36 protein-coding genes and 4 pseudogenes (1 of these 40 running past the window's edge) are annotated in these 46,873 nt (G+C 62.0%); 19 read left to right on the forward strand and 21 right to left on the reverse strand.

Annotated features, from left to right (window positions below):
• Window positions 1–899, forward strand: partial view of an MFS transporter gene (locus M1247_RS26195; protein WP_317159325.1) — the 3' portion only. 433 nt of this gene lie to the left of the window's left edge; only the last 899 of its 1,332 coding nucleotides appear in the window; the start codon falls outside the window, past its left edge; its stop codon occupies window positions 897–899.
• A gap of 4 nt (window positions 900–903) precedes the next feature.
• Here M1247_RS26195 and M1247_RS26200 read toward each other — a convergent pair whose 3' ends face one another.
• Window positions 904–1,929: an NADPH:quinone reductase gene (locus M1247_RS26200; RefSeq protein ID WP_317159326.1), complete on the reverse strand. Its 1,026-nt coding sequence runs from the start codon at window positions 1,927–1,929 to the stop codon at window positions 904–906.
• 500 nt (window positions 1,930–2,429) lie between these two features.
• Here M1247_RS26200 and M1247_RS36470 point away from each other — a divergent pair, with 500 nt between their 5' ends.
• The gene (locus M1247_RS36470; RefSeq protein WP_410506946.1) at window positions 2,430–2,621 is read left to right on the forward strand and encodes a transposase; all 192 of its coding nucleotides are present in this window, start codon (window positions 2,430–2,432) and stop codon (window positions 2,619–2,621) included.
• Between the two features lie 155 nt (window positions 2,622–2,776).
• Here M1247_RS36470 and M1247_RS26205 read toward each other — a convergent pair whose 3' ends face one another.
• From M1247_RS26205 to M1247_RS26235, 6 genes and pseudogenes are all read right to left on the reverse strand, one after another.
• Complete coding sequence (locus M1247_RS26205; RefSeq protein WP_317159327.1) at window positions 2,777–3,283, reverse strand: Lrp/AsnC family transcriptional regulator; 507 nt, start codon at window positions 3,281–3,283, stop codon at window positions 2,777–2,779.
• A gap of 10 nt (window positions 3,284–3,293) precedes the next feature.
• A pseudogene (locus M1247_RS36475) lies at window positions 3,294–4,188 on the reverse strand (formylglycine-generating enzyme family protein).
• An 8-nt stretch (window positions 4,189–4,196) separates the two neighbouring features.
• On the reverse strand, window positions 4,197–6,548 hold the full coding sequence (locus M1247_RS26220; RefSeq protein WP_317159328.1) for an arylsulfatase: 2,352 nt from the start codon (window positions 6,546–6,548) through the stop codon (window positions 4,197–4,199).
• 70 nt (window positions 6,549–6,618) lie between these two features.
• Window positions 6,619–7,599 carry an ABC transporter substrate-binding protein gene (locus M1247_RS26225; protein WP_317159329.1) on the reverse strand — a complete coding sequence of 327 codons (981 nt, stop codon included), beginning with the start codon at window positions 7,597–7,599 and terminating at the stop codon, window positions 6,619–6,621.
• An 18-nt stretch (window positions 7,600–7,617) separates the two neighbouring features.
• Entirely contained in the window at window positions 7,618–8,394 is a 777-nt protein-coding gene (locus tag M1247_RS26230) for an ABC transporter ATP-binding protein (RefSeq protein WP_317159330.1), read from the reverse strand.
• Between the two features lie 35 nt (window positions 8,395–8,429).
• The gene (locus M1247_RS26235) at window positions 8,430–9,191 is read right to left on the reverse strand and encodes an ABC transporter permease (protein WP_317159331.1); all 762 of its coding nucleotides are present in this window, start codon (window positions 9,189–9,191) and stop codon (window positions 8,430–8,432) included.
• Between the two features lie 768 nt (window positions 9,192–9,959).
• Between M1247_RS26235 and M1247_RS26240 the strand changes: the two genes are divergently transcribed.
• Window positions 9,960–10,538, forward strand: coding sequence for a TetR/AcrR family transcriptional regulator (locus M1247_RS26240; RefSeq protein WP_317159332.1), 579 nt, complete (start codon window positions 9,960–9,962; stop codon window positions 10,536–10,538).
• 184 nt (window positions 10,539–10,722) lie between these two features.
• Here the strand turns inward: M1247_RS26240 and M1247_RS26245 are convergent, their stop codons facing one another.
• From M1247_RS26245 to M1247_RS26295, 11 genes are all read right to left on the reverse strand, one after another.
• Window positions 10,723–12,174 carry a gamma-aminobutyraldehyde dehydrogenase gene (locus M1247_RS26245; protein WP_317159333.1) on the reverse strand — a complete coding sequence of 484 codons (1,452 nt, stop codon included), beginning with the start codon at window positions 12,172–12,174 and terminating at the stop codon, window positions 10,723–10,725.
• 471 nt (window positions 12,175–12,645) lie between these two features.
• Window positions 12,646–13,557, reverse strand: a complete 912-nt coding sequence (gene pdxS / locus M1247_RS26250; protein WP_317159334.1) for a pyridoxal 5'-phosphate synthase lyase subunit PdxS — start codon at window positions 13,555–13,557, stop codon at window positions 12,646–12,648.
• Window positions 13,558–13,903: 346 nt separating this feature from the next.
• Window positions 13,904–14,623 carry a TetR/AcrR family transcriptional regulator gene (locus M1247_RS26255; protein WP_317159335.1) on the reverse strand — a complete coding sequence of 240 codons (720 nt, stop codon included), beginning with the start codon at window positions 14,621–14,623 and terminating at the stop codon, window positions 13,904–13,906.
• An 18-nt stretch (window positions 14,624–14,641) separates the two neighbouring features.
• Entirely contained in the window at window positions 14,642–15,880 is a 1,239-nt protein-coding gene (locus M1247_RS26260) for an aspartate aminotransferase family protein (protein WP_317159336.1), read from the reverse strand.
• 52 nt (window positions 15,881–15,932) lie between these two features.
• A complete protein-coding gene (locus tag M1247_RS26265) occupies window positions 15,933–17,396 on the reverse strand; it encodes an amidase family protein (RefSeq protein ID WP_317159337.1) in 1,464 nt (487 codons plus the stop codon).
• A 53-nt stretch (window positions 17,397–17,449) separates the two neighbouring features.
• A complete protein-coding gene (locus M1247_RS26270; protein ID WP_317159338.1) occupies window positions 17,450–18,781 on the reverse strand; it encodes an MFS transporter in 1,332 nt (443 codons plus the stop codon).
• 218 nt (window positions 18,782–18,999) lie between these two features.
• Entirely contained in the window at window positions 19,000–19,362 is a 363-nt protein-coding gene (locus M1247_RS26275) for a DUF202 domain-containing protein (protein ID WP_317159339.1), read from the reverse strand.
• A complete protein-coding gene (locus M1247_RS26280; RefSeq protein WP_317159340.1) occupies window positions 19,362–19,739 on the reverse strand; it encodes a YidH family protein in 378 nt (125 codons plus the stop codon). The genes M1247_RS26275 and M1247_RS26280 overlap by 1 nt, the downstream gene beginning before the upstream one ends.
• 125 nt (window positions 19,740–19,864) lie before the next feature.
• Complete coding sequence (locus tag M1247_RS26285) at window positions 19,865–21,214, reverse strand: aminotransferase family protein (RefSeq protein ID WP_317159341.1); 1,350 nt, start codon at window positions 21,212–21,214, stop codon at window positions 19,865–19,867.
• Window positions 21,215–21,528: 314 nt separating this feature from the next.
• Complete coding sequence (gene kal, locus M1247_RS26290; protein ID WP_317159342.1) at window positions 21,529–21,939, reverse strand: 3-aminobutyryl-CoA ammonia lyase; 411 nt, start codon at window positions 21,937–21,939, stop codon at window positions 21,529–21,531.
• 34 nt (window positions 21,940–21,973) lie between these two features.
• Window positions 21,974–24,103, reverse strand: coding sequence for an acetate--CoA ligase family protein (locus M1247_RS26295; RefSeq protein ID WP_317159343.1), 2,130 nt, complete (start codon window positions 24,101–24,103; stop codon window positions 21,974–21,976).
• An 87-nt stretch (window positions 24,104–24,190) separates the two neighbouring features.
• Here M1247_RS26295 and M1247_RS26300 point away from each other — a divergent pair, with 87 nt between their 5' ends.
• The 13 genes from M1247_RS26300 to M1247_RS26360 all read left to right on the forward strand — a co-directional run bounded on the left by M1247_RS26300 (window position 24,191) and on the right by M1247_RS26360 (window position 40,391).
• A complete protein-coding gene (locus M1247_RS26300; RefSeq protein ID WP_317159344.1) occupies window positions 24,191–25,195 on the forward strand; it encodes an acrylyl-CoA reductase family protein in 1,005 nt (334 codons plus the stop codon).
• A gap of 567 nt (window positions 25,196–25,762) precedes the next feature.
• Window positions 25,763–27,361 carry a PucR family transcriptional regulator gene (locus tag M1247_RS26305; RefSeq protein ID WP_317159345.1) on the forward strand — a complete coding sequence of 533 codons (1,599 nt, stop codon included), beginning with the start codon at window positions 25,763–25,765 and terminating at the stop codon, window positions 27,359–27,361.
• Between the two features lie 924 nt (window positions 27,362–28,285).
• A complete protein-coding gene (locus tag M1247_RS26310; RefSeq protein WP_317159346.1) occupies window positions 28,286–29,200 on the forward strand; it encodes an alpha/beta fold hydrolase in 915 nt (304 codons plus the stop codon).
• 56 nt (window positions 29,201–29,256) lie between these two features.
• Complete coding sequence (locus M1247_RS26315) at window positions 29,257–30,180, forward strand: aromatic alcohol reductase (protein WP_317159347.1); 924 nt, start codon at window positions 29,257–29,259, stop codon at window positions 30,178–30,180.
• A 529-nt stretch (window positions 30,181–30,709) separates the two neighbouring features.
• Window positions 30,710–31,906, forward strand: coding sequence for a substrate-binding domain-containing protein (locus M1247_RS26320; RefSeq protein WP_317159348.1), 1,197 nt, complete (start codon window positions 30,710–30,712; stop codon window positions 31,904–31,906).
• Between the two features lie 50 nt (window positions 31,907–31,956).
• Window positions 31,957–33,999: an acetoacetate--CoA ligase gene (locus M1247_RS26325; protein ID WP_317159349.1), complete on the forward strand. Its 2,043-nt coding sequence runs from the start codon at window positions 31,957–31,959 to the stop codon at window positions 33,997–33,999.
• A gap of 142 nt (window positions 34,000–34,141) precedes the next feature.
• A complete protein-coding gene (locus M1247_RS26330) occupies window positions 34,142–35,122 on the forward strand; it encodes an alpha/beta hydrolase (protein ID WP_317159350.1) in 981 nt (326 codons plus the stop codon).
• Between the two features lie 125 nt (window positions 35,123–35,247).
• Window positions 35,248–35,670, forward strand: coding sequence for a cupin domain-containing protein (locus M1247_RS26335; protein WP_317159351.1), 423 nt, complete (start codon window positions 35,248–35,250; stop codon window positions 35,668–35,670).
• An 86-nt stretch (window positions 35,671–35,756) separates the two neighbouring features.
• Entirely contained in the window at window positions 35,757–36,602 is an 846-nt protein-coding gene (locus M1247_RS26340) for an ABC transporter ATP-binding protein (RefSeq protein ID WP_317159352.1), read from the forward strand.
• Window positions 36,602–37,447 (forward strand): ABC transporter permease, encoded by an 846-nt coding sequence (locus M1247_RS26345; protein WP_317159353.1) that lies wholly within the window; start codon window positions 36,602–36,604, stop codon window positions 37,445–37,447. Before M1247_RS26340 ends, M1247_RS26345 begins: the two co-directional genes overlap by 1 nt.
• Complete coding sequence (locus M1247_RS26350) at window positions 37,444–38,226, forward strand: ABC transporter permease (RefSeq protein WP_317159354.1); 783 nt, start codon at window positions 37,444–37,446, stop codon at window positions 38,224–38,226. Before M1247_RS26345 ends, M1247_RS26350 begins: the two co-directional genes overlap by 4 nt.
• A gap of 67 nt (window positions 38,227–38,293) precedes the next feature.
• Window positions 38,294–38,860 (forward strand): cupin domain-containing protein, encoded by a 567-nt coding sequence (locus M1247_RS26355; RefSeq protein WP_317159355.1) that lies wholly within the window; start codon window positions 38,294–38,296, stop codon window positions 38,858–38,860.
• Between the two features lie 271 nt (window positions 38,861–39,131).
• The gene (locus tag M1247_RS26360) at window positions 39,132–40,391 is read left to right on the forward strand and encodes an MFS transporter (protein WP_317159370.1); all 1,260 of its coding nucleotides are present in this window, start codon (window positions 39,132–39,134) and stop codon (window positions 40,389–40,391) included.
• 20 nt (window positions 40,392–40,411) lie between these two features.
• Here the strand turns inward: M1247_RS26360 and M1247_RS26365 are convergent, their stop codons facing one another.
• Window positions 40,412–41,377: an MBL fold metallo-hydrolase gene (locus tag M1247_RS26365; protein WP_317159356.1), complete on the reverse strand. Its 966-nt coding sequence runs from the start codon at window positions 41,375–41,377 to the stop codon at window positions 40,412–40,414.
• 370 nt (window positions 41,378–41,747) lie between these two features.
• Between M1247_RS26365 and M1247_RS26370 the strand changes: the two genes are divergently transcribed.
• From M1247_RS26370 to M1247_RS26380, 3 genes and pseudogenes are all read left to right on the forward strand, one after another.
• Window positions 41,748–42,314: a cupin domain-containing protein gene (locus M1247_RS26370; RefSeq protein WP_317159355.1), complete on the forward strand. Its 567-nt coding sequence runs from the start codon at window positions 41,748–41,750 to the stop codon at window positions 42,312–42,314.
• 541 nt (window positions 42,315–42,855) lie between these two features.
• Window positions 42,856–43,161: pseudogene (locus M1247_RS26375) on the forward strand (acetyl-CoA C-acyltransferase); the annotation flags it as partial.
• 290 nt (window positions 43,162–43,451) lie between these two features.
• Window positions 43,452–44,570: a helix-turn-helix domain-containing protein gene (locus M1247_RS26380; RefSeq protein WP_317159358.1), complete on the forward strand. Its 1,119-nt coding sequence runs from the start codon at window positions 43,452–43,454 to the stop codon at window positions 44,568–44,570.
• A 579-nt stretch (window positions 44,571–45,149) separates the two neighbouring features.
• Here the strand turns inward: M1247_RS26380 and istB are convergent.
• Window positions 45,150–46,043, reverse strand: a pseudogene (gene istB / locus M1247_RS26385) (IS21-like element helper ATPase IstB).
• Window positions 45,994–46,796, reverse strand: a pseudogene (locus M1247_RS26390) (Mu transposase domain-containing protein); the annotation flags it as partial. The pseudogenes istB and M1247_RS26390, both read right to left, overlap by 50 nt.
• Window positions 46,797–46,873: the final 77 nt, after the last annotated feature.

The raw sequence follows: 46,873 nt of genomic DNA on the forward strand, positions 1-46,873 counted from the left end.
CGGCGTCCTATACCTACGTCGCCGAGATCGCGCCGACCGCCCGGCGCGGGCTGTGGTCGACGAGCATGTACATCGCGGTGACCGCCGGCGTCGTCTTGGCCACCCTGATCGGGGCCGCTGCCAGTTCCTTCACGGGCACCGCGGCCATGCATGATTGGGGCTGGCGGATACCGTTCCTGATCGGCGGGGTGCTCGGTTTCGTCGGGCTTTACCTGCGTCGGACGCTTCCCGAGACCGAGGCTTTTCTCACCGAATCGGACTCCGGCGGTACCGAGGCACCGCTGCGGACGACCTCGACCAAAGAGCTGCTGCGTGGGTTGAGTGGCAACAAGGCCAATCTGGCACGGATGATCGGCCTCACGTTTGCCATCACGATCGTGTACAACATGTGGGCCATCGGCATCACGGGATTTGCCATCAGCACCCGCGGTGTTCCTGCGAGCGGGGCACTGTGGGCGGCCCTTGCCGCGAATCTTGTCTTCATGGCGACACTTCCCCTGTGGGGCAAGCTCTCCGACCGCTATGGACGCAGACCGATCTTCATGACGTACTCGATCGCGTTCATCGTGCTCTCGTTCCCGCTGTTTGCCGCGATCAACGACTCGCCGGTCCGGCTCTTCGTGGTGATGTCGATCGCGCTGTTCTTCTTGGGCGCGTCCGTGGGCGTCATGCCCGCATACTTCGCCGAACTCTTTCCCACTGCCGTGCGCGCGTCGGGCATCGGCGTGCCGTATTCATTCACAGTCGCGATTTTCGGTGGCACCGCTCCCTACATCGCAACCTGGCTCGCCGAGCGTGATCTCTCCTGGATGTTCGCGGTCTACGCGATTGCTTCGGTCGTCATCGGGCTTGTCACAACGCTGATGAGCCCGGAGACGCGAGGGCGGGAACTGACCTGATCGCTCATTCGGCTACTCGGATCAAGACCTTGCCTGTCACGCCGGCCTCCACGGCATCATGTGCTGAGGCGGTCTGCTCAAGAGGGAACACGTGAAGTGGCAGGCCCGAGTCTTCCCCGACACCGAGAGCACCGTCGCGCGCAGCGGCGGTGACGTCTTCGGCGGCGGCGCGTAGCGCTTGCTCACCAACGGTGTAGAGAACCAGGAACTGGTAGCGAGCATTGAGTGTCATGTTCTGGCGGATGTCGAGTTCGATGCGGTTGCCGCCGTTGTCGGCGTACACGGCGATTACGGCGCGAGTGGAGGCTACCGCCCTGTCCAACGCCGCATTCTGCGCCGGTGCCACCTCCACGATGATGTCAACGCCGTTGGGGGCAACGCGTCGAATTTCGGCCGCCGCGTCGTCGGATCGGTAGTTCACCACGTGATTCGCACCGGCCGCCGTCGCCAGAGCCGCTTTCTCGGGCCCACTGACGGTCGTGACCACTGTCGCGCCTGCCCATCGGGCGAGCTGGATCGCCGCATGACCAACGGCGCCGGCTCCGCCGGCGACGAGAACCGTGGCGCCGTTCAGCGCGCCGGGGTGCAGACGCGAAGGCCAATCCTCCGATACGGTCAGCGTCCGGTGCGCGGTGATAGCCGGCACGCCCAAGCTGGCTCCAATTTCAAAGCTGGTCTCGTCTGATAGGGCTACAACGTTGGAGGACGGAAGCACCACATACTCCTGCGCAGTACCAGAAGGGCGTAAGTGCTGCGCCAGGTACACCCAGACCCGGTCACCGACGGCAAAGTCGGATACCCCAGAGCCGACCGCGTCGATGATGCCGGCACCGTCCTGGTTCGGCACGACCTCTGGGAATCCAAGCTCTCGGCCAGGAATCATTCCTTTTCGGAACTTCCAATCGGTCGGATTCACACCGGAGTACACGATGCGCACGCGTACTTGGCCTTCGTCGGGCTCTGGAACGTCGACATCTTTGATCATGAACACTGAACTGTCGCCGGTCTGGGAATAGGTGATTGCCTTCACGAACAGTTCAACGTCAACACACCGCGTCACGTTCCTTCGTCGGGCCGGATGGGTAAAACGAGTTGCCGTGCCGGGTGCCAGAATTCATGTGCCTCTCACAGTTGCGTGATCCGACCCGCGCAGTGGGGACTGCCCGACGTGCGAATATGATAGTGAGCACGGACTTCGACGCACGATCGGTTGTGCCGGCGTAACGGCAGACCGACGGGACCAAGCTCAAACGTCGCTAAATTACCATTACGGTAAAAGTGAAAACGCCCGGTCAACGCACCGCGGTACGGTCGGCGATCTACGCCCGAATCTCCGCGGATGTGGAGGGCACCTGTCTCGGCGTGGCACGGCTGCAGCAGGCCCGGTCAGCATCGAATCCCCCGCGCATCGAGGCGGACATATGGACCCCGTCGCCCAGCAGATGGCGTTGGTCGTTGACGCGACAGGGAACCTGAAAAGGGCACCGCGACCGTCCGTGTACACCGCCAGTACACTGGCATCGCGGACGCATTGAGAACTCGCAGGTCGCGGCCTACGCCGGTGCTCACCGACATGCCCTGATCGATGTCTCGCTGTACCTGCCGAAATCCTGGACCGACGGCCCCGGCAAGCTGGCTCACGCCGGTGTCCCCGACGACATCGAGTTCGCCACCAAACTGCAACTGGCCCAGCGGATGATCGTCAAGGTGTTGGCTGCCTAGGTCCTGGTTCATGGGTTGCCGGCAATGACGAGTACGGCGCGGATACCGCTCTGCGCACCACGTGCCGCGACTTTGGTGTTGGGTACGCGCTCAACGTGACGTGTAACCATTATCTGGTCACCGCCGGATGCCACGTCGATGCTACGCATCGCCAATCAACTTCGCCTCAAAGGGGGTTGGAGTGGTGCGCGGGTGACCACGACATCCGTCCCTCCCGCGTCCGCGTGCACGCCGCGCCCATGGTTTTTGAACACCTTCAAGCACACCATCGTCTCGGTTGAGAGCACACCGGGTAACACGCGCAGTTCGTTGCTGATCAGGTCTAGGAGTGCATCGTCATCCACGCAGTCGACTTCAATGACGACATCAAAGGAACCGGCAGTGAGAACGACGTGGGAGACTGCGGATAGGCCAGCGAGCCGGTCAGCCAGTTTAGTGGTGTCTCCGGTACAGCATATGCCTATCCTGGCGCGGCGCGCTAATCCAAAGCGATGCGGATCGGCCACGGCGACGACTCTGACTACGCCCGATCCCAGCAGTTGCCGAATACGCTGCCGCGCTGCGGATTCAGATATCCCGGCGCCTTTGGCGACGCCTGCACATGAGCGTCTTCCGTCTCGCCGCAGCTCTAAGATGATGTCCTGATCAATCTCGTCGATCACCGGAGTGCGCCTAACGCGACGGTACTGACTGCACGCACCGGAATCCAACGTGCGAACTCGTATCGTTCGCACCGTGTCCCTGTCGCGCCGATGGACGGTATCGCCTGCAGTAATCGAGCGAACACAGAAAGGATCCTTCTTTGGTCACCTTTCGATCGTCGACCCGCAGCGATGTAGATCCACAACATGTCGATTCGGGGCGTGTACCGGCCGCCCTGCGCTCGTGTGATGCCGTCCAGGTACTGCTCGTCCACTCCCACACGTTGCCGATCATGTCGTAGAGCCCGTATGCGTTGGCCGGGAACGCTTTGACGGGTGTCGTGTAGGGATGACCACCATGGTGGCGTCTCCACGGGAACCGCCCGACCCAAAATGTCGGCCATCATCACCCCAGCGGGTGTCAGCTCACTGCCCCAGGCGTACTGGCAGTCGCGAAGTCCGCCACGCGCCGCGTGCTCCCACTCCTGCTCGGTGGGTAGGCGTTTGGCGGCCCACCGAGCGTAAGCATCTGCATCTGCCCACCCGACGTGGACGACAGGATGATCGGGTGACCTCCTCCAGTCCGAGTCCGGACCTAATGGTGCGCGACGACATGCACCCGGCTGCCATCGCCACCATCGAGTCCAGTCGCCGAGGTCGATCGGCCCTGTGGATGCGGTGAACACCATCGAGCCGGGAACCAGCATGTGCCGCGGAGCGTCGGGGAAGTCGTCGGCCTCCGGCGGACGTTCCGCAATCGTGCAATGTCCTGTAGCGGTAACGAATTCAGCGAACTGGGCGTTGGTCACGGGATGTTCGTCGAACACCACTGACCCGATCCGCTCGTTACGCCGCGGCCGCTCCTCTGCATAATGGAGATCGCTACCCAGCTGGGCAATACCGCCAGGTATTACGACCGTATCCATGGCGGCTGTTACTGCTGAGCGACTCGATGGTTCAGTCTGCGTTCGGCATCGTCGGGCGCCCGGTCGGAGACGCTGAGTTTGACCTCCACGACGCGTCCACTGAAGGCTGGCGACCTATCGTCATAGCGAGAAGAGACGGGGGTTCCTAGATCGGTTGCCACGTCGAGTGTTTCGTGACTGGAGAACACCAGCGGCATCGTTTCGGCCAAGTTGCCCGAGGATTCCGGTGTGTCATCGACCCATAGAGCGAGTTCAGCGTTGCCCCCCATGCCGGACCCGCGGTAGTCGAAGTGCATCTCAATGACGTGGATTCCGGGTTTCAGCCGATCTGCAGCCTCGACGTCGACAGTCCAGAGCCCGAAGTAGTTGTAGGTGTACACCGGTCGGCCTTCGACGATATGCAGCGCCCACCCCCCGAATCGTCCCCCCTGTGCCACGATGACGCCGTCACCGCCATCGGCACCCACCTCGACGGTGGCCGTCACCCGGTGGGTGCAGTTCTTCAGGTTGATGGCCGCGTCTTCGTAGATCCTGGTCATGCCGTGCTTGAGGATCATCTCATCGTTGGCGGTGCCGTCGCGTGCCGGACGCGGCGCCAGTTGTGGGCTCATGCGCTCGAAGCCGCGATCATCGATAGGAAGCACGCTGTTGCGTGCGGCTTCCATCATGAACAGTTCCTTGAGCCTAGCGAGCTTGTCGGGATTCTGCTCGGCGATGTCGATAGCCTGCGACCAGTCGTTGGTCAAGTCGTAGAGTTGCCAGCTCTCGGTCCGCATGTCGGGCCGCGCCGCGCTGGACCAGGGAGTGCGGTGCTTGACCGAGGCGATCCATCCGTCGTGATAGATGGCGCGATTGCCCATGGTCTCGAAGTACTGTGTCAGCCGCCGGTCTGCGGCCTCGGGATCCTCGAACGTGTACAGCATGCTCGTTCCATCGACGGGCTGCTGAGCCACGCCTGCAAAACTCTCGGGCGCAGGCACGCCGACAGCTTCCAGCACGGTCGGGTACAGGTCCGTGACGTGGTGCCACTGATGTCGATGCTGACCACGCGCCTGCAGGCCGGCCGGCCAGTGAACGACCATCCCGTCCCGGGTCCCCCCGAAATGCGAGGCGACCTGCTTGGTGTACTGATACGGAGTGCATGTCGCAACGGCCCATCCGGCGGGATACAGAGGGTACGACTTGGGTCCACCCACCTCGTCCAAATGTTCCACGAGGTAATCGATGTCGTCGTCGATACCGCTGTAGCTGCGGTCCGCGTTGAGGGTGCCGTTGACCGACCCTTCGGCGGAAGCGCCATTGTCACCGAGAATGTAGAAGATCAGCGTGTTGTCGAGTTGCCCACTGCTCTGCAGCGCGTTGACGACCTTCCCGATCTGGGCGTCGGTGTGTTCGGCCATCGCCGCATAGGTTTCCATATACACCTCCGCGACCCGCTTAGCGTCCGGGCTCAGTTCGTCCCAGTGCGGCAGACCATCGGGCCACGGCGACAGCACTGCCTCTTCGGGCACTATCCCCATAGCCTTCTGACGCGCCAGCGTCTGCTCGCGCAGTGCGTCCCATCCCATTGCGAAGGCGCCCCGGTACTTGTCGCGCCAGCTATCGGGCACGTGCAACGGCGCGTGGGTGCCTCCCATCGACATGTAGAGGAAGAACGGCTTGTTCGGCCCGAGCGCACGCTGCATGTCGAGCCACTGCACGGCCTGATCGGCGAAATCCTCCGACAAGTGATAGCTGGGATCGTGGTCTCTATTGGGTTCGACCGGGCACGTGCCGTCGTAGAGCAGTGGATCCCAATGATTCATCTCGGGCCCGACGAAACCGTAGAACTTTTCAAAGCCTTCACCCGTTGGCCAGCGGTCAAACGGGCCCGCCGGCGAGACCTCCCACATCGGTGTCTGATGCATCTTGCCGAAGGCCGCCGTGCTGAATCCGTTGGCGAGGAGGACCTGCGCCAATGTTGCCGCGCTATCCGGGCGCACTCCGGTGTAGCCGGGTGCGGTAGTCGAGAGTTCGCAGATGGCGCCCATGCCGACGGCATGAGAATTGCGGCCGGTCAACAGCGACTGTCGAGTGGGTGAGCACATGGCATTGACATGAAACCGTGTGAACTTGGCGCCGCCACCGGCGAGGCGCTCTGCCGTCGGCATCTCACACGGACCCCCGAACGCGGTCGATGCGCCGAATCCCATGTCGTCGAGAAGAATGACGAGCACGTTGGGTGCGCCTGTCGGAGCGGGCAGCCCGGGTTTGGCAGGGGTGGGCAAATCGGTGTCGCTGACGTACAGCGCCTCGGGGTTTCGTGCGCTCGGTGCGGGAACCGGCTGAGGGAGGTTGACGCGGGAGGGATTGTTCTGCACGGGATCTTCCTTCACTATCGTTCAGTGCACGGGGTCGTCGACGGATGCTCGCTGATATGTGGCTTTCCGACTAGCATTTCCCCGCCACGGTGTTTTCCGCAAAGGACTTGTCGAAGAAGTCGGGAATCTCTGAGGGGCTCGGCGCCGCTGGAATCTTCCCTTGGGCGGCGAAGTACTGCCCTTCGGCTACCAGAGTTTCTCCCAGCGGGCTCAGTTTTTCGGGTGTTGACGACAGCTGCGTCAGTGCCGCGTTCGGGTCCAGCACGAATTCGACTGGAAGGAGCAGCTTCAGCTTGTCCGTTGGGATGTGCATGTCCATCTGCATAGCGGTGTACGCGGCATCCGGATCCTTGAGCATCGCCGTCTGAGAGGCGGCGTAGTTGCACACGAATTTCTGAACGAACTCGGGGTCGTCGTCGATGAAGGCTTGTGAAACCATCACGAATTGAGGATCGCGCTGGCTGCCCAGCTCGTTGGCGCCGGCAGCGAGCATGTCGGTGCTCGCTGGTTCCCAAGCGACTGCGGCGTCGATCTGTCCGGTCCGCAATGCCGCCGGCTGCGATTCCGGAGCGAGGTCGACGATTTGCAACTGATCGATGTTCATCCCGTTCTTATCCAGGAAGGAGATCAGGGCGTACTCGAGGATCGATCCTGGAACAACGGCAACCTTCTTACCCACTAGATCTTGGGCCGACCGGACGTTCTGACCGCCGACCACCTTGAAGATGGCGTCACTGGTGACCCAGACGATCTTGGACGCCACGTTGTTGCCATGCGCGATGAGCGCTGTCGGCCCAACCACGTCGGTCAGAGCCGCAAGATCGCCACGCTTGAGCAGCGGTAGCGCTGCAGGGCCGGAATCGATCACTGCGGTCTTGATGTCGAGGTCGACGAACTTTCCCGTCAAACTTCCGGCGCGATAGGTGCTGGGTTGATTGAAGATGCCGATCGTCTTCGTACCGGACGAGCCGTCGGCGTTATCGGACTGCGACGTGCAGGCAGAGGTGGCGATCATGACCATGGCGATGGCGGTGATGGTGGTGATTTTCATTGTGTCCTTCTTCGTTCGCTACGCCGAATCGCGCAGCGCTTGTTGTTGCGCGATGAGGTTTCGGACCTTGAGGCGGAGGTCGATGAAGGCCGGGGTGGCAACCGTGTCATAGGTCCGTGGTCGTTCGAGGTCAACGTCGATGATGTCGACGACCCGCGCCGGGCGACTCCCGAGGATCACGACGCGATCTGAGAGCAGAAGTCCTTCTTCGATGTCGTGCGTGACGAACAACACGGTCGAGTTGTGACGTCGCCGGATGTCGAGAACGAGTGCCTGCATTTCAGTGCGTGTTTGCGCGTCCAGAGCGGCGAAAGGTTCATCCATCAGCAGTATTTGAGGCTCGTTGACCAGAGTGCGCGCGATTGCCACTCGGTGCTGCATCCCACCGCTTAACTCGTAGGTCTTGTAGTCCTCGTAGCCCGCCAAGCCGACTTCGGCCAACATCGCTTCGGCATTTCGCCGAACGTCGCGGCGGACCTTCCTGGCTCGGGGCCCGAACTCGGTGTTCTGCCGGACTGTCATCCACGGATACAGCGCTGGTTTCTGGAAGACGAAGCCGCGATCTGGCCCCGGCTTGGCAACCAGCTTGCCGGCGCTTGTGACGGTCCCGGCGCTAGGTTCCTCGAAGCCTGCAACGATGTTCAGCAGTGTTGACTTTCCGCAGCCCGAAGGCCCCATTATCGACACAAACTCACCGGCGTGGATGTCCAAGGACACCCCCCGCAAGATGGGTGCGTCGTTGCGCTTACCGGTATAGCTGTATGCCACGTCCTTGAGTTGCAGGGCGATGTCCACGTCGTGTTCCTCCAGCTCGGATTGCTGAGTCGATGTCATGCCGTCCCCCGCCAGGGTGATGCCAGGCCGTAGAGCAGCCGCAGGCTGATGTCACTGATCAGCGCGAGCACGGCGATGACGATGATCCCGACGAAGATCGTCTCGGTCTCCAGATACCGTCCGGCTTGTAAGATTCGGTAACCGATGCCCTCGGTGGAGGCGATGAGTTCCGCTGCAACGACGCAGCTCCACGCAAGGCCCAATGAAATTCGCATTGCGGTGATGATGTCGGGGATTGTGGCGGGGATCACGACCTTGCGGACCAGTGTCCACCGCGAGGCGCCCAGTGTCAGAGCTGCGCGTTCCAACGATTTGTCGACCCCTTCGATGCCGGCCACGGTTGCCACCGTGATGATGGGCACCGTGGCCACGAAGATGAGGAATATCTTCGATGTCTCGCCAATGCCCAGCCACACGATCAGGAGAGGGATGAAGGCGAGCGGTGGAACGGCGCGTCCGGCTTGCAGTATCAGATCGAGGGGGATGCGTAGGTATTGATTTGTCGACATCAGCGCACCGAGAGGTACGCCGACGGCGATGCCTAGTGCCCATCCGGTCATAACGCGGGTGATGCTGTATCCGACGTCGGTCCACATCGTCGATCCCGACGCGAACAACAGCTGCTGTGCACGAGACCACACCTCGCCGGGCCCCGGAAGGATCACTCTATCGTCGATGAACCGCGCCACCAGCATCCACGCGACGAGAAGAACGAGCATCCACGTAGCCGCGATGATCGCGGGCTTTGCTCGGCTCATTGCCACTCCACGCTCGTTCTTCGAGCGTTGTCGCGTCTGCTCGGGTGGGCCCGCGCTCTCGCCATTACTTTTTGACTTCGTTGCCGACGAACTCGATTCGAGGCCGGTGCGATCTAGGGCTTGCAACAGTGCTCCTGGGTCTTGTGGCGGATTCTCTAAGAGCCGCATTCTCTGACTGATATGGGGCGCCGCATCAAACTGGCACCTGTTAGGCCGTGGTATATGTTGAAACGCTTGTGGATTGATGCAGATGCTGACCGTTGATCTGGATTGTCAAATCGACCCGTTCCAACCGATGCACGGAAACGCGGCATATTCTCCGTGCACCCTGTTGGCCTGCATGAATCCCTTGAGAGCGTCGTATACCACTGCCCTGCAATCGATTCACTCACCCGAGCGAAGAATTCTCATTGTGCTGACTCTCACTATGGCGCGTGCCGTGATCTACGTCAAGTGCTGCCGCGGAGTAGATTTCGGCCACTCCTGAGGTTAAGTGTTGCAGTTCTGGATCAGTAACTTCCGCGCGCGGTCGTTACGTTGCCGGATTATCGATTCGCGCCGACGGTTTTTCTGAAACTCCGTCGGCTGCAACATATTCTCGCCCTTCTGCGACCCACGGTCAGCTCGCCGACAGGAAGCAAAGGGCGCACACTTCGGTGACCGCCCAGCGCATACTTATCAGGCGTGCCGACACTTACGATGGCACGGGGTAGCCACCGAATTGAGTTTGTTGGAGAAAATGGAAGCGAATGGCCTCATCATCGAAAGATGTTCGACTGCAGGGTAATTCGTGGTGGATCCGGTGAAAGAGCCGTTACGGAGGCGAAGCTCATCGAAGCCACCCGCTCCATCATGGAACGCGATGGCATTCTGTCCGGATTGAATCTCCGCGAGCTAGCAGATGAGGCAGAGGTGACCCGCGGCCTGATCTACATGTACTTCGGATCTCGACGCGATTTGTCCCGGGCCGCATTGGTCGAACGCATCGAAGAGATCAGGGTAGAGCTGGGGGAGGCTCGCGACCTACCCTTCGCTGCTCGGCGTCGAGGCACCTCCGAGTCGGTGATCCACGGGGGCGGTCTCGCCGCCTTCGAAGCGTTGCTGGCACTCGACGGAGACAATAAGCTCCAGATCCTGATCGACATCTCGGGCGCGATGAAGACGATCGAGCGCGATAAGGCGCGAGGCCACTTTCCCGCGGACGCCGATGACTTGGCGCTCATCGCGACCACCTTCTCCGGCTACTCACTCTTTCGGGAGGCGCTGGCTCACGATGTCGAGATGGACGTCGACATCCTCGATAAGCGACTTGGCGCGTTCGAAAGCCTGCTGTCTGCAATGAAATAGCTCGAACACCGCTGATCAGTACACCGAGCGATCGGACTTGCGGACGAGGCCAGTCGGCGGCGTCCGGAGCTACCTGTTGCGTCTCGTTCAGCCGCGATCCTAAACGATGGCCATGGATCGCCATGTTCAATTCCTCTGTACGCGAACGTAATAGGTCTTCATCGGAAAGGCCCGGGGATATCCGCTAGCGGTGTGCACTCATGACGTGCTTGACGCGTGTGTAGTCCTCGAATCCGTATACCGACAGATCCTTTCCGTAACCCGAGATCCCGAAGCCACCATGAGGCATCTCCGATACGAACGGCAAGTGATCGTTGATCCACACACAGCCGAAGTCAAGGTCACCGCTAATCCGCGTTGCCGTACCGTGATCTGAAGTCCACGCGCTGGCGGCGATGCCGTAGGGGACACCGTTCGCGAGCCGGACCGCCTCTGCTTCGTCGTCGAACGGTTGGATTGTGACGATGGGCCCGAAAACCTCCTGCTGAACAATTGCGTCGTCTTGGGACACGTTGCAGATGACAGTGGGAGCGAAGTAGAACCCACGATCACCCACTTGAGCACCGCCGGTCAGAACCGAAGCGTGCTCGGGCAGTGTGGACACGAAGTTCGCCACCTTGTCGAAGTGCTGCCGATTCTGCAAGGGTCCGAGTGCCGCCGACGTGTCATCGGGGGCGCCGGGACGGTGACTCTGCGCCTCGGAGACGAGAGCCTCTGTGAAGTCGTCGAGGACCGTACGATGAACGATCGCCCGCGTCGCGGCGGTGCAGTCCTGACCCGCATTGAAGAAGGCTGCCGAAGCGATTCCCTCGGCAGCCGACTTGACGTCACTGTCGCCAAACACCACGGCGGGTGCCTTTCCGCCCAACTCGAGGTGCGTTCGCGCCAGCCGTGACGCGGCTGAACGTGCAACCTCGATGCCGGCGCGGACCGAGCCGGTGATCGCCACCATTGCGGGGATTTCGTGTTCGACTAGACACCGCCCGGTGCGGGCGTCACCGTTGACGAGATTAAAGACACCCGGAGGGAGGATCTCTCCGGCCAGTTGAGCCAGCAGAACGGTGGATCGAGGGGTCGTCTCGCTCGGCTTCAGCACGATGGTGTTGCCGGCTGCCAGAGCTGGTGCGATCTTCCACGCGGCCATACCGAACGGGTAGTTCCATGGCGCCACTTGAGCGATGACTCCGATGGGTTCCCGTCGGATGCTCGATGTGTGTCCCTCAAGGTACTCAGCCGTTGCCGCTCCGTTGAGTAGTCGCGCCGCACCCGCGAAGAACCGTAGTTGATCTGCGCCTTGCTCTACTTCCTCGGAGGCGATGTATCGCTTGAGCTGCCCAGTGTCCCTGGCCTGCAAGGCGACTAACTCGTCGCTGTGCGCCAGTACGGAATCTGCTAACTCAAGCAGCAGGCGTTGACGCTCTCCGGGTGTGACGCGTCGCCACGTTTCGAACGCGTCGGCTGCAGAGCGGACTGCGGCATCAACCTCGGCGGGTCCCGTGACGGGTGTTCGACCGTTGGCCTCGCCGGTCGTCGGGTCGATTAGCTGGGTGAATTCGTCGGTGACCGATCTCTGCGTGCGCCCTCCGACGAAATTCACGATCTCGTCAGTCGAATCGCTCTTCGGGTCGCTCGTCATCTGACGATCCTTTCTCTGATTCCGCTCACCGGGTTGACTAACGGGTTGAGTGCGCAGGGGTGTGTAGTCCACCGTGAGTGATGGCGACCACCTAGATAAGGCACAGACTGTCGCCGATGCCGTAGCGGTCGTGACAATGTGTTGCCTCGAAGGAAGTCGCCTGCGGCATGAGTCCGAATAACGCTTGGGAACGTTGATGGCAACTTGCTGCCTACCGTGCTCTGACAGCACCGTGTCTTCTAGGACTTGAAAGACGTGACGGGCTATGGCACCGCGCACCTCTCCACGCCAGTCACAGATGGGTAGCTGCGCGGTCCTGACGGGGTCGCCTCGCCGGCCGCCTCGGCCTCGCTCGGACGGGGGATGACCAAGGCGCGTCTTTGGCCTACTACTGCGGAGCTTCGTCCTTCGCCTGGCGGCGAAGCTGACCTATTCGGGGCGACGATGGACGCAGCACAGGGTGATTCTTCGCTACCAGCCGCGTTCTGCTAGACGGTGTGGGGCCGGGATGTCGTCGACGTTGATGCCGACCATCGCCTCCCCGAGGCCGCGGGAGACCTTGGCCAGCTCTTCGGGATCGTCGTAGAAGGTGGTGGCCTTCACGATCGCCGCGGCGCGCGCGGCCGGGTCGCCGGACTTAAAAATGCCTGACCCAACGAACACACCCTCCGCGCCGAGCTGCATCATCATCGCAGCGTCGGCCGGGGTCGCGATCCCACCGGCGGTGAACAGCGTGACCGGCAGCTTGCCTGCCTTGGCCACCTCGACCACCAGCTCATACGGGGCCTGCAGCTCCTTGGCGGCCACGAACAGCTCGTCCTCGCTCAACGAGGTGAGCCGGCGGATCTCCCCGCCGATCGTACGCATGTGAGTGGTCGCGTTGGAGACATCTCCGGTACCGGCCTCGCCCTTGGAGCGGATCATCGCCGCCCCCTCGGTGATCCGGCGCAGCGCCTCGCCCAGGTTGGTGGCCCCGCACACGAACGGCACGGTGAAACCCCATTTGTCGATGTGATTGGCGTAATCGGCGGGCGTGAGCACCTCGGACTCGTCGACGTAATCCACCCCCAGTGCCTGCAGGATCTGGGCCTCCACGAAGTGTCCGATCCGGGCCTTGGCCATCACTGGGATAGTGACGGTGGAGATGATGCCCTCGATCATGTCCGGGTCACTCATCCGTGACACGCCACCCTGTGCGCGGATGTCAGCGGGAACCCTCTCCAATGCCATCACCGCCACCGCTCCGGCACCTTCGGCGATGCGCGCCTGTTCGGGTGTGACGACGTCCATGATCACGCCGCCCTTGAGCATCTCGGCCATCCCACGCTTCACGCGCGCAGTACCGATTCCGGCTTGCAGGGCAGCGGCATTCGAAGTGTTCATAACGGTTTCTCCAAGCAACTCGTGACAGGGTTTGCACCATGCATACTCGGCAGTGAGCCCGCCCATCCGGCGGGCACGAATTCGACGGGGCACTGAGCGCGGAGGTATGTACTTCGATTCGCGGGGATGAAGCACTCAGAGGGTCGATGGCGAGGCGGTTGTACAGCATCTTTAGTGTGTCACTGGCAGGGACTTCACTAGCCCTACGAAGTGTCGCCTACCGACAAATGCGGCGTACACACTGTTCTCCGGCGGCGCTTCTGGCAGCACTCTGCTGACACCACAGTAGTCCGGGATAACGAGTGTCTGACCTAGGTGATTCCTCAGGCCGGGCGATGCGAATGTGCTACCTCGTTTCCAGCGCGCGAATCAGCAGATCGCAAAATTCGTCGATCTGCTTTGACGATGTTTCGGTCATCTCGAAGATCCGCCGGTACACCATCGGGGAGGCAATTAGCGTGGAGGCGGCATCAACGTCGATTTCCGGCCGTACGTCACCCCGCGCAACACCGCGCTTCAGTATCGTTCGCGAGGGGGCCATCAGGCGCGCGGTCGATTCGGTGGCCGCTACTCGGAAGGCTTCGTCATCCGTAGCTGCGCTGGCCAACCCAGCCAACACCTTGTCCGCACCGGGAGCCGCGTAGATCTTGGCTCGCGCGGTGAGAAGCCAGCGCAGTTCCTTTCGTAGATCACCGAGGTCAGGCGGGTCGAGCTCGGTGATTACGGCACGGTATGCATCCAGCAGCAGCTCGTACCGATTGCTCCAACGCAAGTAGATCGTCGGCTTGGTCACTCCGGCGCGCTCGGCGACCGCCTCGATGGAAAAAGCCCCGTAACCACGTTCAAGAAGTAACTCGACGGCGCTGGCGACGACGACCTTGGTCGTGTGTTCTTTGCGGGGACGACCACGGCGAGGGCGAGGGGATTCGCCCACGTTAGCGCCGTCTTTAGCCGTTCTCGGGCGGCCCGGCTTTCGACCTACCACATTGCGCCCATCACCGTCCGTCATGACTGGTTCCATCTGTTCGGCGTCGCCAACCGAGTGAACTGCATCGTTTTCCACCATGTCGGTTCAGTACATTACCTACCCGCTTTGACATGTAGGTGGCATGACCACGGGCCTTTTCCCCGCAACTTCGGCGATGGCTGTCGCGATGGCCTTGCAGGCGAAGGTGATCTCCGCATCGCTGATCAGCAGCGAGGGCGTGAGGCGCAGCGCACTACTTGTTACCGCGTTGACCGCCAGTCCATTGCGCAAGCATTCGGCCGCCACTGCCCCCGCCTGGCCAGTTTCGAGTTCTGCTGCCAAGAGAAGCCCCTTGCCCCTGACCTCGGCGATGCCGGCTACCCGTGTCAGTTCGACTCGCAAACGGTCACCGGCGCGCCGGGCCAATGCCGGCGCGTCCATCTCGTCCATGATCGTAAGGACCTCCCGCGCAGCGGCCATGACGAGGGGCTGGCCACCGACAGTGCTGCCGTGTAGGCCGGGACGAAATCCGGTTCCTACCTTGCTGTTTGCCCAGCAGGCGCCAACTGGCACACCATTGCCGAGGGCCTTGGCTAACGTCACTACGTCTGGTCGGAGGTCGTATAGCTGATGTCCGAACCAGGCTCCCGTGCGACACAGGCCGGTCTGCACTTCGTCGAGCATCAACAACGCGTCGTAACGGTCGCACAGGGCGCGGGTGCGATCCCAATATTGTTGTGTTGCAATATGTACACCGCCTTCGGCTTGCACGGGCTCCAGCAGCACCGCGGCGACGTCGCCGCCGGCCAGCTCAGCCTCGAGAGCTTCCTGGTTGCCGAATTCGACGTATCGAAACCAGGGTGACATCGGTGCGAAGGGCTCGTGCCGAGACGGCTGTCCCGTTGCGGCCAGGGTTGCGAATGTCCGCCCATGAAAAGACCGCTGGGCGGTAACGATCATCGGGCGCTCCTGCCCACCGTGACGGCGAGCCAGTTTCAGGGCGCACTCGTTTGCTTCTGCCCCCGAGTTCGCGAAGAACACCTGCCCGCCGCCGAGCAATCCGGTCAACTGCTCGGCGACGTCGGTGGCTACATCGGTGGCGTAGTAGTTGCTGACAGCCAAAAGCCGTCTGGCTTGGCTCGCCAGCGCCGCTGCGACCCTCGGGTGGCTGTGGCCGAGGCTCGTCACTGCAACCCCGGCCACCATGTCGAGGTAGCGTCGTCCCCGCGCGTCCCAGAGCCATGTTCCCTCTCCGCGAACGAACATGACCGAAGGCGGTGCGTATGCAGGCAGAAATGGGCACGTGGCCCTGTTCGTCTGCCCCATCGCGAGGCGATGCTGATCGACGTCTATCACTGCGCCTCCTATTCTTTCACCAGTCTTGGCCCCGCGCCGGGTCCGAAATCCGTCACGCCCTCGGATCCATCGCTCGGTACTTCTCTAGCTGCTGAGCGGATTCCAGAACGAGCGCGTCCTGATGCAGGTCGCCGAAGATCTGTATCCCGATGGGTAACCCTTCTCGGCTGGTTCCGCCCGGCACTGAAATTGCTGGCTGCCCGGTCATATTAAGCGGATAGGTCATCGGTGACCATTTCGGCCACGTCAGCGCCGGTCCATGCGGATCGCTCTGCTCGCCCACACGGGGAGCGGGTTGTGGGGTTGTTGCGGAAAGCAAGATGTCGAACCGTTGATGGATCCGATGCATGCGTTCGCGTAAACGTGCGCAGACCGACAGCGCGTTCGCGTATTGAGCGCCGGTGATTTGCATGCCTTCCCGAGCGACCGCCGCCATACTCGGATCCAGAAGCTCTGTATCGGCGGCGGACATCGACGCGTGAATCCCGGCCAGACCGGATCGCCACAAGACGAGGAACGCGGCCTCAACCTCATCTTGATCCCACACGGGACCCACGTCGGTGACGTCGGCGCCCATCGCCTGGAAGTAATCGGCGGACTCCGCAATTGAGCGTGTCACGTCTTCGGTGGCACCCGAGGAGTTCCGCTCAATGACCCCTACACGCATCTCCTTGACGCTGCGCACGGGTAGTTCACGAGCGTGGCTGTTCCAGCCGATGAATCTGTCTACTCCGGCGGAGTATTCGAATGCGGTGAGAACCTCGAAAACTGCCGCGGCGTCGGGGACGTCTTGGGTGAAGGTACCCACATGCGCGAGTGCGCCGTACGGCGTCGGAGGCCACAGTGGCACCCGGCCTTGCGTCGGTTTGAAACCCACGACACCGCAGAACGCTGCCGGGATGCGAACCGACCCGCCACCGTCGGTTCCGAGGCTTATTGGTCCGAGGTTCGCCGCAACAGCGGCTGCCGACCCGCCGCTGGACCCGCCGGCGGTACGTGTGGTGTCGATCGGGTTACGCGTGATCCCGTGCAGCACAGTATCAGTCGTCGCGGTCCACCCGAACTCGGCCATTGCGGTCTTGCCCACGGCGATGCATCCAGCGGCCAACATCGCCTGCACGGCTGGGGACTCAGCGGTCGCGGGGTCTGTGTTCGTCGTTCGGCTTCCACGACGCGTTGCGGAACCGGCCAGATCGAGCGCATCCTTGATCGTGAAGGGGACACCGTCCAACGGGCTCTTCGGGCGACCTTCGTGCCAACGCTTTTCACTCTCGCGTGCTTCAGTCCGCGCGCTGTGGTCGAGCACGGTCACCAGGGCATTGATCCGCGGTTGCTCGGCGACGATACGGTCGAGGACGCTCGAGACGACCTCGACTGGGGAAAGCCGACGAGTTCTGAAGCCTTCCGAGAGCTGTGTCGCTGTCAGTTCGGCCAGGCCCGTTGCATCTGGACATGATTCACTGTCGGTCCGAGTCACGTTCACCTCTCGCGTTACATTTGTGGCGGCACACGCCATCAAGCTCGTTTTCAGCCATCGCCATCACCGTCGCTCGGCGTAAGAACTCTTGCTTAGAGATAAGCGTGGCGGCGCATTTCGATTCGGATTCCGAGCAGACCAATGACGCTAACGACAGCCACCATCACCACTAGCACGCCCACCATCCACAGTTGCCCGCCGGCAAGCGACATGGCGGCGGTTGCTAGCAACGGGGTAGCTCCGCCGATGACACTCGAAATGTTGAAGGAGACGGCGGTTCCGCTGTACCGCGTCCGCGTCGGGAACATAGATGCCAAGAGCGCGCCGATGGGTGCGAAAGGTATGGATACACAGCCGATGACGAGCACGATTCCAAAGACGATGGCCCCAGGTGACCCCGACCCGATAGCTAAAGTGCATGGGCCAGCGACCATAATTGTTGAGACGCAGCCGAACATGCACACGCGCCAGGGCCCGAATTTCGATGAGAGGATGCCCGCGATGGCGATAACTACCAACTCGACGAATGCGCCGATGGCACTGGCTTGGAGTACCAGGCTGCGGGACAGTCCGAGCGTGGTTGTCCCGTAGCTCATCATGAAGGTTGTCATCAAAAAGTATCCGCCGATACCGATGAATGCCGCCGCCGAACCCAGAAGGACCCTTGGCCAATCATTGAGCATCACATCAATCAGCGGCGATCTTGTGGTGGCACCGGTGCCCTCGACGCCGGCACGCTCCTCTTCGGCTTTCGAGGCGACGAACATTGGCGACTCGTCGACCTTGAGGCGAAGCCACAGACCGATGGCCAACAGGCCGAACGACACCAGGAACGGAATCCGCCAACCCCAGCTGAAGAAATCTGGATCCGGCAGTAGCGCCACGACAGTGAAGAATCCCGTGCCGAGTAGCTGACCGATTGGTGATCCGAGCATAGGGATAGCCCCGTACAGCGGGCGCAGCCGCGGTGGGGCGTGCTCCATCGACAACACGACTGCGCCTCCCCATTCGCCACCCGCCGCGAGCCCTTGGCAAAGGCGTAAGAAGACCAGGGCAATGGGTGCAGCGACGCCAATCGAGGCATGCGTAGGCACCAGACCGATCACCCCGGAAGCAACGCCCATCAGCACGATGGTGAGAATGAGCCCAATCCGCCGGCCGTATCGGTCACCGATGTGGCTGAAAATCACCGCTCCGATCGGCCTGGCGACGAATCCGACGGCAAAAGTCGCCAACGAGGCCAGCGTCGCTGCAAGGGGCGAGGACGCCGGAAAGTACAAACGGTTGAAGACCAACGCTGCGGCGGTCCCGTACAGGAAGAAGTCGTAGTACTCGAATGCGGTCCCGACGAGCGATGCCGTCGCAACTCGCGCAGGGGAAGCTCCCGCGCCTTTACTGGGCGATTGAACTATCAGGTCGTGCATGACTAACTCCCATCAGAACAAGAATTGCAGAGGATGAGGTCTGAGCCGATGAAAAGTCCGCAGCAATTCACTCGTTGCACCGATCCTTACGTCGAGCGGACGCGAGGGCCGTTGACGAGGCGAGGACGACTATGAAGAAGTCGGCGGTGTGGGCCGCGCCACTTAACTATACGGGTAGGAACCGTAAATAAATAGGTTTGTCGGAGATTATTTTTCGGTCACGCGATGATGAGGATGTGGACCAGGGCGATGGCGCTGCTACCCGACGCGATCAGTGCCACTAGCGCGAGCGTTAAACCGTCGGGCCGTGAGGGGTTCGTTAGCATATGCCCTCGGTGGTGCAGATCAGCCAAGGGGAAGCTCTCCATTGTGTGCTGTCTCCGACGGTGGGCGAGAAACCACAGAACGCCCAGTGCAGCAAGGGAATTGACTACCCCTGCGATAACCCAACTATTCAGTTCCGGGAAGTAGAGGCGCATGCCGATGGTATTGGCTGCGGCGAGCGAGACGATAGTGCGCTGCCAGGCCATCACCGTCCGCTCGGGCTGCAGTCCGGGGTCACGTCCACGTCCGCGGTCCATCAGGTGACGATCGTCGCGTAGGCAAGCACCGCGCCGACGATGAGCAACCCGCCAACAAGCACACCCGACACGATCGAGCTAGGTGGCAGCGGTTCGTCGCATCGCAAGGCGCGCTCAGTACGGCCCCAGTGCCACCACGATGACAGAGGTACGGAGATGCCCATTATCAGCAACGTGATTGACGCCGCTTGTTTGAGATGGACATTCAGAGGCAACGAGATCGCCTCCAGCGCAACCCCCGCGGCCACGAGGGCGAGTCCGGTGCGGATCCATGCAAGGAAGGTCCGCTCATTCGCGAGAGTAAAACGCGGGTCTGGTTCTTCGCCGCAACGGTACACCCAACGTGGAAAGCGTTGTCTCACCATGCTCTTGCGCACCTCAACCTCGGATATGTGGGGGAGCTGCAGGCGTCGACACGGACGCTGCGTGATCGTCGACGCGACCCTGCCACCGCTGCGGGGCCGGCAGTCTCTAAGACCCCGCAGCGATGACTGAGCACTTCTTAAATTTGCGACTTCAGCCACTTCTCGACACCGCGCACGGTGGCGGCGGTGCGGTCCACGATCTGCGCAAGCTCACTCTCACTCGACACATATGCAGGGGACAGTAGGGTCTGGTCCCCCGTGTAGCCGTCCCTTGTAGCCTGCGTCGAATACAGGAGAAGTTCGTTGGAGAGCGCTTCTTCATCGATGCGGCGGAAAACCTTGAGCGTGGGTTCGATGAAGGAGGCTCCATCGCGCGGATCGACGTAATCGATGCCGAGCAGGTAGCCCGCGCCCCGCACCTCACGCACCATTTCGCAGCCCGAAAGCGCTGCTTCCAAATCTGCACGAAGTCGAGGGCCACGATCGTGGACGTGCTCGATGATCTGAGTGCGTTCGAGTTCGTCGATGACGGCGAGCGCAACGGCGCACGGCAGGGGAGCCCCATCCCAGGTATGGCCCAGCTCGAACCGACGAGATCCCCCACTCAGGCCTTCATAGATCTCGTGGGTGCACATGACGGCGCCAATGGCCGTGTAGCCCGCGCCGAGGCATTTCGCGGTGGTGATGATGTCGGGTTGGAGCGGCAGCTGCTCCGTGGCGAACCAGGTGCCGGTTCGGCCCATCCCGGTCACCACTTCATCGAGAATGACCAGGAAACCGAACTCTTGGCGCATTTCGTCAACACCCCTCCAGAACCCCTCCGGTGGGCTGTACGCGGGCAGTGCCGAACCGCTGAAGGGCTCGGCGATGAAGGCAGACACATTCTCCGGGCCGGCCTGTTCGATCATTTGACGCATCACCGCCAACGCCTGAGCGCCGTCCGGGTCGTTCGCGCGCCAATTGCACGGTGGCACGTGGAGTTGCGGCGCGCGGTAGGGCCCGTAGGGTGCGACGAAGCTCGGACGGCCGGTGATCGCCAACGACCCTGCGGTCACGCCGTGGTATGCCTGAGCAGGCGAAATCAGCAGGTGTCGACTCTCCTCCCCCCGGTCGACGTGGTAATGGCGAGCCAACCGGATGGCCATCTCATCGGCCTCGGACCCTCCGGTGACGAAGTGAACTCGGTCCATTCCCGGAGCATGGCCAAGGAGACGTGTTGCGAGTTCTTCTTGGCGCGGGTTCGAGAATTGCTGGTTGTATACATAGGCCAGCTCTCGGGACTGAGCGTCGGCGGCATCCATGATTGAGGTCACTCCGTACCCCAAGCTGGTAACCATGGCGCCGCCGCCGACAGCATCGAGGTGGGCCCGACCTTCGCAATCAAAGAGCCAGACTCCCTCACCACGAACCATCAGCGGGTACTTGCGGTCGAGGTCACGTGGCAAGACGGAGGTCTCGTCGCTGGACACGAATGTGCGGGTGCTCATTAACTACTCCTATGAATCGGATACTGCGAGAGAGATTCGACCGAGCCGAATCCACGGGGTGGGAGTGAGCCGTAAAGAAGCCAGTGGCTCTACCGGGACCCCGGCAAGGTTCGGCGATCTGGCGACGAAAACCGGAGGCGCCACTCAATATGATGCTGACCGGAGTCATGGTGAAGTAAGCGGCGATGTGTCGGGCATTCATCACTGGCGGCGTCAGTCTGTCGCCATGGGGCGAGTTGGGAACCGCTGGCGCCCGTCGCTTGTGAATCAGCGGCGTACCGGTGCCGCTATCGATACCGATACGCCGTAAGCCGTCAGGCGTTGCGCTTTCGACTGTGATCTGCGGGGATGACAGTGGTCCCGACCGCCCGCACGACGACAATGGGCAGTTCGAGGACGTCGGCCGCCGACGGGCCCACGTCGTAACGAGCTGCAATCACCTTGCGCGCCTGCAATTCGACGGTGCGGCTCGTATTGCCGATCCGGGTGACCGTCCCGCTGACCTCCAGGAAGTCACCGGCGTACACCGGGGCGAGAAATTCGACCTTGTCGTATCCAATGAACAGTCCTTCGTCACCGTCGGTGATGATCGCGACCTCGGTGACGATATCGCCGAACAGTTTCAGGACGCGGGCGCCTTCGACGAGGTTGCCGCCATAGTGGGCTTCCTCCTGTCCGATGCGGACGCGGAGACTCGCGGTAATGGTCTGGGTGTTCTCGGACATGGGACTTCCTTTCGGGGTGGGGTCGAGCGAGGTGTCAGGCGCTGACGATCATGGCGGCGTCGACTGCGACCGCCCTGGTCCTGCCCACGATGATTGGGTTGACGTCAATGGCGTTGATCTGCGGGGAGGACACACCCAGCTTGCTCACAGCGCATAAGGCGCTCAGGACGCCGCCGCGGTCGAGCGCTCCTCCGCGTGCGTTGGCCATCATCTTGCCAACGCGGCTGTTGTCGAGGAATCGGCGTGCGCCGCTTTCGTCGAGTTCCCCGACGTGGATATCCACGGCGTCGAGGTATTCGGCCCACACGCCGCCGAGTCCCACAAGGCAGGTTGCACCGAAAGTCGGATCTCGGTGGTAGCCGACTAGGACCTCCAACTCGCCGCGAACCATCTCCGCCACAAGCAGATCCAAATCAAGGTCGTGTCTGAGGGCAAAGTCAAGCATCCGCTCAGCTTCGCGGTGTACGTGCTCTGCGGTGGTTAGCCCGACTGCGACGAGACCGGCCTCCGTCTTGTGCAGCAGTCCTTCGGCGACTCCCTTCACGACGACGGGGGCGCCTATCGTCGCGAATGCCTGGACGGCAGCATCGCTGGAGGTGACTCGGATGGACTGTGGCACGGTCAATCCAAGGCTGCCGAGCGCCGCGAGCAGCTCGTCCTCCGTTGAAGGCAAGTCCACTGCTGCTTCACCAGTGCTGCTGCTGGCGGTGGACTCCACGCTCAGGTTCTCGGCTCGCAGCGAGGTAGGAACGTCATGATGGGATTCGCATTCCGCCCGCCTGCCGAGGGCGGCGAGCACGGCTAGGCCAGGGCGAGCACCTCGCAATAGCGGAATATCCGCCCGCGCGCAGAACTCGACGAGCCGACCTGGAGGATCCTGGCTGGCCGGACTCAGCATGACTGGGACGGCGGTGGCGTCGTTGCTGGCGTGCGACAGGGCGCGGGCGAGGAACAGTCCCAGGTCCTTTTCGTATTCGCCAGCTGTGCGTTGTTGATCAATGCCGACTACCAGGAGGTCCGTTGGCTCTTGCGCCATCACGCGCAACACCTCTGGGTAGATAACTTCGTGGTCGTCGGCACCCCACGGGTCGATCGGATTGCGTGGAGTGAACAGTGGCCAGCGGGCGGTAAGCACCTCGGCGGCGACGGCACTTAAGGGCGGCAACTCAAGTCCGGCGTCGCAGGCAGCGTCGGCGAGCATGTTGGCCTCGCCGCCGGAGTTCGTGATCAGATGCATACGGCGTCCTGCGACGCGACGACGTGTGCCGAAGATCTGACCGAGGTTGAGCAGCTCGTCGAGATCAGCGGCCAGCACGGCGCCGGATTGAACGAACGCGGCCGCGGCCGTACGCACCGAACCCGCCAGTCGACCGGAGTGCGCCTGCACGCCTTTTTGCGCGATTTCGGAGTAGCCGACCAGACATACTCCGAGGGCCTTGCCGGCTTCGGCGAGTTGCCGACAGGCGGCCAATGTTTCGGGGCCGTCCTCGATCGCTTCCACGAACGCAAGCACCGCGGTTGTCTCAGGATCGGCGGCGAAGAATCGCAAGTGATCGGCGAAGGTGAGTACGGCCTCGCTGCCGGAGGAGATGGCCGTAGAAAGCGGCACTCGTGGTCCGGCGTTGACGAAGGCTTCGACGATGGCGCCACTGTGTGCGACCAAGCCCACGCTGCCGCGTCGGAGGTGGGCTCCCACCGTTCCGATGTACGGCGCCGCGCCAGAGACCAAATCCAACACGCCCATGCAATTGGGACCGATGACGGCCACCTGTTTGTCCTGCTGAAGTCGTTGCAGTTCCTGTGCCAACGCGGCCGCTTGAGATCCGGAATCCGTCGTTCCCGCTCCCGGAATGACGAATGTCTTTACACCCGCGGTGATCCCGTCTTCGACAACCTCAAGCACGCGTTCGGTACGCACTTGCACGACAGCCACGTCGACCGGCTCATCGAGATCGGTGAGCCGGGGCACTGCAGGCACGTCGGCGACTTCGGTGTATCGGGGGGTCACGGCTACGAGGCCGCCTTGGTAACCCAGTCGCCGACAGTTGTCGAAGACGACCCTACCGATGAACCGCGAGGGCGATGCGCCGACGACGGCAATGGAGCCGGGACGATACCGCAGGGACTCTGACATATCCCAAATCCTGCAGTGCCCCATCAACATTCGATGGCTACATTATGTCGCCAATCACTACAATCACCGAACGCGGTGTGTCATACGGGAGCGAGTCGGTCGACTTAGCATCGCTACATGCCTGAGCTTCCCCTCTCATTCCGAGCCCTCGTCGCCGACTCATCTGGCCCTGACACGCAGCTGACCCTTCAATCGCTGTCAGTCGATAGCCTCGGCGAGGGCGACGTCACCGTCGCCGTCACTTGGTCGAGCGTGAACTTCAAGGATGCGTTGGCATCGCACAAAGACGGCAAAGTCGCTCGTATTGATCCCATCGTGCCGGGTATCGACTTGGCTGGCACCATCGTGGATCCTGGACCATCCGGGTTGGACGTCGGCACGTCTGTCCTAGTCCACGGCTACGACATCGGGGTGGCCCATCACGGTGGCTACAGCGATTACGCGCGCGTGCCGGCTGGGTGGATCGTGCCTATGCCCTCCGGGCTATCCGAACGCCAGGCCATGACACTGGGCACGGCCGGTTTTACTGCAGCATTGAGCATCATTGCGCTCGAAGAGCACGGGCTGCGCCGCGATGCCGGCCCCGTGCTGGTCACCGGCGCAACCGGAGGTGTGGGCAGCGTCGCGGTGTCGATCTTGGCCGCTCGCGGCTATGAGGTCACAGCGGTGACCGGAAAAGCGGATGCTGCGGAGTGGTTGAGCTCACTTGGTGCGCGTGATGTCGTCGACCGCGCTTCCCTCGGTGACCCGTCACGACCACTACAGCGCGAAAAGTGGGCAGGGGCAGTCGATTGCGTGGGAGGAGAAACTTTGGCGACGGTGCTGGCGTCTCTCAGATACGGTGCCACGGTGGCCGCGTCGGGAAATGCCGGCGGCGCCTCGTTGTCTACCACGGTATTCCCTTTTATCCTGCGTGGGGTGACCCTCGTGGGCATCGACTCGGTACGATGCCCCATCGAACGACGTCGCCAGGTGTGGGAGAGGCTCGCCGAGGATCTGCGGCCGCCGGCGCTCGACAACCTGGCCACAGACGAAGTCGACTTAGCCGGCCTCCACTTGGCGCTGGCGCGCATTCGAAACGGTAGCAACCGTGGACGTACCCTGGTTCGGCTGAGCCAGTAAAATGGCCGCCAGTGAGTTAGTGGTGGGTGCCCCTGCGGACTAGGTCATCATATAACTGGTGCACATCACCGCGTAAGGCGTGCTAAGCCGTGGTTTGCACTGAGGCGCGAGCCTCGGCCTGCAGCCCGAACGGGCGGTCGTTGCTTGAGTAGCGTCATCGTCTCGTCCGCCACGGCCAATCCCATTGGTATGCACCTGCACGGCGGGCCGGTTCGCCCACGGCTCAGACGTCTGGCATGGGAGTAGTTGTGCTTGCGGGGTGATTCCCTCCTCGCTGTGAGCAATTCGTTTGTCAGACTTGGTGTGCGGTTCCCCTCTGCTGCGGAGGCAAAGTCCAATCGAGAGGGGCTTGGGTCAAGCTCCACCATAGCGGGCTTCTACCGACGAATCCTTCACGACGCGACGGACATGACCGTCGCCGCTGGCGTTGCCCCCAACCGCACAAAGCCTTGTTAATTTACGGGTCGATACCGTAAAATTACGTTGCGAGCGGAGGAGCTGATATATGAGCGGTTCGCGTGCTGAGCCGCAGCAGAGTCTTCGGGCAGCGGGCCAGCCATGGTAGAGATGACCGTGCGCGAGGCCCTCGCAGTGCCCGTACTGCGCGGCGCTAGCCCTGTCGTGGTGGCAGGTGCAAGCGGTTTGGCGCGCACGGTGCTGTGGGTGCACTCCACCGAACTTGCCGATATCGGCCCCTTGCTGCGGGGCGGCGATCTCGTGTTAACCACCGGGATAGGCTTGCCTGATGCAGCCGAGGCATTGACGGCGTTCGCATGCAGTCTTGACCGAAGCAATATCGCAGGTCTCATCGTCGAATTGGGACGCCGCTGGGGCGCGTTGCCCGAAGCTCTGATCGCCGCATGCGAGCAGCTGCAGTTGCCACTCGTTGCGTTGGCAAGAGAGGTCCGCTTCGCTGCGGTGGCCCAATCGCTGGGCGAAAAGATCGTCGATCGTCAACTCGACGAGTTGCGCCAGGCCCAGCACATCCATGAGGTGTTCACTGAACTAAGCATCGCCGAGGCGAGTCCTGCCGAAATCCTCGAATCCGTGGAACGATTGGCCGGCGCCGCGGTCGTACTTGAAGATAGTCAGCACCAGATCGTCGATTACCGGCTAGGCCCAAACGATTCGACGACGTTCGCAGCCGATTGGACTGGCCGTTCGCGAGTTACATCCCTCAACGGGCGCACGTCGTGGGATGAGGCCCAGGGTTGGCTGCTGACTCGCATCGGCAAGCGTGAACGCGGATGGGGTCGGTTGATCATCGAGTCACCGCATCCGCCTAGCCAGCGCCTCAAAGCTACCGCGGAACGAGCCGCTGCAGCGCTTGCCCTACACCAGCGCCATGCCCGCCAGCGCGACAGCTTGATTCGCCGCACCCACCATGAGTTGGTGGCGCGGTTGTTGAGCGACCCCACGGCGCCAGATGTTGCGCGTCGCTGTGAGTTGGCCGGCGTTCCGTTGGAATCGCGCTGTCTGGTCGGGATGTCGATCAGGGTGCCCGGGCCAGCAGACGAACCCGTACGACGCGTGGACCGGATCGATTCGGTAGTTGCCGCAGTCGTTAACGCTGCCGCAAAGATGGCGGTGCCCGCAATAGTCTGCAATATCGATGACACAATCCGGGTGCTGCTGTCCATTCCGCTAACCACCGACGCCGACGAAGTCGCCAACGAGTTGGCTGCGCTGCTGCTCGACCGTGTTCGAGCGACCATCGGCGTGGGACGTCCCGTGCGACGCGCGGCCGAAGCCGACCGCACGCTACGCGAGGCCTTACACGTCCTAAATTCACTGCGACCAGCTGCTTCACAACGAATGGTGTACAGGCTAGAGGACGTCCGTTTGCGTGGCTTGTTGAGCATGTTGGCTGACGACGACCGGTTGCGATTGTTCTGCGCCCGAGAACTCGGCCCACTCAAGGAACACGACGCTGAGCGCAACGGCGATTTACTCGCCACACTGCGGGCGTTCGTTCGCCACCCAACAAGCAAATCCGATGCCGCCGCCGAGCTGCATATGTCGCGCTCTGCGTTCTATGACCGTTTAGCACGTATAACCAGCATTCTCGATGTAGATCTCGAGGATCCCGATATCAACGTCTCGCTCCACGTGGCACTGGTCGCTGAAGATGTACTGCGCGGGGGCAAGTCGGATGAACCGAGCTGATCTGTCCTGATTCGCGCGCATGGGACAAAAGTTGAGCTGCCGCTCGAACCCGAGCTGTTCCTGTGCGATGAAGATGGCGTGTAGCTCCTTACTCGATGGCTGCAGGGACACCCAGTCCCCGATGACGTAGATGCGGCACTACATGAATTGGACTTGCGAAGAGCGCGAAATCACCTGTCCGTCGCCAAGTTGAAGTCCCCGCTGGTGGCCAGGGGCATTCCGAGTTCTGTGCCCGGGTCTCGGCGTCGTCACCGGTTGATTCGCGCGAGTTTGTCTTCGGCGCCTGCGAGGCTGACGTGGAGGCCTTCGACCTCGCCGAGCCAGCCTTCGTGTTGGGGCTTCGGCGATGCGGGCGTTGAGGTTGTCGCGGATCTCCAGTAGCCGGTGCTGCTGGGTGGGTCAGGTCAGAGGAGCGGGCATAGGATGCTGAACCACCCCAGGTTTGATGCACACCATGTGCGTCAAACCCGGGCGATTCAATTGGCGCAATACCGTCACCGCCCAGGCCACAAGCTCCCTGGACCGACACGACATGCAAGGGAGTGCAGACTTTTACCTGGCTACCAATGGGGACTTTCATATGGCCACGGACATCGCCGCAACGCGTTTCTCGATTAGGGGGAGGCAACACTCACAAATGCAGCCGCCCTTGATTACTCACCCTGTTATCAGTGGCGCGGCAGTTGTTCGAATCCAGGTCCTCCCGACGCCAACTCTCCCGCGTCTACGCCCATCTCATAGGCGACCCCTCGACACGGAGGTGTTCAAACACGTCACCTGCTGAACGCTGAGAGCATCCGTCCCGTAGGGGGCATATTCCTAACTTGTTACAGGGGGGCAACTTCGCCCTCCCACGCACACGGCCGCCGAGCCACACTGGAGCGCGGCGCACAAGAGTCCTGCGGTGCGAAGGGAGAACTTCACATGACGTCCTCGTCCGATGTCCATATCCGCCATGGGCGGGCCTGGGTCGACGCGGAGCAGTCCGTACGCCTCGGCTATACCGTCGCCACCCCACCCGAACCGGCCAATACGGTTGTGCTACTGCACGGCTCCCCGCAAACCCGGTACCAATGGCGCAAGGTCATGGTGCCGTTGGCTGCGGCGGGTTACTGCGTCATCATGCCCGACTTTCGCGGCGCCGGGGCGTCGAACAAACCCCGTGACGGGTATGACAAATGGACCATGGCCGGTGACATTCATGCCCTCGTACGCGACACCCTCGGGGTCGACGAACCGGTCTCGCTGGTCGGCCATGACCTCGGGTCGACGCTGGCTCTTAGCTACTCCCTGCGGTATCGCGAGGACGTGCTCAGCGCCACTTTCATGGAGGCGCCGTTGCCGGGAACCGACTATTACGAACAACGTATGGCTGAGAGATCGGCCTGGCAGTTCAGCTTCCACGCGAACCCGGACGTTGCGGTATATCTGACTCACGGGCGTGAACGCTGGTACATCAACCGATTCTTCGACGACCTGGCATACCAGCCCGATGCGATCACCAATCACGACCTCGATGTCTACGCCCGCGCCTTCGAAGCGCCAGGCGCCATGCGTGCAATGTGCGAGATCTACCGCGAACTCGACCACGACGCCGAAGTGAACCGCGACGCCTTGAGAAAGCACGGAAAGCTCGGTATGCCCGTGTTGGCGTCGGGGGGCGGTGCCGGACCATTGGCCAAGAACTACCGGCCGATGTGCGAGGAGATTGCCGACTCGGTGACAGGCCAGCTCGTGCCTGACTGCGGACATTGGGTTGCCGAAGAGCAACCTGAATACTTCACTTCGATGTTCTGCGAGTTCGACGCGGCGGCTCGAGCCCAACACCACCGCGGCTGAGATGACCGCACGACCTCAGCCAAATTGACTGAACCGCATCGAATTCTTGGAGAGTTATGACAACAAGCGAATCTTCTGATCGCCGAGGGATCTTGGTCATCGGCGCCGGTGAACTGGGCAGTAGCGTTCTAGTGGCACTGTCCCGACGCAACAACGACGCCGACGCGTTGACGGTGTTGCTGAGGCCGTCCGACACGCCGCAACGCACCCAGCTGCTTGGTGATCTCGCTGGTTGGGGCGTCGCCGTCGTCGAGTCCGACGTGGCAACGGCGTCGGTGGCCGAACTGTCGGCGATCCTGCGCCGATTCCACACCGTCGTAAGCTGTGTCGGTTTCGCCGCAGGACCAGGAATCCAGACGAAGCTCACCCACGCTGCTTTGGAAGCGGAAGTACTCCGGTACCTCCCGTGGCAATTCGGCGTCGACTATGACGCCATCGGTCGTGGCAGCCCACAAAACCTGTTCGACGAACAGCTCGATGTTCGTGAGCTTCTGCGCGCCCAGAGCACCACCGAATGGGTGATCGTGTCCACCGGAATGTTCACCAGCTTCTTGTTTGAACCCAGCTTCGGCGTGGTAGACCGAGCCACGCACACTGTCAACGCACTCGGCAGCTGGGACAACGAAGTCACTGTCACCACCGCCGACGACATCGGTGTGCTGACCGCGGAGATCCTTCACGCTCAGCCTCGCATCGCCAATCAAGTCGTTTATGTCGCCGGCGACACCATCAGTTACCGCGAGCTCGCCGATGTCGTGGAGCGTGCCGACGGAGTACCCATCACTCGCAACGAGTGGACGGTTGCACAGCTACTCGAAGACCTTGAGCGTGATCCTGATGACACCCTCAAGAAGTACCGCGCGGTGTTCGCCCAGGGGATTGGTGTTGCGTGGCCGAAGGCGGAGACTTTCAACATGGCTCAGGGGATTCCAACCTTGAGCGCGGAGGAGTGGGCACTCGCCAACTTTGTGAAAGCTTGACCCGTAGATCCACACAACGCAAATGCATCAACATCTTTGACGCTCCGAATGTGAGTCTGGTGCGAGGGACTGTCAGAACCCCGATCCGTGTGTAGACGGGCGGGCATTCAAGACGCCTGTTCGCCCGTGGACGCGGAAACCGTACGCTGGATTAGGTGTTCACCAAGCGAGTGGGCGGGAACCCGGGTCGTCGATTCCTTGAGGTCGCGCAGTCGTCGGTCTCTGGACCCTGTATCGCCGACGTGTGTCGGTAGTCACATTCAGGTAGGCAATGCGATGCTTACAACGAGCCGGAACCGAGACCGGGATGCATGTCACCACATCTGAGCTCTTCTCGCTGTCGCAGTAGTGAGCCGACGCGGTAGGCGCCGAGGCCAGCTGAGTGTTCAGGGAAAGTGCTGCGCGCCAACGTCTGTGGCTCGTCGGCGCGCTACTGGCTCCGATCTGGGGGCGTGATCGCGGCATCGCACTCCGGGACACCGTCGACAGGACGGCAAGCGAATGTTGCCCGAAGGCAGGAGTGAAATCGATGCCCAACAAAACCACGTCGGTGTGGGGCGGCTGCACCACTGTGAGAGCGGCGGCAGCCTGTATCACGTCGGTCGCGTTGATCGTCAGTGGATGTTCGAGTTCAGGTGACGGTACGAGCGAATCAGGATCCGGGGCGCAGGGTACTGCGCCCGGCACGGTCCGCATCGGTATGTCGCAAGGGTTCATCCTCAATCAGATGACGACGATGTTGGCGCAAGGTCTGGGTTACTACCGCGAGGTCGAAGAAGAGTTCGATACGAAGATCAGTCTGGAGGTGCAGAGCACCAACACCATGGGCCAATCCGCGTTTTTCGGTGACAGCATCGACTTCTACCAGGGCAGTATCTCCGGGCTCCTTCCGCCCGCGTCGAAGGCCGAGGACGTGATGAGCATCTTCACCCACTACACGGGAACCGCCACGGTCATGATCGGAGCCAGCAAGTACGAGTCGAGCCGCGGCACGGATGTCAACGCCTACAACGGCGCCAACTGGTGTTTCACCACGTTGGGCAGCAACAGTGAGGTGACCTCTCGCTACGTTGCGAAGGACGCCGGCCTGGACTGGTCCCAACAGTCAGCATTGGCGGTCGGCAACACCAGCGCCTTGTTGCCGACATTGCAGGTGGGTCGCTGCGACATCGCGGCCATGGACACCAATTCCGCGGCCCAGGCGGTGGCAGAGGGGCTGGGCTACGTCGTGGAGAATCCGCTTTCGGAGGAAAACCAGGAGCGGGTCTTCGGCGGTTCTGTTCTCGGATTGGTCACCTGGGCGTCTGAACGGTTCACCGCGCAATACCTCGAGCTCACCCAGGCAATCGTTGAAGCGCAGCTTCGCTCGGTTCTTTTCCAACAGGAGCATAGGTCCGATCCCGCCGCTCTCTACGCAGCGCTGCCAGATGTGTTCACCGAGACCACCAGCGAAGAGCAATTCACAGCCGGATGGGAACTCTTCTCCCTGGGAGTTCCGGGCAACACCGGGGGGCCAGCCCAACGCAGATCATCACCTCTATCGAGCTCGGAAATGTCACTGGAGCGGAAGTGGGTTCGATTCCGGACACCACATTCGACAACGAATTCGTCCGGCAGGCATACACCGATCTCGATCGTCAGGTGCCGGCGGCGCTCGCCGATCAGTAGTTCGAGAGTCCGGCCGAACCCGGTCCGGCAGGTTGAATCTGCACGCTCACACCAATGAGATGGAGGACGTCGAGGATGCGTACCCGTGGGCGAGAGGAGGTCCCTGAGATGGATCGCGCACACCAGCTGCATGCACCCGAGTTGCCGATCTGGGTGCCGGGTCCCGCTCAACTCAACGAGAGTGCGATCGCGCGCTTCAGCGAGTTCGTGGCGCGACGGTACGGCGTCGATACGGGCACATATCTCGAGTTGTACGAGTGGTCGACAACTGATCTGGACGGCTTCTGGTCCACGGTGGCCGACTACTTCGAGGTGACAATGGGTCCGGCTGAAGGGTGCGCCATCGCCGACGAGCGAATGCCAGGTGGTTCCTGGTTTCCGGGACGGCGACTGAACTATGCCGAACACGCTCTTCGGCCTGGGCCCGATCGAAGGGACGACAGCATTGCCGTCACCGAGATCCGCGAGGACGGTGCGGTCGATCAACTCACGTGGGCAGAGCTGCGGCACCGCGTCGCGGCGTTGGCTGGCTGGTTGCGCGCCAAGGGCGTCGTGCCCGGAGATCGGGTCGTCGGCTACCTTCCCAACGCTGCGGCGGCGGTGGTGGCGTTCTTGGCCACCGCCTCCGTAGGCGCGGTGTGGGCAGCCTGTGCCCAGGACTACTCGCCCGCCGGGGCCGCGGCGCGGCTCGGTCAGCTGGAACCGGTTGTCCTGTTCATTGCCGACGGTTACACGTGGAACGGCAATCTGATCGACCGGAGGCGGGAATCGGCCGAGTTGCGCGCGCTGCTACCCACCGTCAGGTTCACTGTCGAGGTTCCGTATCTGGGACCGACCACAGCTGCAGACGACCGCAGGCCAGGAATCGCTTCGTGGGATGACACTCAGCGGCATGCCACCCAGCCACCCGACGCATCCCCACGGTACGAGTCGATGGACTTCGACGCTCCGCTGTGGGTGCTGTTCTCATCCGGAACCACCGGCGTGCCGAAAGGTCTTGTCCACAGTCATGGCGGAGTGGTTCTCGAGCATCTCAAATTTATCGGTCTGCACCTGGGCGCCGATCCTGCGCGACCATTGTTCTGGTACACCACGACCAATTGGATGATGTGGAACGTCGTCGTGTCCGGACTGCTACTCGGGGCCCCGATCGTTGTCTACGACGGCAGCCCAACCTATCCCGGCCCACAGCGGCTGTGGGAAATTGCAGCCCAGCACGGGGTGTCGGTGCTCGGCGTGAGCCCCGGGTATCTGGCCACGTGCGAGAAATCTGGTCTGATACCGCGATACAGCCACGACCTCAGTGCGCTGGACGTGCTGGGGGTCACCGGTGCGCCGTTGCCTGCGCGCTCGTACCACTGGGTGCACAGCGCGGTAGGGCCAGAAGTCCAGCTCGCCTCAAGCAGCGGTGGAACCGACGTCGCCACCGCATTCGCGGCCAGTGCCCCGAACACCGAGGTATGGCCCGGCGAACTCTCGGCACCGTGCCTGGGCGTCGCCCTTCAGGCATGGGATTCCCAGGGCTGCAGCATCATCGGCGATGTCGGTGAACTCGTCATCACGAAGCCGATGCCGTCCATGCCGGTGCGGATGTGGAACGACGACGACGGAAGCCGTTACCGCGACTCGTATTTTCAGACGTATCCAGGTGTGTGGCGGCACGGTGACTGGGTCGAGATCACCGATCGCCACAGCGTTGTCATCACCGGACGCTCGGATGCCACGTTGAACCGTTCCGGTGTCCGCCTCGGCAGCGCGGAGGTCTACCGGGTACTTGACCCGATGCCCGAACTCGCCGACGCCCTGATCATCGGAGCAGAACTAGGCAACGGGGGGTACTGGATGGTGTTGTTCGTCGTACTGGCAGCGGACTACACGTTGGACGAGCGACTGATCGCCCAGATCAACGACGCGGTGCGTAGTGGCGCCTCACCCCGACACGTACCGGACGACATCATCGCGGTGCCGGGACTTCCGCACACCCGTACCGGCAAGAAGCTCGAGGTCCCGGTGAAGCGACTCATCCAGGGGCATGCTCTTGCGGATGTGGCGAGTCGCGACTCCGTCGACGACTACGACGCACTCGCCCAGTTCACGGCCTACGCCCGTGCGGAGTCGCCGCGCGCGCCGCGATCGGTGATGGGGGCGTAGGCGTGATCATCGGCAGCAGAATGCCCGCGCGCAAGATGCTCGCTCGTCGGCGATTCGACATCAGAACACCGACAGACGTCGGGTGCCCCGGTCGGGGAGTGGTGGTCGAGACTTTTCCGACTACTTCTGCGAAGGGAACGTGATGACCAGCCGCTTCGACGGTGATCTGGCTGCCGCTCTGGCCTACAAGCTCGACGCGGAGCTGGCCGCCGGGTTGAGCTACATAGCTGATCTCGATTTCAACGACATCCCTGCAGCGCGGGTGCTGGAGGCCGAGATCATGGCTCTCACTCCGGCTGTCGACACAACGGGAGCATCAGTTCGCAACGTCGACATCCCTGTCGACGGCGGCCGCAACACCGTCACGTTGCGGCTGACCACGCCGATCGATGCCGACAGGCCGATGCCGGTGATCTACAACGTGCACGGAGGGGGCTTCTGTTGCGGCACCGTCGAGGCCGAGCACGCCCGAGATGTGGAGCTCGCCAACGAAGTCGGTGCGATCGTCGCCACCATCGCCTACCGGCTGGCGCCCGAGCACCCGTACCCGACGGGATTGGAGGACTGCTACGCTGGCCTTGTCTGGGTCGCCCGGCACGCCGATGAGATCGACGCTGACGTCGACAGAATCGCGGTGCGCGGTCGGTCAGCCGGTGGCGGATTGGCCGCGGCACTGACCCTGCTCACGCGTGACCGCGGCGGGCCCAAGATCTGCTATCAGTTCCTCTGCGTGCCCGAACTCGATGATCGACTGGACACACCGAGCATGAAGAGGTTCGTCGATACTCCGCGGTGGAATTTGCCGAAGGCGGTACTCAGCTGGAAGTACTACCTGGGTGACCTGGCTGAGCCAGGATCGGCGGACGTACCGATCTATGCCGCTCCGGCCCGCGAAACGAATTTCGCCGGGCTACCGCCCGCCTACATCTCGGTGATGCAGTTCGATCCGTTACGTGACGAGGGAATTCGCTACGCACAAGCACTTCTCGACGCAGACGTGATAGTCGAACTGCATCTGTATCCCGCGACATTCCACGCCTCTCACATCATCACTGCCGCTGAGGTGTCGCAGCGCGAATTGGCGGAAGAAGCAGCTGTGCTCTTCCGTGCCTTGCACGGATGAAGACCCGAAAGATCCGGTGACCGTGAACGAAAGGATTGTCAGTGTCGACATACTGGAATGACTCTGAGGGCGACGTTCGGCCGAATGGAACGAGCTTTCGACTTGCGGTGGGAAACGAGTGTGCGATGTATGCGATCACTCGCGAGGCGGGGTATCACACGAAACCACACGCGCACGACTATGAGCAGATCAGTTACATCGTCGAAGGCGAGATGTGGACATTCGTGGGGGAGGAGGCATATCACCTCAAGGCAGGCGATTTTCATCGTGTGCCCCGCAACGCGATCCATTGGTCGTGGAATCGAAGCGGCGAGCCGTGCGTGACCATGGAGGCGGCCAGTCCACCTCCGCCGACCGAGATGCTGGACAACCAGGAACTCGGTGAGAAATTGGGGCTGCGGTGCATGCGGCTACACGGTGAGGACGAGACGGTGGCCACCCGACCGTCCAACGGAATCTTCCAGATCGATGCGAGCCGACACGGTATCGACGTGGCAGCCGTGGAGGCTAAACCTCCGGTGAACCGCCCCTCGCGGCTGTCTGACTGATGGAGATCACAGTGAGTGCACACAGCCCGATCCGCGGGAGAACGAAACCAGGGTCGGCACCGATGTCGAGCCGAACAGGAGAAGAGATGACGCCGCCAGGTGCCGCCAGCATCAACGCCGACCGATCGCTGAAACTCGACCGAGTGACCCAGCGATACCCGTCGCAGGCATCTGATGCAACTGATTTTGTTGCCATCAGGGACGTTTCGGTCGAGATTCCCGCCGGCCAGTTCGTGTCCGTGGTCGGACCGACGGGCTGTGGAAAATCGACGATGCTGTCGGCGATCTGCGGACTTCGCCCAGCTTCGACGGGGCAGGTGACCATCGGCGACAGCGTGGTCACCGGGATCCGGAAGGACGTCGGGTTCATCTTCCAGCAGGACGCACTGCTGCCGTGGCGAACTGCCGTGGAGAATGTCGAGCTGAGTCTGCGGTTCCGCGGTTCGTCGAGATCCGAAGCGCGCGAACGGGCACGCGACTGGTTGGCACGAGTGGGCCTACTGGATTTCGAGGACCGGTATCCGCACCAGCTGTCCGGAGGTATGCGCAAAAGGGTCGCTGTCGCTGCCACTCTGGTGTACGAGCCTGACATCCTGCTGATGGACGAGCCGTTCAGTGCGCTCGACATCCAGACCCGAACGCTCATGGAGAATGACCTCCTGCAGGTGTGGGAGCAAGCAGGAAAGAACACTGTGGTGTTCGTGACCCACGATCTGGAGGAAGCCATCGGGCTATCCGACCGCATCTTGGTGTTGAGCGCCAGCCCGGGGTGCCTACGCGGAGATTATGCGATCGAGCTGCCGCGCCCCCGAGATCTGTTGGAGGTGAAGATGATGCCGGATTTCGTGGAACTGTACCGCGCTATCTGGAAGGATCTCGAAGGTGAGGTGCTGGCAGCGAACAAGCTGCGTATCCCCGGGGTGCCCAGCTGATGGCCGGCACCCAAGTCTCCACTGAACCCGGCCCTGCTGTTGAGCAGGGTCGCAGACGACCTCGACGCAAAGCCGAGCTGTTGTCCGAGCGACAGCGCAACCACACGATCATGTGGGTGCTCATCGCGGCATTTCTACTCGTGTGGCAGCTTGTCGGGCAGGCCAGTGTCGCCTATCAGCTGACCATTGGCACCCCGACGGACGTCTTCGCCTGGATTGTCGACTGGGCAACCGGCGAGTACTCCTTCGGATGGTCAGATCTGTGGATTACGTTGCAAGAAGCGGCTTTCGGCTATCTTTTTGGCACTGTGATCGGTGTTGCGCTCGCGGTGTTGTTCTCGACTGCCGACCCACTCCGGCAGCTGCTCATGCCCTTCGTTGCCGCTGCCAACGCCGTGCCGAAGATTGCCATGGCACCGCTGTTCGTACTTGCGTTCGGCACCACCGTCTCCGGTAGGGCCTACTTCGTGTCGAGTCTGGTTCTGTTCATCAGCTTCTTCGCGGTGTTCAACGGACTGAAGTCGATCGACCGCAAGTACCTGGATCACGTTGCGGTCCTGGGAGCCGGCTGGAGGTGGACAATTCGGGAGGTCTATATACCGGCGATCATCGGGTGGCTGGTAACGAGCCTGAGGCTGAGCTGGACGTGGGCGATCTCGGCGGCGGTGTTCATCGAGTACCTCAGCTCGAACGAGGGGATGGGTGCCATCGTCGCGGCAGGTCAGGAGAGCCTGGCAGTATCCACCGTGATCGGGGCGCTGGCGGTGATCGCCATTATCGCCAAAGCTGTTGACTCGGCGCTGGTGCAGATCGAGAGCCGGATGAAGGCATGGAGGCCGGCGTGAGCACACTCACCACCTACCGGCCCAGTCGTGTGGTACTGATACTCGGACGCGTCGCCATTGTGGTCCTGCTGTTCGTCGCATGGTTGGTGGCCGCCGAGAACGAGTGGATCAACGTCAACTTTTTCTCGTCGCCGATCGACGTGTGGTCGTCGCTGATGTCGTTGTCGGCCAGCGGCGAGCTGTGGGCAGCTCTGCAAAGTACAGTGCTGTTACTGGCGGTGGGCTGGTTGCTCGGCGAGATCGCCGGCCTGACACTGGGTATCGCATTGGGTCTGTCGAAGTCGCTCAACGCCATCTTGGGCCCGATTGTCGTGTTCCAGAACGGCTTTCCGAATATCTTGCTCTTGCCGATCTTCGTGGTGTGGTGGGGTTTCGGGTACGGACCGAAGATCGCTCTGGTGGTGGCGATGATGGCAGTCTTCGTGGGACTGAATGTGGCAGCCGGCGTACGCGAGGTCGACGGTGTACTCATCGACAACATGCGGATGCAAGGAGCGGGCACTCTGGACGTGCTACGGCACGTGTATCTCCCGGCTGTCGCCCTCTGGGTCAGCAGTAGCGCGCGGGTGACGGTGGGGTACGCCCTGCAGGCCGTTGTCGGATCAGAGTTGATGGGTTCGATAACCGGGTTGGGCGGGCTCATCTCCTACGGCCAGGTGTCGTTTCGATCGGACCAGATTGTCGCGGTACTGCTCGTGGCGGCAGCCTTGGCCATCATCATCGATCTGCTGCTGGCGGCAGTGGAGCGTCGCGCTGTTCGATGGATGCCAAAGTCGTAACTATATGACTGAGAACAGATTTAAATCAACGGGGCTTCGGTTGTTCGGTAGGAAGGGTGTGTTGGGTATGTATGACGATGCGGTGTATGCCTTGGTGGGGGTGGCCAAGAAGCACGGTGGTTACGGTGATGCGGTGGCCGAGGCCATGCAGACGTTCATGGAGGCATTGCGTCCGATTCTGGCCGATGAGGATCCGGAGTTGGTGACTTACTTCCGCAAGAGTGCTCATACCGAGGGCTCTCGGGTGTTGTATTACGACGGCTCGTTGGGGATTGTCTTCAATGAGGTGAAGTGCGGTTCGATTGTTCCCCTCCACAATCATGGGCTGCCGGAGGTTGTCGGTGTGTATAGCGGCAGCATTTTGTACCGGACGTATAGCCGCCTCGACAATGGTGAGGTGGCGAATGTGGCCAAGCTGTCGTTGCGGGAGGAGCGGGTGATGACCGATGGGGATGTGAGTGTTCTTCCGGAGCCTCCCAATGATATTCATGGTCTGCGTGCGTTGAAGGACACCACGGTGATGAATATTATTCCGGGTGCGCTGCAGCCGGTCCGGCAGTACTACTACCCCTCTGAGGGGGTTTACATCGAGTTGCCTGCCGGTACCAAACCCGCCGACGGCGGAGGCTGGTGAGCGTCCCCAGCCACGACCTGCCGGTCGTGGCGAGGACCCTTGGGTAGGCCTCCGCGGAACGGAGCATCCGGTTTCACTGCCCTTCCCGTTCACCGATTCGGCGTCGGGCGAGGGGGATCCGCTGATTTTCACCGGTACCGGTGTCCCCTATCGGCACCGCCCGGCCCCTCGCGAACAAGGAACACCACCGATGACTCAAACTCCAACTCCGGCTGACGTTCGTCGTGTCGTCACCGCAAGCTTCTTCGGTACAGCCATGGAGACATACGACATGTTCCTCTACGGCACCTCTGCGGCACTGGTATTCGGACCATTGTTCTTCCCGAACCAGGATCCGGTGGTAGCGGCGATGTTGTCATTCTCCACCTTCGCCGCGTCCTTCGTGGCGCGGCCGGTGGGGGCGGTGGTGTTCGGCCACTTCGGAGACCGGGTCGGCCGCAAGGTGACCCTGATGACCACGATGCTTTTGATGGGTATCGCCACCTTTGCAGTGGGATTGCTCCCCACCTACTCGGTCATCGGCGTGGCAGCCCCGGCGCTTCTCGTGTTGCTGAGATTTCTGCAAGGGTTCGCCTTCGGCGGCGAGTACGGTGGCGCCACATTGATCATCACCGAATACGCACCACCGGACAAGCGCGGCTTCTACACCGGCATCAACAATGTCGGGCCGGCGTTCGGCTTTGTCGGGTCGGCCGGAGTGTTCATAGTGGTCTCCACCTCAATGAGCGAAGCGGCGTTCCTGGATTGGGGATGGCGGATTCCATTCCTGCTCAGCTTCGTGCTGGTGGTCACCGGCCTGTTCTTGAGGTTTAGGATCAGTGAATCCCCGATATTCAAGGCAGCGCTCGATCAGGAGACGCATTTCAAGGTGCCGGCGGCTGCGCTGATCAGGCACTACCCGAAGGAGCTGCTGCTGACCGCCGGCTCAACGATCCTCACCTTCGGTGCCTTTCAGATCTTCTCAGTCTTCACGCTCGCTTATGGCGCAAGGGTGTTGGGGGTTCCCTCGAACACCATGCTATTCGCACTGATCATCGCCACTGTGGGGCAGGCCTGGTCCACTCTGTGGTTTTCCAAGCGCTCGGATACCGTAGGCCGCAAAAAGGTCATCATGGGCGGCATGGTTTTGACGGCACTGTGGGCATACCCGATGCTGTGGCTGTTGGATACCGCGAACTTCGTGGCGATCACAGCGGCGGTAACGGTACTGATGCTCATCTACGGGATGCTGTTCGGCCCCCTGGGGGTGTACCTCGGCGAGATGTTCGGTACGCGTGTACGTTTCACCGGCATTGCTGTCTCGTACAACATCGGCTCGATACTCGGTGGAGCCCTGGCACCCATCATTGCCACCTACATCGTCGCGGAGGCCCGCGCGTCCTGGCCGCTGGGCCTGTACATCGTTGGGATGGCAGCGATCTCCCTTTTTTGTGCCCTGGCGCTTCCCGAAACCCGTCGAGCTGACCTGACGGCCGATCGCACTGCCGCAGCGTCGGACGACGCAGCGACGGTGCCGGACACCATCCGCTGACGGTGCCCGGCTGATCTGTCTCAGTCCTGTTCGCCCTCTAGTGCTTCCAGGCGGAACGAACCACCGTCGCGGATCACTGTGCCCGCACTGCTTCCGGTGAAGTGGCTGCCGAACACGACAGTTGCTGTTTCCGAACATGATTCAAGAAAGCTGCGGCGGTGCCGAGCCGCCAACGTCGGGTCGAAGTCGCTCTGTGAACTCCACTGCGTCCTGGCTATCTGAACTGGATGGTGGATGAAATCACCGGTGATGAAGGCGGACTCGCCGCGGGACGCGACACGAACGCTGTGATGGGCAGGTGTGTGGCCGGGGGAGGGCACGTAGTGAATGCCCTCCGCGACCTCGTACCCCGAGGGGACGAGGTCGATCATCCCCGCCTCGCGCAGAGGCCATACCGACTGGTCGAAACCCAAACGTAGCTGGCGTCGTCGAATCGCGTCCGGCTCGAGTTCACCGTCCAGGGCTGCAAGCGCGCTGTTCACCGTCGCGCAGATACCGGCGTGGTAGTCGAACTCGTCGCGCACGAACAGATGGGTGGCGTTGGGGAACGTCGGTGTCCAGACTCCGTCGACCAGGGTGGTGTTCCATCCGAGGTGGTCGAGGTGCATGTGCGTGCAGAGCACGATGTCGATGCATTCAGGAGGGTGCCCCGCTGCGGTGAGTCGGCTCAGGAAGTCGGTGTTCCAACCGCTCCAATTCGGCAGGCGCAGATTGGTCTTGTGGTTGCCGACGCCGGTGTCGACGAGGATCCGGGTTTCACGGACCTCAATGACGTAGCAGTGCAGGTTCCAGGTGAGCTGTCCATCGGCGTTCGCGTAGTGCGGATAGAGCCACGGGATCTGTTTCACGGCATCGGGTGTCGCCTGAGCGATGAGCCCGTCTAGTAGGCCTACCTCGACGGGCGCCTCTGTCACCTGCGTGATTTGCGTTTCGCCGACGTTCCATCGACGGACCGGCACTTCGGGGTGGTGTTCGACCAGTGTCACTCTTGAATGATTACTCACCGGCAGACCGCTTTTGGGGTATTCAGGAACAACCGGCCAGTTTGTGCCCATGCCGACTGTGTTAGCGGGATCGCGTGGGTCCCGACGCGGTCGATGCTGTTCGCGTGTGCAGTTTGACGCGCTGACCTCGATATACAGCTGCACGCGCTGCCGCAGGCCACGTGGATATCATGCAGAACTCGTTAGCTATCGGGTGTGGTGGTGCGCGTTCGTCGCTGTTGTGGTGGGGCATTGTCGACGATCGTCGGGTGCTGCTGTTGTGGTTGCCACGGGCACGATGGGAGACGTGGTTGTCAGGCTGCGGCGGTGACGTCGAGGGCTTCGGTTGTTCGGTAGGAAGGGTGTGTTGGGTATGTATGACGATGCGGTGTATGCCTTGGTGGGGGTGGCCAAGAAGCACGGTGGTTACGGTGATGCGGTGGCCGAGGCCATGCAGACGTTCATGGAGGCATTGCGTCCGATTCTGGCCGATGAGGATCCGGAGTTGGTGACTTACTTCCGCAAGAGTGCTCATACCGAGGGCTCTCGGGTGTTGTATTACGACGGCTCGTTGGGGATTGTCTTCAATGAGGTGAAGTGCGGTTCGATTGTTCCCCTCCACAATCATGGGCTGCCGGAGGTTGTCGGTGTGTATAGCGGCAGCATTTTGTACCGGACGTATAGCCGCCTCGACAATGGTGAGGTGGCGAATGTGGCCAAGCTGTCGTTGCGGGAGGAGCGGGTGATGACCGATGGGGATGTGAGTGTTCTTCCGGAGCCTCCCAATGATATTCATGGTCTGCGTGCGTTGAAGGACACCACGGTGATGAATATTATTCCGGGTGCGCTGCAGCCGGTCCGGCAGTACTACTACCCCTCTGAGGGGGTTTACATCGAGTTGCCTGCCGGTACCAAACCCGCCGACGGCGGAGGCTGGTGACGAAACGCTGAATGCTTCTGCGGCACGCGATAACAGGCTGCTTGGAAAGGCGGGCCTCACGCTGTGGCTCGGTATATCTTGCCGATCTCAAAAGGGTTCGTGATGAACAATCGTGATGCCCATACGCGGAAAATGTGCCCGAGCGACCCGAGCAGCGATTGTCTCCACGTCCCGAATGCCGATCAGGCAGGCCTACCGGGGGCAACAATTCTCAGGTGCCGCACTAGCGGCCCGGGTGATCACCCGGGCCGTCGGGGAGGTCGGGACCTTCCCGGTGAAGTCGAAGACGTGGTGCTGGGCTGTGCGATGCGGCAGGGACCGCCGGCCTCAATATCGCTCGCCAGTCGGCACTCCGTGTCGGGTTCCGGTGACTGTGCCGGGCATGACCCTGGATCGGCAATGTTCTTCAGGGCTCATGGCAGTGGCGGCCACGCAGGTCTTGGTGGACGGCGTGCGGGTTACGGTTGGTGGTAATCGAAGTGGGCAAGATCGTGGTGGTCGACGAGGTTGTCCGTCCCGGTACCACGGCCGCGGGATTGGCGAAATGGGTACCGGTCAGATAGCCGCAACCCCGTGACTTCCGGATCGACATGGTCTGGTGCTCAGCGACATCGGCATATGGGAACTCAACGAGGCATTCGCCGCGCCGGCCCGTCTATTGCCGTGATTTTCTCGGAATCGACCCTCATAAGAAGAACGGCGGGTTGATCGCTTTGGGGCACCCGTACGGTATGACCGGGGCGGGAGCAGTGGGTCACGCGTTGCTGGAAGCCAAGCGGAGAGACGCGCAGTTCGCCGTGGTATCAATCTGCGTGGGCGGGGAATAGGCGCCGCCGGCCTGTTCTGAAGTCGCGCGGTGATGTGCGGAGTGCTCAGCCCGCAGGACAATCAATTCGACTACCGCATAATCACATTGGGCCCACCGTCCGGCGATGTGTCCGCGCGGCTCTGACGTTGGACGGTACGGGCTGTATCGCCAGCGAGGATCGGATGAAATATATGCCGTCCACATTGCGCGTGGCGAATTCACATCGAGGCCAGTCGGGCGCTGACGCAGTCTGATGGTGCACGCTGTACCGCGTGAAGGTGCGATCACATTCGCCCTTGAACGTTGTTTGACTCACATACACTGGGGTCATGCAAGGCTTGCTTCTTCGACTGTCGGAGACCGACGCGGCGGCCTCGGCGATGCGAGTGATCGCTTTCTACGACATGCTGCTTGAGCGCAGGGCCAGTCCCCGCGCCCTGGTACAGGCGACCGCCGGTCTGGCGCAGTGCGTGGCGGGTTGGCGAAACAGCAACGGTGTAGTTGTCCGGTTGGCGCCCAGCTCGGCAGAGAGCCGGCAGTTGAAAGGGCCGCCGACGCCATCGGCCGAGCTCGAGGTCGCGGATCACGGGGTGGTTTGGCTCGAGCGGCAGGGCGGGCCGGAACCCTTCGACGAGCTGGTTCTCGAGCGGTTGGCGCTCGTGGCCGGAGCGTTGAGCACCACTCCGATTCGGCGGGAGGACGCCCGTGTGCAGGCCGATGATACTCGGCTGCTCTTGGATCCGACCCGGTCCGATGATGCTCAAACGGCAACAGCGCGCGCTCTGGGGCTGCGTGTGGGGCGACCGGTTGTGCTGGTAGCTCTTCGGCACAGCACCAAGCGTGACCCATCGGTGTGGGCTCGCGACGTCGCCGAACAGTGTTGGCAGGCGGATCGCGTGCAGGTGACCAGCGAGGACGGACTCGCAGCGGTTCTCATCCAGCAGGTGGTGCCGTATGCCACCATCGAGGACACCTTGGCCGAACACATAGCAGGCAAGGAGTCCGAATCCGGACTGGAGTCAGGCCTGGTCGCGGGAGTCGGTACGCCGCAGCCAGTTACCCAAGCACACCAGTCTTGGAATGAGGCCAAAGTCGCACTTCGCTTCGCTGGAGCGACGCGCACCGACGTCGTCGCCTCGCACCTGCGTCTGGGGTCTCTAACTTTGCTGGCACACATCCCCATGTCTGTTCTCTCGGACGACCGAGGAGTGCAGGCTGTTGCTCAACTGCGCGCCAAACCCGGCGGGGCGGATCAACTGAGAGTGCTGCAAGCGTTCTGTCGGACGGGTTCCCTGCGCCAGGCCTCGGCTGAGCTGTTCCTGCATCACAGCACGGTCGCAAGCCATTTGACGCGGATCGGCGCAAGAGCGAATTGGGACCTGAACACCTCGGTCGGTCGCTTGTCTGCGCTGACGTCGTTGTATGCCGAGTACCTGTGCAATTCATGATGACGCATTCCTGAACATGCACTATCGGGTATCGACTTGCGTCGGGTTCGCCGTGTCCGTGAACAGCGTGGTATGAGCTGGAACCCCAGACAGCACGCCCAGCGGGCAAACCCACAGGCCATAGACCTCACAAACCGAAAGCTCGGAAACCTTCACTGTGGCCACCCACGACTGACGCTTCAAGACCGTTGCTCGGCCGACCTATTCACGACCCTGTTATCCTCCGATGGTCCGTCAGTGTTGTGACGTTGACTAGAACTCGCCCCGCTGTTGACACCTAGGTGGAAACGCTGCGAAGTGTTCTGGCGCTCGCCGTCAGGTGACGGGCCCCGGAAAGTGAGCGTGCGCGCATGGTCGTTGAAGTTGTCGCACGGACTCGAGGCTTGATATGCCTTGCGCAGCCCGGCGATGGGCAGAGAGAACGACCGCCGAACGTAACCGTCGAGGACCCTACGGTGATAGCCGGCTTCCGGGCAGTAACAGGAGACGCTACGAGAGAGCGAACTGAGTGAGGGATCGATGTCAACGACGGTTGAAAATTGACCCCTTTTCAACGGTTGAAAATTGACCCCCTGGCGTTCATTCTTCGGTGGTCGATCCCGGGACTCGCCCGAGGTCGCGGTCTTTGACGCGATAGGAGTCGCCCGTTAAGGCGATCACTTCGGCGTGGTGGACGAGGCGGTCGATCATGGCTGCAGCTACCACGTCGTCGCCGAACACCTCTCCCCAGCGGCCGAAGGGTTTGTTGGAGGTGACGATGAGGCTGGCCCGTTCGTATCGGGACGAGACCAGAAGACCAGCTGGAAGAACAGGTTCGCGGCCTCGGGTTCGAACGGGACGTAGCCGACCTCGTCGATCTATGCCGAAGTCGGCATAGGTCGACGACGACCACCGGGTAGCGACCCAGCCGGATGAGCTCCTGCTGCAGTCGACCACTCTGGTGGGCCTCGGCCAGGCGAGCGACCCATTGCGAGGCGGTGGCGAACAACACCCGGTGCCCGGCCTGGCAGGCCCGGATCGCGATCCCGATCGCCAGATGCGTTTGCCGGTCCCGGGCGGGCCCAGAAAGACGACGTTGTCTTTGGCGACCACGAAGTCCAGCGTTCCGAGATGAGCGATGGTGTCGCGTTTGAGTCCACGTGCGTGATCGAAGTCGAACTGTTCCATCGACTTTCGCGAGGGAAACCGGGCTGCTCGGATCCGACCCTCGCCGCCGTGAGATTCTCGGGCAGAGACTTCACGTTGTAAACAGGCCACCAGGAATTCTTCATGGGTCCAGGACTCGGCGCGGGCCCGCTCCGCCAGTCGGGTCACAGCCTCGCGCATCGTGGGGGCCTTCAAGGCTCGGGTGAGGAAGCTGATCTCGGCGCTCAGATCCCGGCCAGCCGCCGAGGACGCCGCGGTCTTGGTGGTGGTTTGGTGGTTATGACACCAGCCCGCCGTCGCCGGGGTCGATACCCAGCGCGGCGTCATAATCGGTGAGGCTGCGCTGTTCGACCATGACCTGATCGTCGGACTCACTAACCGGAAGTAAGGCACTGATTCTGTTGTGGTGCAGCATATTCGCCGCTTCGCGATGCTCTGAGTCCGTGATCGTCTGATGCCACGCCCACACCAGTTCATGCTGCGCGACGGTCTTGCCGTCGCAGAACACCCGCACCCGATCCAGATCCGCCACTACTTCGATACGGCGCCCGATCACCCCCGGATGCACCGAGTAGTCATTGGAGTCCAACCGCACGTAATGATCACGCGCCAACCGGGTCGAGTTGCGCCACCCGACCTGCGGGGGCACCGGCGGCAGCGCCAGCATCGCCGCCAGATCGGCGCCGATCCGGTCGGTCGGTGCACAGCCGAGCACCCGTCGCCGGCGGGCATTGACCACATGCAGCCATTTGCCGAACTGCTGGTTGAAATCGCCGGGACCGCTGAACTGTCTGCCCGGCAGAAACGACCGTTCGAAATAGTCGTGGGCGCGTTCGATGATGCCCTTATGCTCAGGCTCGGCGGGTTTGGGGACCACCACCTTGGCGCCCAGCACGCCGCGGAAGGCGTGGCAATCACGGGTCAATTCGATTCGGCCACCACGGTTTCGGCCGATCGCCCCTCGCCGTCCCAGACCAACGTCCGCGGAACCGCACCGAGCGCGGCGCTCAGCTGCCACCACCCCGCGAAGAGATCCTCCGCCCGCCGCGACGGCAGCAGGATCGCCGAGATCCACCGCGACTAGTGTCCTGAGTCATTAATTACGGCTCAGTTGTTAAACTAGGCCGTGCCCAGTCCTCAGGCTGCCGTGGATCGTG

This window comes from Mycobacterium appelbergii (assembly GCF_032883035.1).
Classification (GTDB): Bacteria; Actinomycetota; Actinomycetes; order Mycobacteriales; family Mycobacteriaceae; genus Mycobacterium; species Mycobacterium appelbergii.

What these genes read in the sequence shown, in the direction of transcription:
- M1247_RS26225 (WP_317159329.1), bottom strand. Translation starts at nt 7,599, where the DNA reads ATGAAAATCACCACCATCACCGCCATCGCCATGGTCATGATCGCCACC.
- M1247_RS26235 (WP_317159331.1), bottom strand. Translation starts at nt 9,191, where the DNA reads ATGAGCCGAGCAAAGCCCGCGATCATCGCGGCTACGTGGATGCTCGTT.
- M1247_RS26240 (WP_317159332.1), top strand. Translation starts at nt 9,960, where the DNA reads ATGTTCGACTGCAGGGTAATTCGTGGTGGATCCGGTGAAAGAGCCGTT.
- M1247_RS26245 (WP_317159333.1), bottom strand. Translation starts at nt 12,174, where the DNA reads ATGACGAGCGACCCGAAGAGCGATTCGACTGACGAGATCGTGAATTTC.
- pdxS (WP_317159334.1), bottom strand. Translation starts at nt 13,557, where the DNA reads ATGAACACTTCGAATGCCGCTGCCCTGCAAGCCGGAATCGGTACTGCG.
- M1247_RS26255 (WP_317159335.1), bottom strand. Translation starts at nt 14,623, where the DNA reads ATGGTGGAAAACGATGCAGTTCACTCGGTTGGCGACGCCGAACAGATG.
- M1247_RS26265 (WP_317159337.1), bottom strand. Translation starts at nt 17,396, where the DNA reads ATGGCGTGTGCCGCCACAAATGTAACGCGAGAGGTGAACGTGACTCGG.
- M1247_RS26270 (WP_317159338.1), bottom strand. Translation starts at nt 18,781, where the DNA reads ATGCACGACCTGATAGTTCAATCGCCCAGTAAAGGCGCGGGAGCTTCC.
- M1247_RS26275 (WP_317159339.1), bottom strand. Translation starts at nt 19,362, where the DNA reads ATGGACCGCGGACGTGGACGTGACCCCGGACTGCAGCCCGAGCGGACG.
- M1247_RS26285 (WP_317159341.1), bottom strand. Translation starts at nt 21,214, where the DNA reads ATGAGCACCCGCACATTCGTGTCCAGCGACGAGACCTCCGTCTTGCCA.
- kal (WP_317159342.1), bottom strand. Translation starts at nt 21,939, where the DNA reads ATGTCCGAGAACACCCAGACCATTACCGCGAGTCTCCGCGTCCGCATC.
- M1247_RS26295 (WP_317159343.1), bottom strand. Translation starts at nt 24,103, where the DNA reads ATGTTGATGGGGCACTGCAGGATTTGGGATATGTCAGAGTCCCTGCGG.
- M1247_RS26300 (WP_317159344.1), top strand. Translation starts at nt 24,191, where the DNA reads ATGCCTGAGCTTCCCCTCTCATTCCGAGCCCTCGTCGCCGACTCATCT.
- M1247_RS26305 (WP_317159345.1), top strand. Translation starts at nt 25,763, where the DNA reads ATGACCGTGCGCGAGGCCCTCGCAGTGCCCGTACTGCGCGGCGCTAGC.
- M1247_RS26310 (WP_317159346.1), top strand. Translation starts at nt 28,286, where the DNA reads ATGACGTCCTCGTCCGATGTCCATATCCGCCATGGGCGGGCCTGGGTC.
- M1247_RS26315 (WP_317159347.1), top strand. Translation starts at nt 29,257, where the DNA reads ATGACAACAAGCGAATCTTCTGATCGCCGAGGGATCTTGGTCATCGGC.
- M1247_RS26320 (WP_317159348.1), top strand. Translation starts at nt 30,710, where the DNA reads ATGCCCAACAAAACCACGTCGGTGTGGGGCGGCTGCACCACTGTGAGA.
- M1247_RS26325 (WP_317159349.1), top strand. Translation starts at nt 31,957, where the DNA reads ATGGATCGCGCACACCAGCTGCATGCACCCGAGTTGCCGATCTGGGTG.
- M1247_RS26330 (WP_317159350.1), top strand. Translation starts at nt 34,142, where the DNA reads ATGACCAGCCGCTTCGACGGTGATCTGGCTGCCGCTCTGGCCTACAAG.
- M1247_RS26335 (WP_317159351.1), top strand. Translation starts at nt 35,248, where the DNA reads ATGTATGCGATCACTCGCGAGGCGGGGTATCACACGAAACCACACGCG.
- M1247_RS26340 (WP_317159352.1), top strand. Translation starts at nt 35,757, where the DNA reads ATGACGCCGCCAGGTGCCGCCAGCATCAACGCCGACCGATCGCTGAAA.
- M1247_RS26345 (WP_317159353.1), top strand. Translation starts at nt 36,602, where the DNA reads ATGGCCGGCACCCAAGTCTCCACTGAACCCGGCCCTGCTGTTGAGCAG.
- M1247_RS26355 (WP_317159355.1), top strand. Translation starts at nt 38,294, where the DNA reads ATGTATGACGATGCGGTGTATGCCTTGGTGGGGGTGGCCAAGAAGCAC.
- M1247_RS26360 (WP_317159370.1), top strand. Translation starts at nt 39,132, where the DNA reads ATGTTCCTCTACGGCACCTCTGCGGCACTGGTATTCGGACCATTGTTC.
- M1247_RS26370 (WP_317159355.1), top strand. Translation starts at nt 41,748, where the DNA reads ATGTATGACGATGCGGTGTATGCCTTGGTGGGGGTGGCCAAGAAGCAC.
- M1247_RS26380 (WP_317159358.1), top strand. Translation starts at nt 43,452, where the DNA reads ATGCAAGGCTTGCTTCTTCGACTGTCGGAGACCGACGCGGCGGCCTCG.